Origin of the sequence: Conexibacter sp. W3-3-2, assembly GCF_009707605.1 — a bacterium.
Lineage (GTDB): Bacteria > Actinomycetota > Thermoleophilia > Solirubrobacterales > Solirubrobacteraceae > Paraconexibacter > Paraconexibacter algicola.
The window spans coordinates 55,478-112,462 of sequence record NZ_WLYW01000001.1; the positions used below are offsets into that span (position 1 = coordinate 55,478).

The window sequence follows — 56,985 nt, forward strand, 5'->3', positions numbered from 1 at the left end:
ATCGGCGTCGGCGGCTACGCGCTGCTGCAGTTCCTGCTGGGCGTCGACGCGCCCGTGAGCTTCCTGCTGCTCGGCCAGGTGCTCCTCACCGTCGTCGTGAACGTCATCGTGGCGGTCCCCGTCCACGCGTTCGTGCGACGCTGGTTGCTGCCCGCCCTGCCCGACGACCCCCGCCGGCGCCGCCGGCGGGCGTACACGACCGGCGGTCTGTCGCCGCTCTCTCGCGCATGATGGAACCCATGAACGACCGACGCCCCCGATCACCCCGCAGCTCGCGCTGCGCGTGGCGGTCGTCGGCGGTCTCGCCTTCATCCTGTTCGGGATCGTCTTCTTCCGCCTCTGGTACCTGCAGGTCCTCGACGGCGATCGCTACCTCGCGCAGGCGCAGAGCAACCGCGTGCGCGTCGAGCGCGTGCAGGCGCCGCGCGGCACGATCGTCGACCGCGAGGGCCGCACGCTCGTCGGCAACCGCGTCGCGACCCTGATCCAGCTCGACCCGGAGAAGATCCCCGAGGAGGAGAAGACCGCCGCCCTGGAGTGGGGGCAGCGCGTCACCGCCCGGCTGCAGCGCCCCAAGGGGCAGCGCGGCCGCTTCGGCGTCCCGATCCCGGCCGTGCAGACCGCGCAGATGCGGCGCCTGTTCGAGCGCCTCAGCCCGATCATCGGGATCTCGGTCCGCGAGCTGCAGCGCCGCACCGTCCGCTCGATCGCCCAGGTGCCCTACGCCCGCGTGACGCTGAAGGCCGACGTCACGCAGGCGCAGAGCGCGTTCATCCAGGAGCGCATCGACCAGTTCGACGGCGTGGACGTGGGGGAGCGCTACCTGCGCGACTACCCCGACCGCTCGCTCGCCGCGCAGCTCATCGGCACGACCGGGGAGATCAGCCCGGGCCAGCTCGAGGACAAGGAGCGCTACCGCGGCGTCGCGCAGGGCACCGTGATCGGCCAGTCCGGCCTCGAGTACGCCTACGACGAGTTCCTGCGCGGCCGCGACGGCCAGGAGCGGATCGTCGTCAACGCCCAGGGCGAGAACCGCGGGCAGGCGACCTCGCGCGCCCCGCAGGTCGGCCGCACCGTGCGGCTGACGCTCGACATCAAGCTCCAGAAGGCCGCCGAGGCCGCGCTGCAGCGCGGCATCGACAGCGCCGCCGGCAAGGGCTCGCGCGCCGGGGCGTTCGTCGCGATGGACCCGCGCAACGGCCACCTCTTCGCGATGGGCTCGCTGCCCTCCTACGACCCGGCGGAGCTCGCCCGGCCGATCAGCGACCAGCGCTACGACGAGCTGTTCAGCGAGGACGGCGACAAGCCGCTGTTCAACCGCGCCACCCAGGCGCTGTATCCGACCGGCTCGATCTTCAAGCCGATCACCGCGATCGCCGGCGTCGAGGCGGGGAAGATCACGCCCGGCGAGGTCATCAACGACAATGGCTGCATCGAGGTCGGCGCCAACAAGGAGGAGCGCTGCAACGCCAACAAGGCGGTGCACGGCGCCGTGAACATGGCGCGCTCGCTCGAGGTGTCCTCGAACATCTACTACTACCTGCTCGGCCAGCGGCTCGACAGCACCGCCGAGCCGCTGCAGAAGTGGGCCCGGCGCCTGGGGCTCGACCACCGGACCGGGATCGACATCTTCGGCGAGGCCGAGGGCCGCGTCCCCGACCGGGCCTGGCGCAAGCGCGTCGGCGAGGAGGAGGCCGACTGCCGCAAGCGGCGCAAGGTCCCCTCCTGCGGGATCTCCGACATGCGGCCGTGGACCTTCGGCGACAACCTCAACCTGGCGATCGGCCAGGGCGACGTCGGCGCCACCCCGCTGCAGATGGCCGTCGCCTACGCGGCGATCGAGAACGGCGGCAAGATCGTGCGGCCGCAGCTCGCCGCGCGCGTCGAGGACGACCAGGGCCGCGAGCTGCAGACGCTGTCCAAGCCGTCGACCAAGCGCTACGACATCGACCAGGGCGCCCTCGCCGCCGTGCGCGAGGGCCTGCGCCTCGCCGCCAGCGGCCCGGAGGGCACGTCGGTCGACGTCTTCCAGGGCTGGCCGCACGCCCGCTTCCCGGTCCACGGCAAGACCGGCACCGCGGTGATCAAGAACGCGCAGGGCGAGTTCGAGCAGTCCTGGTACGCCGCCTACGTGCCCGACCCCAAGCGGCCGATCGTCGTCGTCGCGACCGTCGAGAAGGGCGGCTACGGCGCCGCGGCCGCCGCGCCCGTGGTCCGCCAGATCATGGAGCAGTTCTACTTCGGGCGGGTCGGCAAGTTCCGCGTCGGGGAGTCGACGACGCTGTGAGCATCGCGCCGACCGTCAGCCGGCCCTCCGAGGGCTCCCAGCCCGCGGCGCGCTCGCGTCCCGCGGGGCTGTCGCTGCCGTTCGACCCGATCCTGCTGCTCGCCGTCATCGGCCTGTGCGTCTGGTCGCTGATGGCGATCGGCGCCGCCAGCGAGGGCGACGGGCTCGTCGACCCCAACACCTACGTCAAGCGGCAGGCGCTCTACTTCGCCGTCGGCGGCGTGCTCGCGCTCGTCGCCGCGTTCGTCGACTACTCCCGCCTGCGCGAGCTGAAGATCGGGCTCTACGCGCTGCTCATCGGGATCATCCTGCTCGTCTTCGCGTTCGGCTCCGTGACGCGCGGCTCCCGCCTCGCGATCCAGCTGCCGTTCTTCAGCTTCCAGTCCTCGGAGCTGGGCAAGATCCTCCTCGTCGTCGCCCTCGCGGGCTTCGTCGTGGACCGCGCCCGGCGTCTGCAGGACCGGGACACCACGGCGCGGATCATGCTCCTCACGCTGATCCCCGCGGGTCTCGTGATCGCGCAGGACCTCGGCTCCGGCCTGGTCTACATCGCGATCGGCCTCACCATGCTGTTCCTGGCCGGGACCCCCGGCCGGCACCTCTCGGCGATCATCGCGCTCGGGGTCACCGGCGTGGTGGTCGTGCTCGTCGCCGCACCGGCGATGGGCGTGACCGTCCTCGAGGGGTACCAGAAGGACCGCCTCACCTCGTTCCTGCAACCCTCCGCGAGCCCCGGCGACGCGGGCTACCAGCAGGGCCAGTCCAAGATCGCCATCGGCTCCGGGGAGAAGACCGGACGCGGCGATCGCTCCACCCAGTCCACGCTGCGGTTCCTCCCCGAGGACCACACCGACTTCGTCTTCGCGACGGTCGGCGAGCGCTGGGGCTTCGTCGGAGCCGGATTCGTCCTGTCGCTCTACGCGCTGCTGGTCTGGCGCGCGATACGCATCCTCACCATGGCGAAGAACCTGCTCGGAGCGCTGATCGCCGGCGGCATCGTCGCGATGCTCCTCACGCAGGTGTTCGTCAACGTCGGCATGAACGTGGGGATCATGCCGATCACCGGGATCCCCCTGCCCCTCATGACCTACGGGGGATCCTCCGTCCTTTCCACCTTCCTGGCCGTCGGCCTCCTTCAGTCGATCTACGCGCAGGCGCGCGCATCGGCAGCGATGAAGGGCCGCGTCCTCGGCTTCTAGATCCAGAGGAACCATCGTGAAGAAGCAAGTGCTCGTCAGCGTCGACCGCGGGGAGACCCGGGTCGCGCTGATGGAGTCCGTCACCTCGTCGGAGGCGGCGCCCGGCGCCCCCAAGCGGCGCGGCCGCGGCGCCCGTGGCGGCCGTCCCGACCCGGCGCCCGGCTACCGCGTCGCCGAGCTGTACTTCGAGCGCTGCGGCAACCGCTCGATCGTCGGCAACATCTACAAGGGCAAGGTCGACAACGTCCTGCCCGGTCTGGAGGCCGCGTTCGTCGACATCGGCCTGGACAAGAACGGCTTCCTGCACGTCGACGAGATCGTCATCCCCGGGGTGGAGACCGTCCGCCGCGGGCGCGGGGACGGCTCCGGCAAGAAGATCACCGACCTGATCAAGCCCGGGCAGGAGATCGTCTGCCAGGTCGTCAAGGACCCGCTGAAGACCAAGGGCGCCCGGCTCTCGATGGAGCTCACCGTCGCCGGTCGCTACATGGTCTACACGCCGACCGGCGAGGGCGTCGGCGTCTCCAAGCGCCTGGAGGACAAGGAGCGCGACCGCCTGCGCAAGGAGGTCAAGGGCCTGGACCTCAAGGGCGGCGGCGCGATCGTGCGCACCGCCGCGCACGGCGCCAGGCGGGCGGACTTCGAGCGCGAGGTCGAGTACCTCTACAAGCTCCACGAGGTCCTCCAGGACCGCGTCGAGACGACCCCCGCGCCCGGCCTCGTCTTCCAGGAGGCCGACCTCTCGGTGCGCGTCGTGCGCGACATCTTCAGCGACCACTTCGAGCGCGCGGTCGTCGACGACGAGAAGCAGCACCAGCGGCTCGTGTCGTTCTTCACCCGCACCGCGCCCGAGCTCGTCGACCGCGTCGAGCTCTACCAGGACAGCCAGCCGCTGATGGAGCGCTACGGCGTCGACAAGGTCATCGACGGCCTGTTCTCCAAGCGGGTCGACCTGCCGTCGGGCGGCTACCTGATGATCGACTACGCCGAGGCGCTCACCGTCATCGACGTGAACACCGGCTCCTACGTCGGTCGCGGCAAGCAGGCCCGCCTGGAGGACGTCATCACGAAGACGAACCTCGAGGCCGCCGAGGCCGTCGTCAACCAGCTGCGGCTGCGCGACATCGGCGGCATCATCGTCATCGACTTCATCGACATGGCCCGCGCGCGCAACCGCGACGCCGTGCTGAAGCAGCTGCGCAAGGCGCTCAGCGAGGACCGCACGAAGACGTTCACCGCCGAGATCTCGAAGCTCGGCCTCGTCGAGATGACCCGCCAGAACGTCACCGAGGGCGTGCGCGAGATCATCTCCCGCGAGTGCCCGACCTGCCACGGCGACGGCGTCGTGCGGTCCGAGGAGACGATCGCGATCGACATCGAGCGCCAGCTGCGCGAGATCGCCTCGCGCGCCCCGCGCTCCACCGAGGCCTACCTCGTGCAGATCAACCCGAAGGTCACCGCCGAGTTCACCGGGGACGGCGGCCGCGTGCTGCGCGCGCTGGAGGCCGAGACCGGCAAGCTCTTCCACTTCGAGGGCTCCGAGGGCCTGCCGCTCGACCACTTCCAGATCACGATGGAGGGGTCGCAGGCCGACGTCGAGGAGAAGGCGGTCCCGTTCCGCCCGGGCGAGGAGGTCCTCGTCCAGATCGTCGAGCCGCACATGTACGACGCCGACGCCGCGGTCGCGAAGATCGACGGCTACATCGTCTCGATCCGCCGCGCCGGCCGGCTGGTGGGGGAGAAGCGCCTCGTGCGCATCGAGGACGCCGGGCGCACCGCCGCGACCGCGGTCCTCGTCGACGAGAGCGACCTCCCGGCGGTCGAGCCGGGGGCGGAAGGCAGCCCGGACGGCGATGCCGTACCATCGAAGCGTAGGCGCCGTGGCCGCAGAGGCGGACGGCGCCGTTCCGCTGCCAAGGCGGCGGACACGTCCTCGTCGGAGTGAATTTTCTTATGTACGCAGTCGTGAAGACCGGTGGCAAGCAGTACCGCGTGGAAGAGGGCCAGACCCTGCTCGTGGAGAAGCTCGCCGGTGAGCCCGGGGACACCGTCGCCCTCCAGCCGCTCCTGATCAGCGGTGACGAGTCGGTGTTCGACAAGGCCGGCCTCGAGAAGGCGTCCGTCTCGGCGAAGGTCGTCGAGCACGTCCGCGGTCCGAAGCTCGTGGTGTTCAAGTTCAAGCCCAAGCGCGGCTACAAGAACAAGAACGGCCACCGGCAGGACCTGACCCGCATCGAGATCACCGGCATCAAGGCCAAGTAGGAGCGTTACGAGATGGCACACAAGAAGGGCCTCGGGTCCTCCAAGAACGGCCGCGACTCCAACGCCAAGCGCCTCGGCGTGAAGGTGTTCGCCGGTGAGACCGTCACCGGTGGCGAGATCATCGTGCGCCAGCGCGGCAGCCGCTTCAAGGCCGGCGAGGGCGTCGGCATGGGCAAGGACGACACGCTGTACGCGCGCGCCGCGGGCACCGTGTCCTTCGACGTCGGCCGCAAGGGCCGCGTCGTCAGCGTCCAGCCCGCCGCCGCCGAGTAGCGAGGACCGGCGCCGTGGCGCTGTCCCCGAAGACCCTGGCCCGCGGCATCGCCGCGGGCCGTCTCGCGCTCGGGCTGGCGATGGTCGCCGCGCCCGGCCGGGCGACCGGCGCCTGGCTCGGCGACGTCGCCGACACGCCGGGCGGCCACGTCGCCGTCCGCGCCCTCGGGATCCGCGACGCGATCCTCGGCGCGATCACGCTGCACACCCTGGAGCACCCCGAGGTCGGCCCGCGCTGGGTCGCCACGTGCGGGGTCGCGGACCTCGTCGACTGCGCCGCGACCGTCGCCGCGCGCGACGGCCTGCCGCGCCAGTACCCCGCCATGATCGCCGTCGCGGGCGGCGCGGCGGCGGCGAGCTTCGCGCTCGCCGGCGCGCTCAAGCGCGCCTGACCGCCGCCGCGCGGCCGCTCAGCCCTCCTGGGCGGTCGGCCGCACGAGGATCTCGTTGACGTCGACGTGCGGCGGCTGCGTCACCGCGTACATGACCGCGTTGGCGATGTCGACCGCCTGCAGCGCGTCCTGGCCGGGGGCGCCGTTGTCGAAGAACGGGGTGTCGACCATGCCGGGCTCGATCAGCGTGACGCGCGCACCGGTCCCGTTGAGCTCCTGGCGCAGCGACTCGCCCATGCCGGTGACCGCCCACTTCGTCGAGCTGTAGAGGCTGCCCTGGAGCGCCCGCCGCCCGGCGATCGAGCTGGTCAGCAGGAAGTGGCCGCGGTTGGCCTCCACGTCATCGATCGTCGCCCGGATCGTCAGCGCGCACCCGTAGACGTTCGTGAGCACCATCGACTTCCAGTGCTCGGGCGTCTCGTTGCGGAAGCCGCGCGCCGCCCCGAAGCCGGCGTTCGCGAAGACGACGTCGATGCGGCCGAACGTGTCGCGGGCCGCGGCGGCGAACGCCTGCACCTGGTCCCACTCGGTCACGTCGACGCCGACGGCGATCGCCCGGTCGGTGCCGCCGAGCTCCTCCACGAGCGCCTCGAGCTTGTCGGTGGAGCGCGCGCCGAGCACGAGCCGGTAGCCGGCCGCGGCGGCGAGGCGCGCGGTCTCGGCGCCGATGCCGGAGCTCGCGCCGGTGATGAGGAAGACCTTGTCGGAAGCCATGGGGACCTTTCGTCGTGTCACGATGGGGCGGGGAAGTCCGCCCGAGCGGATCCTCCTCTACCCGCAATGCTCTACGACAAGGCCCGCATCCACGTTCACGCCGGCGACGGCGGCAACGGCTGCATGAGCTTCCGCCGCGAGGCGCACGTGCCCCAGGGCGGGCCCGACGGCGGCGACGGCGGCCGCGGCGGGGACGTCGTGCTCGTCTGCGACGACTCGCTGCGCGACCTGCAGGTGTTCAAGCGCAGCGCCCACTACAAGGCGCAGCGCGGCCGTCACGGCGAGGGCTCCCAGCGGGAGGGGGCCGACGGGCCGACGCTCGAGGTCCGCGTGCCGCCCGGCACCGAGGTCCGGCTCGACGACGGGACGATGCACGACCTCACGGTCCCCGGACGGCGCGTCGTCGTCGCCGAGGGCGGGCTCGGCGGGCGCGGCAACCGCCGCTTCAAGTCCTCCACCCGCCAGTCGCCGCGGTTCGCCGAGCTCGGTCTGCCCGGGGAGGAGCGCTGGATCGACCTGCGGCTGAAGCTGCTGGCCGACGTCGGCTTCGTCGGCGTCCCCAACGCCGGCAAGAGCTCGCTGCTGAGCGTCATGACGCGCGCCGCGCCGAAGATCGCCAGCTACCCGTTCACGACGCTCGAGCCGCAGCTCGGGACGATCGAGGCGGACGGCCGGCAGCTGATCCTCGCCGACATCCCCGGCCTCGTCGAGGGCGCCTCCGAGGGCGTCGGCCTCGGCCACGACTTCCTCGCGCACGTCGAGCGCACGCGGCTGCTCGTGCACGTCCTCGACCTCGAGCCGCTCGACGGCTCGGACCCGGAGACGAACTACGAGACGATCGAGCGCGAGCTCGCCCTGCACGACCCGCGCCTGGCGCGGCTGCCGCGGATCCTGGCGCTGTCGAAGGCCGACCTCGTCGCCCCCGAGGACGCCGAGGTCGTCGCCGAGCTGTGGCGCGAGCGGTTCGCCGCCGAGCTGCCCGAGCGCGAGGAGTGGGACGACCGGCCGCCGCAGGTCGCCACCCCGGTGGTCATCACGTCCTCGGCGACCCACCTCGGGCTCGACGACCTCGCCAAGGAGCTGTTCCGCCGGGTCCCGCTCGCCGCCCCGGAGACCGCGCCCGACCTCGGGCTCGCCGACGCGCAGGACCTCGCCGAGCACCGCGTCTTCCGGCCGGCGCGCAACAAGGGCTGGACCGTCGAGGAGATCGGCGAGGGCGAGTGGCGGGTCAGCGGCGATGCGGTCGACCGGCTGATCCTCCGGCACGACCTCGAGAACGACGAGGCCCTGCACCACGTCGAGGGCAAGCTCCACCGCATGGGCGTGATCCGTGCCCTGGAGGAGCAGGGGTTCGAGCCCGGCGACGACGTCGAGATCGGCGGCGTCGTGTTCGAGCTCGACCCGGGCTGAGGCCCGACCCGGCCGGTCCGTAAGCTTGCGGCCGCCCATGGCCCGCACCGTCGTCAAGCTCGGATCCAGCGTCGTCGCCGAGAACGACGGAACCCTGCGCGCGGAGGTCATCGCGCGGATCTGCACCGCCCTCGCGGACCGCCACGCGGCGGGGGACGACGTCGTGCTCGTCACCAGCGGCGCGATCGCCCGCGGGATGCGGATCATGGACCTGCCGGTCCGGCCGACCGCGATCGAGGACCTGCAGGCCGCCAGCGCGGTCGGGCAGGGCAAGCTCTACCGCGTCTACGACGAGCTGCTGCGTGAGCGCGACGTGACGACCGCGCAGGTGCTGCTGACGTTCTTCGACATGAGCGCGCGGCTGCACTACCTCAACGCCCGCCAGACGCTGCGCAAGCTGCTGGAGTGGCGCGTGCTGCCGGTCATCAACGAGAACGACACGACGACGACCGACGAGATCAGCTTCGGCGACAACGACTTCCTCGCGGCCCAGGTCGCGGTGCTCGTCGGGGCCGACGAGCTCGTCCTGTGCACCGACATCGAGGGCCTGTTCACCGCCAACCCGCGGATCGACCCCGACGCCTCGCTCGTGCGCGAGGTCGCCGACGTCGCCGACCTCGAGGCGCTGTCGATCGGGCACGAGACGAGCGCGCTGGGCTCCGGCGGGATGCGGTCGAAGGTCGTCGCCGCCGAGATGGCGACCGCCGCCGGGATCCCGACGACGATCTGCAGCGGCATCCTGCCCGGCGCGCTGGAGGCCGTCCTCTCCGGCGAGGGGGCGGGCACGCGGTTCGCCGCCCGGCCGGCCCGCTACTCCTCGTTCAAGCTCTGGCTGAAGTACGCCAAGCCGACGCGCGGCACCGTGGTCATCGACGACGGCGCGGCCCGCGCGCTGCGTGACGGCGCCGCCTCGCTTCTGCCCGTCGGGGTCGTCGCGGTGCAGGGCAGCTTCGACGCCGGGGACGCCGTGGAGATCGTCACGCGCGCCGGCGAGCCGGTGGGCAAGGGGATCAGCACGTTCAGCCGCGACGAGCTGGCCGCGGTCGCCGGGGAGAAGACCGCGACGGTGCGCGAGCGGCTCGGCGGCGCCGCGGACGAGGCGGTCCACCGGGACTACCTCGTCCTCGGATAGGGATCCACCCCTTTCCGGCGACGCCTGTCGCGAGTAGGCTGCGCGCCCATGATCGAGCGCACGACGGCGCGCGGGCGCGGCCGTCTCCCGGGTGTCCTCCTCGCCGTCGCGACCGCAGCCGCCTGCGTGGTCCCGGCCGCCGACGCGCAGCGCTCGCCGGCCAAGCGCCCGGTCCAGAAGGGCGGCGTCTACTCGACCCCCGGGTACAAGGGCACGCGGACGCTCCCGCGCACCGGTCCCGCACCCGCGCCGCCGTCCGTCGCGCTCTCCGCAGACGGCTGGAAGCCCGACGTGCTCGTCGACGCGGCAGGCACCGCCCACGTCGTCTGGGTCACCAACGCGCCGGCGCCCGGGAACGACCAGATCTCCTACTGCCGGCTCCCGCGCGGCGCCACCGCCTGCGCGAACCCGAACACGACGCCGTTCGACCCGGCCCTCACGCCGTCGGCGGACTTCGCCGGTCCGCGGATCCTCCAGGTCGGCGACGGGCTCGTCGTCCTCACCTCCCGCTACCCCGCCGTCGTGCAGCACCCGGACGGACAGACCCGCGACCGCACGCTCTACGCCTACACCTCCACCGACGGCGGGCAGACGTGGAGCCCGCCGACGATCGTCGGCACGCAGGAGGCGTCGGGCGACGCCGTCGTCTTCGGCGGGGCCGCACCGCGGCTCGGGGTCATCTCCGACACCCAGACCGGCGGCACGGTCTTCCAGTCGGTCGTCCCCGGCCAGTACTCGCGGGCCACCGCGCTGCTCGGGCCCGGCGACCAGGCCTACGACGGGTCGCTGGCGCTCGAGGGCGACCAGCCCGTGGCCGCGTTCGCCGACCTGTCCGGCAACACGATCGTGCGCCGCCTGCCCGCGGGCGCCGACCCCGCCGACGCCGCCGCCTGGACCAGCACCGTCGTGCCGGGCGCCGAGGAGCCGCGCCTGGCGAGCGGTCCCCGCGGGCCGTTCCTGCTCAGCCGCGCGGGCCTGCGCGCCCCCTACGAGGTCCGCCCGCTCACCGGCGGTGCGGTCGGTGCGCCCGTCCCGCTGGCGCTGCCCGACCTCGCCACCGGCAGCCAGCGCGAGCTCGCGCAGGACCCGGCCGGGGCGCTCCACGCCGTCTTCGCCGACGCGATCGGCACGACGCTGCTGGCCAGCGACTCCACCGACGGCGGCCGCTCCTGGTCGCCGCCCCGGACCGCCGCGATCGCGCAGGGGGCGTTCGACGGCCTGCGCTCCGCGGCCGCCGCCGACGGGGGAGGGGTCACCGTGTACCGCAAGGACCCGACCGGCCTGACCAGCGGCACGATCGGCCTCAGCGCCTTCGGGACGCTCTCCCCGACCGGGGTGCCCGGCCTCGGGGCGCTCGCCGGCGGCGGCATCCCCGGCGCGACCGCGGGCTGCGACGGCGTGCGCGTCGGCGACCTGCAGATCCGCCCCCAGCAGGGCTGCCTGCTGCCGAGCGTCGACCCGAAGTACCCGGGGGCGTCCGTCTCCGAGGGCGAGGTCGACCTCATGGGCCTGATCCTGCGGCCGGACCCCGGCGTGCGGATCCTGCTCGACCCGCGCCGCGCCCGCCTCGACACGACCGGCAAGGTGCGGGTGCTGCTGCGCGGCGCCGGCCTCGAGGTCACGCTGCTGCACGAGGAGCTGCACATCCAGTTCCCCGACACGCGCGAGGGCGGCACGCTCCTGGACTTCGACCCCGCCGACGTGAAGCTCGCGGGCTTCCCGATCTCCGGGCGCATCAAGGTCCTGCTGACCAGGACCGGCGTGCGGATCCCGGTCCAGCTCTCGCTCCCCGGCGCCTTCGGCGGCATCACCGGCGACGCCACGCTCCTGGCCGAGCTCGGCAAGGGCGTCACGCTCGACAGCGTGAAGCTCGCGGTCAAGCGGGCGCCGGTCGGACCGCTCGAGGTCCGCGACCTGCTGATCTCCTACAGCGGCGGCACCGAGACCTGGCGCGGGGCGGCGCTCGTCGTCCTGCCCGGCGGCGCCGCGCTCGGCGCGGACGTCACGTTCGTCGGCGGCCGCTTCACGATGGGCGACTTCCGCGTCCGCCCGCCGTTCCCCGGCGTGCTCATCGCCCCGAACACGTACTTCACCGAGGTCCGCGGCGGCTTCGCGCTCGACCCCGTGCAGATCAAGGTCGGGGCCTCCTTCGGCGCCTTCCCGATCGCGCCCCCGTCCACCTACACCGTCGGCGTCGACGGCGACCTCACGCTCACGATCGACGGCGGCAGCGTCCTGCTGCGCTTCGACGGGCGCGGCAGCATCGCCGGGATCTCGCTCGCGACCGCGGCGCTGCAGGCCACCACCGACGGGTACGCGGACCTCACCGCCGGCTACGACGTCGACCTCAAGGCCGTCCGCGTCAAGGGCAGCATCGAGGGGTTCCTCGACGGCCGCCGCGGGCAGTTCGGCGCGAAGGGCAGCGCCGACGTCGAGCTCGCCGGGTTCCTCCCGGCGACCGGCTCGCGCGCCGCGATCTCCAACAAGGGGTTCGGGGCCTGCTACACGGTGGCGGGCGCCGGCGCCTACGTCGGCTACCTGTTCGACAAGCCGATCCCCTCGGGCGTGCGGATCGGCGTCGGCTGTGACCTCACGGCCTTCACGATCGAACGGCCCGGCCTGCGGCTCGCCCCGCGCCAGGTCCCCGGGGGGCGCACGTTCACGGTGACCGCGGGCACGAAGATCCAGAACGTCGAGCTGAACGCCGCGGCCGGCAGCCCGGCGGTGACGCTGATCGGGCCCGACGGCGCCACGGTCACACCGGCCGACGCGCGCACCACCGGCTCCTTCGCCGGTCCCGCCGTCGCGCTGCCGCTGCCCGACGCGGCCCGCACCCTGGTCGTCCTGAACGACCCCAAGCCCGGCGTCTGGACGGTCGCGCCCGCCCCGGACTCCCCGGCGATCACCGAGCTGCTCGTGGCCCGGGACGCCAAGCCGGTGAAGGTGACCGCCACGGTCACGCGCCGCGGCGCCCGCCGCGTCCTGCGCTACCGGATCGCCGACCGCGGCGGGGCGGTCGTGCGCTTCTCCGAGCAGGGCGCGCGCGCCGCGGTCGCCTCGCTCGGGACGGCGACCGGGGACCGCGGCACGCTGGCGTTCACCCCGGCCGACGGCCCGGGCGGCCGCCGGCAGATCGTCGCGCTCGTCAGCCGCGGCGACCTGCCGCTGAGCGCCCCGGTCGTCGCGACCTACACCGCGCCCGCACCGCAGCGGCCCGCGACCGTCCGCGGCGTGCGCGCACGGCGCACCAGCGGCGCGGTCACCGTGCGCTGGCGCGCCGCGGCCCGCGCCACCGGCTACGTCGTGCGCGTGCGCGGGCGCAGCTCCGGCCGCACGCTCGCCCGCGTCCTGGGGAGCCGCTCCCGCAGCGTCCGGATCACCGGCGTCAGCGCCGACGACGGCCGCCTCACCGTCACCGTGACCGGCCGCGACCGGCGCGGCCGCCTCGGGCGCGCGAGCACCGTGCGCGTGCGGTAGGCGCACCGCACGGGCCGCCCGGGGCCGGTGACGTACCCTTCCGGCATGGCCACGACGACCAGCAGCGTCACCGACATCTGCCTCGCGGCGCAGGAGGCCTCGCGGCAGCTCGCCGCGACCGACAGCGCCACCAAGGACCGGGCGCTGCACGCGATCGCCGACGCGCTCGTGGCCCGCACGCCGGAGATCCTCGAGGCCAACGGCCGCGACATGGACGCCGGCCGCGAGAACGGCCTGGACGCCGCGCTCCTGGACCGGCTGCTGCTCGACGCCGACCGGGTCGCCGCGATCGCCGCCCAGGTCCGCGACATCGCCGCGCTGCCCGACCCGGTCGGGGAGGTCATCGACGGCAAGCGCCTGCCCAACGGCCTCGACGTCAAGAAGGTCCGCGTCCCGCTCGGGGTCGTCGCCGTCGTCTACGAGGCCCGGCCGAACGTGACGATCGACGCCGCCGCGCTGTGCCTGAAGTCCGGCAACGCGATCGTGCTGCGCGGCTCCTCGTCGGCCGCCCACTCCAACGCCGTGCTCGCCGGGATCGCCGCGCAGGCCGCCGAGGAGGCCGGGCTGCCCGCCGGCACGATCGGCCTCGTCGCCGGCGGCGGGCGCGAGGAGCTCGCCGAGCTCGCCACCCAGACCGGCATCGTCGACCTGATCATCCCGCGCGGCGGCGAGGGCCTGAAGAACGCGCTGAAGGGCGTCGCGACCGTGCCCGTCATCTACGCCGCGTCCGGCAACTGCCACGTGTTCGTCGACGCGTCCGCCGACGTCGCGACCGCCGTCGAGATCGTCCTCAACGCCAAGACGCAGCGGCCCGGCGTCTGCAACGCCGCGGAGACGCTGCTCGTGCACGCCGACGCCGCACCGGCCGTGCTGCCCGCCGCGCTCGGCGCCCTGCGCGACGCCGGGGTCGAGCTGCGCGTCGACGGCCGCACCCGGGCGCTCGCGGGCGCCGACCTCGCCGCCGGCCTGCTCGACGCCGGCGAGGAGGACTGGGACACCGAGTTCCTCGCCCTCACCCTGGCGGTCGGCGTCGTCGACTCCGTCGACGAGGCGATCGCGCACGTCAACCGGCACGGCTCGGGGCACTCGGAGGCGATCGTCACGAACGACGCCGCGGCCGCGCGCGCGTTCGAGCTGGGCGTCGACGCCGCCTGCGTGTACGTGAACGCCTCGACCCGCTTCACCGACGGGGGCGAGTTCGGCATGGGCGCCGAGATCGGCAACTCCACCCAGAAGCTCCACGCGCGCGGCCCGATCGGCCTGCGCGAGCTCTGCGCCTTCAAGTACGTCGTCACCGGCGACGGCCACGTCCGCGGGTAGGCCGGCCGCGCGCGTGGCCCGCGTCGGGATCCTCGGCGGGACGTTCAACCCCCCGCACATCGGCCACCTCGTCTGCGCCGCGTCGGCGCGCGAGCAGCTCGGCCTGGACCACGTCGTGCTCATGCCGGTGTTCGTCCCGCCGCACAAGACCGTCACCGACGACCCGGGCCCGCAGGAGCGCCTCGAGCTCTGCCGGCTGGCGGTCGCCGACGACCCGGGGCTGCGCGTCAGCGCCCTGGAGGTCGAGCGCGGCGGCCCGTCGTACACCGTCGAGACGCTCCGGGCCCTGCAGGACGCCCGTCCCGAGGACGAGCGCTGGTTCATCGTCGGCGGTGACATGGCGCAGTCGCTGCCGACCTGGCGCGAGCCCGAGGGCGTGCTGGCGCTCGCGACCCTCGCGGTGGCCGAGCGGGAGGGCATCACGCGGCAGGACGTCCTGGACCGGGTCGCGGGCCTCGCGGGCGCCGCGGAGCGGGTCCGCTTCTTCGACGTCCCGCGGATGGACCTGTCCTCCTCGCTGCTGCGCCGCCGGCTCGCCGAGGGCCGCACGGTCCGCCATCTCGTGCCCGCCGCGGTGGAGCGGCGGATCGACGAGCGCGGGTTCTACCGGCGGAACCCCTACCCTGGAGGGTGACGTGACGCCCACCAGCACCGACAACGCCGTGACCGACGACCAGCCGTTCGAGGACCCGACGCTCCTGGCGTCGGCGATCGCCGGCCTCGCCGCGGACAAGAAGGCGACCGACATCGTCGCCCTGGACCTCCGCGGGGTCAGCGGGTTCACCGACGTGTTCGTCGTGTGCACCGGCAACACCGACCGCCAGGTCAAGGCGATCCACGACAGCATCCACAAGGGCCTCAAGGACGACCACCGGATGCTCCCCCGGCGGGTCGAGGGCCTGACCGAGTCCCGCTGGGTCCTGATGGACTACTGGGACGCCGTCGTGCACGTCTTCACGCCCGACACGCGCGAGTACTACCGGCTCGAGCAGCTCTGGGGCGACGTGCCGCGGATCGAGATCGATCCCGCCGTGCTCGGCAGCGGCCCCGCCGTGGACGAGCCGGACGCCGACGCCTGACCCGCGCGCCCGTCCCTCCTGGACGGGCACCGCCGGGAACGACGAAGGCCGCCCGTTCAGGCGGCCTTCGTGCGAGTGGAGCTAGGCGGGCTCGAACCGCCGACCTCGTGACTGCCAGTCACGCGCTCTTCCAGCTGAGCTATAGCCCCGGGCAGGTCGTACTGCTCCGCCATCCTAACACCGACGCGCTGGTTGTTCTTTGCGGGTGCGATCCGCAGGCGGAGCTCGTGGTGGCCGCCCGCCTCGGCGACCGGGACCAGCAGGACGCGATCGAGCGCGCCGCAGTAGACCGCGAACAGCTCGAGCTCCGACGCGTCGTAGGTCGTGCGCACGTAGCCGCGCGTGGGGGAGTGCCGGCAGGTGCCCGTCCGGACCACGATCACGTCCCCGCAGAGGCGGCCCCACTTGCACTGCACGCGGTAGAGCCGGTGCGCGACGTCGAAGACGAGGTCGTAGCGGCGCCCGTCGGAGAGCGGCCGGGACACGACCACGCCGAGCCGCGTGGCCTCGGCGGCGATCCTCAGCTCGGCGACGGCGCCCTTGTCTCCCGAATGCACGAACACATGTTCGCATCGAGGGCGGACGGCGTCAGGCGGTGCGCTCGACCACCGGCCGGCCGTCGGCGACGCGGAAGGACGCGACCGCGACGGGGTCCGCCGTCGGGGACCGGACCGTCGAGACGCCCTTGAAGTCGACGCGCAGCTCCTGGGCGCGGGCCTCGAGGACCGCGTAGCCGTGACGGCGGAAGTCGGCGAAGCGCAGATGCGGGTTGGTCAGCGTGAGGTTGCCCGTGATCAGGTCGGACTGGTCCTTGCTCAGCCCGGGCAGCGTCAGCGACCGGTGGCTCACCGACGCGCCGACGAACTCCGTCCCGACGCGCCGCCCGTCGATCCGGCCCGTGGTGTGCAGGTCGCCGGCGAAGTAGCTGTGCACGTCCCCGACGATGCTCGTGAGGTTGCGCACGCCGCGTGCGCGGAAGTGCTCGAGGACCTCGCGGCGCTCGGCGCCGTAGCCCGCCCAGTCGTCGACCTGGGAGGGCAGGCCGGGCGCGACGTCGAGCGCCATCATCATCTGCGCGTTGCCGAGGACCTTCCAGGTCGCGTCCGAGGCGGGGACGCGGTCCTTCAGCCACGCCTTCTGCGCGTCGCCGAGGCGCTTGCGCGGTGCGTCGACGGTCGCGCACGGCGGTCCGGAGTCGAAGCTCACGTCCCCGCACGGCTGCGGGTCCCGGTACTGCCGGGTGTCGAGCAGGAACAGCTCGGCGTGCCGGCCCAGGCGCAGCGAGCGGTAGACCTTGAAGCGGTCGACGCCGCGCGGGCGCGGGACCGGCATCCACTCGAAGTAGGCCAGGATCCCGTTGCGCCGCTTCTCCGCGAAGGGGACGGCCCGCTCCCCGACGGGCGAGGGCCCGGAGGACGGGCCCTCGCCGGCCCAGTTGCCCTCGACCTCGCAGTCGTCCCAGATCGACACGACCGCGTGCGCGGCGTGCATGTCCTGCAGCCGCTCGTCCGACCGGTAGGTGCGGTGCCGGGCCCGGAACTGCGCGAGCGTCTCGACGTGCCCGTTGGGCAGCCCGGAGATGTCGCGGCGCTCGGGGGAGATCGGGGTCGCGTCCTCCTCGTAGAGGTAGTCGCCCAGCGACACCACGAGGTCGACGTCGTCGCGCGCCAGCAGCGCCTGCGGCGTGAACCAGCCGTGCTCGTAGCGCTGGCAGGAGAAGAACGCGATCCGGACCGGCTCGGCGCTGTCGGCGGGGCGCAGCGTCGTGAACCGCCCGATCCGGGAGCTCGTCGTGCGGGTCGCGAAGCGGTACCAGTACGGGCGGCCGGGCTCCAGCCGCGGGGAGGCGACCTGCACGCGCGCGGTGCCGTCGCGCAGCGACGAGGCGTCGACCACGCCGTCGAGCAGGACGCGGCCGAAGCCCGGGTCGTCGGCGACCTCCCAGCGCAGCCGCTCACGGCCCGGGGCGGTCCGCTCGCCGAGCTCGTCCAGCCGCGTCCACAGCAGGGCACCGCGCTCGGTCGGCAGGCCGGCCGCGACCCCGCTCCCGAACCTCCCGGCGCGCGCGAGCGGGCTCCGTCGCGCCCGCGCCGCCACGGACGTGAGCGGGTATGCGCCGGAACCGGCGAGCGCGGCGCCGCCGGCGACGAGCAGCCGCCGACGGGTCAGCCCGGGGGACGGGGGAGCGGTCATGCCCCGGATGCTTCACGGTCCGGGAGCGACCGCCGTGAAGCGGATGTGAAGGGCGCGTCAGCGACGCCGACGGTGGCGCTGCGGCGTGTAGTCGCGGCTGAACTCCGGGATCTCGATCTCGGCGGGCAGGTCCGCCGGGTCGAGCGCCGGGGTGTCGTCGGAGGACGGGGTGCGCCGCGAGGCGCGGATCGGCTGGAGCGCCTCGGCATCGACGATCCCGGGACGGGCCGGGGCGGCGGGCAGCGACCGCGCGGGCTGCGGGCCGTCCGGGGTCGCCGCGTCGAGCTGCGAGACGAGCTCGCGGTGGGTGCGCTGGACGTCGCGCAGGATCGTCTGCGCGTTGCGGCGCAGCGAACCGCCCATCTCCTCGAGCTCGCGGCTGGCGCGCTCCCCGCGGTCCATGACCTCGCGTGCGGCGACGCGCGCCTCGCCGACGATGTTGCGCGCCTGCTCGCGCGCCTGGGCGAGGATCTCCTTCGCCTCCTCCTCGGCGGCGTCGACCCGGTGCTGGGCCGCGCGGTCCGCCTCGGCGATCCGCTCGCGGACGCGCTGCTCGGTCTCGGCGCGCAGCTCGGCGGCCGCCTGCTCGGCGGCGTCGATGATGGCCTGCACGCGGGCAGGCAGGCTCGCGGAGTCGCCCGGCTGGGTCACAGCCACAGGGTACGACCGCCTCAGAGACGATCCCGCAAGAACGCGGTCACGGTGCGGTTCAGCAGGTCCGCGCGCTCCCACTGCAGGAAGTGCCCGGCACGCGGCACCACGAACGGCCCGACGAGGTCGCGGAACGCCACTTCGCAGCGCTCCATGAAGTCCGGGTAGATGACGTGGTCGTCGGGCCCGTACAGGACGAGGGTGGGGACGTCGGAGACCTCGAACCACCGCGGCTTCTCGGAGACGCGAAGCGCCCCGATGCCGCTCTCGTAGTTCCCGAACCCGGCGCGCAGGTGCTCCGCGGACGCGAACGGCTCGGTCATGAAGTCGACCTCCGCGCGCCGGAACCCGCCCGGCGTGCCCCACAGGCGGGACCCGTAGAACTGCGCGACGTACGCCCGGCGCCGTTCCGGCGTGTCCAGTTCGGCTGCGAGCCCGTCCGCGTCCCGCCCCTGACGGACGTAGTAGTCCGCCGCCGCCCGCACCTGCGGCGACACCTCGTTCGACAGCCCCGCGGCCTCGTACTCCACAGGCAGCTTCGGGAGGATCGAGTTGAACAGGACCTGCCGCTCGACGAACCCGTCGAAGCGCAGCCCGAGGTCCTGGATCACGCCGCCGCCGAGGTCGCTCCCGACCGTCGAGCACCGCGGATGTCCCAGCACGTCGTGCACGAGCGCGTGGAGGTCCCGCGCGTGCGCGGCGAGGTCGTGGAACCCGTCGTCGGGGATGCCGCTGTCCCCGAAGCCGCGCAGGTCGGGGACGATCACCTCGAACCCCGCGGCGGCCAGCGGCGCGATGTTCCGCCACCAGATCCGCTTGGTCTCCGGCCACCCGTGGACGAGCAGCAGCGGGTACCCACCGACCCCTTCCCGGACGTAGGCCAGGGAGACCCCGGTCCGAACCTCGGAGACGTGGACGTCGAAGGCCGTGGGGGAGAGCAGGTCCGTCACCCCGCGAAGCCTATTCTTGAGCGCAGGTATGACCGAGCTGACCTACACCCCGTCGGAGATCGAGCCGCGCTGGCAGGAGATCTGGGAGACCGAGCGCACCTGGGAGGTCGGAAACGACGAGGACGACCGGGAGAAGAGCTACGTGCTCGTCATGCTCCCGTACCCCTCCGGGGAGCCGCACATCGGCCACCTGAAGGTCTACTCCGTCGGGGACGCGGTCGCGCACTTCCACCGCCGCGCCGGCAAGCGCGTGCTGAACCCGATGGGCTACGACGCCTTCGGCCTGCCCGCGGAGAACAACGCGATCAAGACCGGGCAGCACCCGCGCGACAGCACCGCGAAGTCGATCGCCTCCTTCCAGCGGCAGTTCCGCGAGTGGGGCATCTCGATCGACTGGACGCGCGAGTTCGGCACGCACGAGCCGACGTACTACCGCTGGACGCAGTGGATCTTCCTGCAGCTGTTCCACCACGGCCTCGCGTACCGCAAGGACTCGGCGGTCAACTGGTGTCCCAACGACGCCACCGTCCTCGCCAACGAGCAGGTCGTCGACGGGAGGTGCGAGCGCTGCGGCCACGAGGTCGAGATCCGCCAGCTCGAGCAGTGGTTCTTCCGCATCACCGACTACGCGGACCGGCTCGTCGAGGACCTGTCGACGATCGACTGGCCCGAGCACGTCAAGACGATGCAGCGCAACTGGATCGGCCGCTCCGAGGGCGCCGAGGTCAACTTCCGCTGCGAGGACCTCGGCATCGACTACCCGGTCTTCACCACGCGGCCCGACACGCTGTTCGGCGCGACGTTCTTCGTGATGGCGCCCGAGCACCCGGACATCGAGCGGCTCGCGCAGGGCAGCGGCAACGAGGAGGCGGTGCGCGAGTACGTCAACCGCTCGCTGACCCGCGACAAGGAGGAGCGCGGCGACGCCGACCGCCAGAAGACGGGCGTGTTCCTCGGCCGCACGGTGACCAACCCGGTCAACGGCGAGCAGCTGCCGATGTACGTGGCCGACTACGTGCTGATGGAGTACGGGACCGGCGCGATCATGGCGGTCCCCGGGCACGACCAGCGCGACTACGACTTCGCGACCGCGTACGACCTGCCGATCCGTCGCGTCGTCGAGGGCACGCCCGAGGACGGCGGTGACGAGCACGGCCTGCCCTACCCGGGCGACGGTCCGCTGGTGAACTCGCATCCGGACTTCGACGGGACGCCGAACCGCGAGGCGCTGCGCGCGATCGTCGACTGGCTGGACCGCGAGGGCAAGGGCCACCAGTCGGTGAACTACCGGCTGCGCGACTGGCTGCTGTCGCGCCAGCGCTACTGGGGCTGCCCGATCCCGATCGTGCACTGCGACGCCTGCGGGATCGTGCCGGTCCCGGAGGACGAGCTCCCGGTCGAGCTGCCCGACGTCGAGGACTACGCGCCGAAGGGGAGGTCGCCGCTGGCGGCGGCCGAGGACTGGGTCGCGACGACCTGCCCGACGTGCGGCGGTCCGGCCCGCCGCGAGACCGACACGATGGATACGTTCGTGGACTCGTCCTGGTACTTCCTGCGCTACTGCGACCCGCGCAACGACGAGGCCGCGTGGGATCCGCGGATCGTCGCCCAGTGGTCCCCGGTCGACCAGTACATCGGCGGCGTCGAGCACGCGATCCTGCACCTGCTCTACGCGCGGTTCTTCGTCAAGGCGCTGCACGACCTCGGCCACGTCTCCCACGACGAGCCGTTCTCGCGGCTGTTCACCCAGGGCATGATCCTGGGGGAGGACGGCGAGAAGATGTCGAAGTCGCGCGGCAACGTCGTCTCGCCGCGGGACATCGCGGCGGAGTTCGGGGTCGACACGGCCCGCTGCTACGTCCTCTTCATCGGCCCGCCCGACCAGGACGCCAAGTGGGACATCGAGGGCGTCGGCGGCGTCCACCGCTTCCTCACGCGGCTCTGGCGCCTGTCGGCCACGGTCGCGCAGGAGCTGCCCGACCACCCGGTGCCCGACGAGCTGTCCGGGGACGACCTGGCGCTGATGCGCAAGGCGCACTGGGCGATCGAGAAGGTCACCGCCGACATGGCGGGCCGGTTCGCGTTCAACACGGCGATCGCCGCCGTGATGGAGCTGACGAACGAGTGCTCGCGGGCCTACAACGTCGGCTCGCCGTCGCCCGGGCCGTTGCGGTTCGCGCTGGCGACGGCCGCGTCGCTGCTGTTCCCGTTCGCGCCGCACACGGCCTCGGACGCCTACGAGCGGCTGACGGGCGATCGCGTGTGGGAGGAGCCGTGGCCTGCCGCCGACCCGGACTTCCTCGACGAGGACACGTTCGAGCTCGTCTGCCAGGTGCAGGGCAAGGTCCGTGACCGGCTCCAGGCGCCGTCGAGCGCGACGCCCGAGGAGCTGAAGGCGCTCGCGCTGGGCTCCGAGAAGCTGGCCCCGTACCTCGAGGGGAAGACGATCGTCAAGGAGATCGTCGTCCCCGGGAAGCTCGTGAACATCGTCGTGCGCTGAACCGGCACGGGACCGTCACGGTCCCGTGCTGCGCCGTCACACGGTCGCGCCTAGCGTGCGTGCGCGTGACCGAGGTGCCGCGAACGCAGGTCGTGCTGTACGTCCTGGTCGTCGCCGCGGTCGCGCTGCTCGGGGCCCGGGCGCTGCGCCCGCAGGTCCTGCCGGACCCCGCGGCCCCGGCCGCCCCGGCGACCGCCGGCGGCCGCGACCCGTCGGACAGCGCGGAGACGTCGTCCGCGGAGCCCGCGGTGCGCACGCCTGCCGGTCGCCGCGTCGTCGTGCACGTCGCCGGGGCGGTGCGCCGGCCGGGCGTCTATCGGCTGCGCGAGGGCGACCGCGTCGGGGACGCGGTCCGGCGGGCGGGCGGCGGTCGCGGGGGCGCGGACCTCGACCAGGTGAACCTCGCCGCGAAGGTCGCCGACGGCCAGCAGGTGCTCGTGCCCGCCCGCGCGGGCACCGCGGCGGCCGGCGTGGCGGCGGCGACCGGGCCCGCGGGAACGGCGCCCGGGGTGCCGCTGAACCTCAACACGGCGACACTCGAGCAGCTCGACACGCTCGACGGGGTCGGTCCGGCGACCGCCCAGAAGATCCTCGACGAGCGCACTCGGCGCGGCGGCTTCCGCAGCGTCGAGGACCTCGGCGACGTGCCCGGCATCGGCCCCAAGCGGCTCGAGGCGCTGCGCGACCGGGTCCGCGTGTGATGCGGGCGGCGCTCCTCGCGCACCCGCGGCACGTCGCGCTGCTCGCCGTCGTCTCGGGACTGGCCGGCGGCCCGCTCGCCGCCGCGGTCGCGGCGGTCGTCCTCGCCGCACTGCTCGCGGGACGGCGGGCGCTCGTCGCCCTCGTCGTGGTGGCGGCGTTCGGCGGGGCCTGGGTCGCCCAGGCGCGCACGGCGGCGCTCGAGCGCACCGCGCTCGCCGGGCCGGCGCGCGCCGGGCTCACGGTCGTGCAGGACGTCGTCCTGCTCGCCCCCGTGCGGACCGGGGCGCGCGGCTCGCGCACCGCGCTCGTGCGGCTGCGCGGCGAGCCCGTGCTGCTGCGCCTGCCGGGGCCGGCGCAGGGGCCGGCGCCGACCGTCGGCACGGTCCTCGCGATCCGGGGGCGGCTGGCCCCGGCGGACCGGCACGCCCGCCTGCTGCGCGCCCACGCGGTCCTGCGGGCCGCGACGGTCGCGCCGACCGGACGCCGCCGCGGTGGCGTGCCGGGCGCGCTGGACCGCGTGCGCGACCGCGCGCAGGCCGCGCTGGTCGCCGCGCTGCGTCCCGACGCGGGCGCGCTGCTGCGCGGCATGGTCCTCGGCGACGACAGCGGCCTGCCCGACCGGCTGCGGGACGCGCTGCGCGACGCCGGGCTCGCGCACCTCGTCGCGGCCAGCGGCCAGAACGTCGTGCTGCTCGCCACGCTCGTCCTGCTCGTCGGGGCCGCGCTCGGGCTGCCGCTGTCCGCGCGCCTTGGGGTCGCCCTGGTCCTCGTCGCGCTCTACGTGCCGCTCGCGGGCGCCGGGCCCTCGATCCAGCGTGCCGGGGTCATGGGGGCCGCGGGCCTCGTGGCGGCGCTCGCGGGCCGCCCGGCGTCGCGCTGGTACGCGGTCCTCCTGGCCGCCGCCGCGACGCTCGTGCTCGACCCGCGCGCCACCGGCGACGTCGGCTGGCGGCTGTCGTTCCTGGCCGTGCTGGGCCTGCTGGTCGCCGCGCCGCCGCTGCGCGCGGCGCTCGTGCGCCGCCGCGTCCCCGGGCCGCTCGCCGACGCGCTCGCCACCACGGTCGCCGCGACCCTGGCGACCGCCCCGCTGCTGGCGCTGACCTTCGGTCAGACGTCGCTCGTCACGCTGCCGGCGAACGTCCTGGCCGCGCCGCTCGTGGCCCCGGTGATGTGGACGGGCTTCGTCGCCGCCACGCTCGGTCAGGGCCTGCCCGCGATCGGCGCGCAGGTCGCGTCGCTCGCGGCGCTGCCGCTGGAGCTGCTCGTCGCCGTCGGCGTGCGCGCCGCCGCGATCCCCGGGGCGACCGCCGCCGTCCCGGCTGCGCTCGTCACCGCCGTGTGCGGGCTGGGACTGGCCGCGATCCGCTGGCCGCGGGTGCGCGCCGCCACGCCGGGCCTGTTGCTCGCGCTCGTCGCGCTCGGCCTGGCGCTCGCCCCGCGCCCCGAGGCGGTGCTCGCGCGGCCCGCCGGGCTGCGCCTCGCGTTCCTCGACGTCGGGCAGGGCGACGCGACGCTCGTCCAGCACGGGGACCACGCGATCCTCGTCGACGCCGGACCGCCCGACGGGGGCGTGGTCGAGCGGCTCGCGCAGCTCGGGGTGCGGCGCCTGGACGTCCTCGTGGTGACGCACGCCCAGGACGACCACGACGGGGGCGCGCCCGCCGTGCTCGACGCGCTGCCGGTCGGGCTCGTGCTCGACGGCCGTGACGGACAGCCCTCCGCCCAGGGGCCGCGGCTCGTCGCGGCCGCCCGCGCACGCCGCGTGCCGCGCCGCCCACCCGACCGCGGCCAGCTCGTGCGCGCCGGGCCGATCACGCTGCGGGTGCTCTCCCCGGTGGCCGAGCCCGCGGCGCGCCATGCGGGCGAGGACCCCAACGACCGGGCGATCGTGCTCGAGCTCGTCGCCGGCGCGTTCCGCGCGCTGCTGCCCGCCGACGCGGAGTCCGCGGTCCTGCTCGGCCTGCCCGACCTGCGGGCCGCCGACGTGCTGAAGGTCAGCCACCACGGCAGCGCCGACGACGCCCTCCCGCGCCTGCTGGAGCGCGTCGACCCGTACCTGGCGGTCGTCAGCGCGGGCCGCGGCAACCGCTTCGGGCACCCCCACCCGGACACCGTCCGGGCGCTCGCGGCCCGGCCGGGCCTGGCGGTCCGCCGCACCGACCGCGACGGCACCGTCGTCGTCGACGTGCGCGCCGGCGGACCGCTGGTCCGCACGCTGCGCTGACGCCCGGCGGCGCATCCGGGGCGCGGCCTATCCTGGGAGCGGTGAGCACCCCCGCCGCCGTCTGGAAGCCCGCCTACCTCATCCACGGGGACGACCACGGTCGCATCACCGAGCGCCGCTCCGGACTGCGCGCCCGCGCCGAGGCGGAGTCCGACAGCGGCGGCATCGAGCTCTACGAGGGCGACGACGCCCAGCCGGAGATCGTCGCCGGCGCCCTCTGCGCGATGACGTTCGCGACCGGGCGCCGCTTCCTCGTCGTCGACGGCGTCGAGCGCTGGAAGGACGACGCCGTCAAGCGGCACCTCGTGCCCGTCCTCGCCGCGATCGGCCCGGACACCACGGTCGCGTTCTTCGGCCGCGAGGACGGTCGCGCGAAGGTCCCGGCGTCGCTGGGCAAGGCGGTCGCCGCCGCCGGCGGCGTCGTGCGCGCGGAGACGGCGGTGAAGGGCCGCGAGATGATTCCGTGGGTCCGCGGCGAGGCGGGCCGCCACGGCATCGAGCTCGACGGGGTCGCCGCCGCCACGCTCGTCGGCGAGGTCGGGGAGCGCCAGCAGCGTCTCGTCCGCGAGCTCGAGAAGCTCGCGCTCTACCACGGCCGCGGCGCGCGCCTGGGGGAGGACGATGTCCGCGTCCTCGCCGCCTCCTCCTCGGAGACGCAGATCTGGGGGTTCGTCGACGCGGTCGCCGGCGGGGACGGTCGCCGCGCGGTTCGCGAGTACCTCGCGCTGCGCGAGCAGGGGGAGTCGCTGCCGCGGCTCGTCCCGATGATCGCCAAGCGCATCCGCGAGGTGCTGGGGATCGCGCAGCAGCTCGCCGCCGGCGCCTCGCCGGCGCAGGTGAAGGCCGGCTTCAAGGGCAGCCCGTGGGCGGCGGACAAGCGGATCAAGGAGGCGCGCGGCGCCGACCCCGACCGGTTGCGCGTCGCGCTGGAGACGCTCGCCGACCTCGAGCTCGACACGCGCGGGGGCAGCACGCTGGACCAGGAGACCTCGGCGCTGCTGGCGATCGGCCGGATCACCGGCCGGGCGGCCTGAGGCGGTCCGGGAACGCGAAAAGGCCCGCCGGTGGGGCGGGCCTGGACCGACGATCGCGCGGGGCGACCGGGGTGCGCTACGCGGCGGGCTGGCCCGCGCGGGTGCGGGCGGCGCGGCTCTTCTTGCGCGCGCCGGTGTTCTTGTGCAGCGCGCCGCGCTTGACGGCCTTGTCGATCGTGCGGACGAGCTCGAGGTGCTCGGTGTCGGCGGTCGCGTCGTCACCGGCGGCGACGGCGGCCTCGAGGCGACGGAAGTAGGTCTTGATCTTCGTCGTGTAACGACGGTTCTCGAGACGCTCCCGCTCGGCGCGCAGGATGCGCTTCTTCTGAGAGTGAATGTTGGCCATGGGCGGCGGCGGATGATAGCGGTCCGTAGTCTCCCGGCGCGTGACGCCCCAGGTCCCCGCACAGGACGGTCCCCCGCCGAGCCCCGCCAAGCCCGGCGGCGGCGGTCGCGCCATGGCCCTCAACACGCTGCTGTTCAGCGCCCTGACGGGCCTGTCGCGCATCGCCGGCCTGATCCGCGAGATCGTCGCCTCCAGCTACTTCGCGACCAGTGGCGCCTTCTCGGCGTTCACGATCGCCTTCCAGGTCCCGAACGTCGTGCGCAGCCTCTTCGCCGACGCGGCGCTCAGCGCGGCCTTCGTGCCGGTCTTCACCGAGCTGCTGGAGCAGGACCGCAAGCAGGACGCGTTCCGGCTCGCGTCGACGCTGTTCTGGCTCGTGCTCAGCGTGCTCGGGGCGATCACCGCGCTGTTCATGCTCGGCGCGGGGTGGCTGATGCCGCTGTTCACCGGCGGCGAGTTCACCAGCGAGCTCGACCAGCTGACGGTCGGCCTCAGCCGCGTCCTGTTCCCGATCGTGCTGCTGCTGGGCATCAACGGCCTGCTCGTCGGGATCCTCAACGCCTACGACCAGTTCTCGATCCAGGCCCTGTCGCCGCTGATCTGGAACATCGTGATCCTCGTCCTGCTCGTCGCGACGAAGCCGTTCTTCGCGGGCGACGACGAGCTCTACGCCTACGCGATCGGCGTCCTCGTCGGCACCGTCGTCCAGGTCGCCATGGCCGTCCCGGCACTGCGGCGGATGGGCTTCAACATCGCCCCGAACTTCCGCTGGCGCGACCCGCGGGTCCGCCAGGTGCTGAAGCTCATGCTGCCGGTGACGATCGGGCTCGGGCTGATCAACTTCAACCTGCTCATCAACTCGTTCCTCGGCGCGCTGGTCAGCGAGCAGGCGCCGCGCGCGATCGACGCCGCGTTCCGCATCTACATGCTGCCCCAGGGCATGTTCAGCGTCGCGGTCGCGACCGTGCTGTACCCGGCCCTCAGCCGCTTCGCGGCGCGCCGCGACCACGACGGCCTGCGCGCGCTGACCGCCAACGGCTTCCGCCAGATCTTCCTGCTGCTCGTGCCCGCGGCCGCGGCGACGATCGCGCTCGCGACCCCGATCACGCGGCTGGTCTACGAGCACGGCGAGTTCGGACCGGACTCCACGAAGCTCGTCTCCAGCGCGCTGTTCTGGTTCTCGTTCAGCCTGCCGTTCAGCGGCGTGAACCTGTTGCTGACGCGGACGTTCTTCTCGCTGCAGCGGCCGTGGATCACGACGAAGCTCGCGGGCCTGAACCTGCTCGTCAACGTCGTCGTCAGCGCCGCGCTCTACGGGCCGTTCGGGATCCCGGGGATCGTCGCGGGCACGGTCGCGTCGAGCGCGTTCATGACCGCCGCGCAGATGTACTGCCTGCGCCGCGAGCTCGACAACCGCCTCGAGGTCCGCGAGACCGCGGTGGCGATCGCGAAGATCGTCGGGGCCGCCGTCGCGTTCGGGCTGCTGGCCTACTGGACGTGGTGGGGCCTGGACGAGGTCCTCGGGCGCAGCATCCCCGCCCAGATCGTCAGCGTCGGCAGCGCGCTGACCGCCGGCACGATCATCTACGTGGGGATCGTCCTGCTGCTCGACGTGCGGGAGGCCGCGCAGATCCAGCGGCTGCTCGCCGGCCGCCTGCGACGCGGCCGCTGACCCGGACGGGGGCCGCGGGGCGCCTCGGCACGCGGCCGCCGGGGGCCGCGTGCGATCCTGTGTGCCGCCCATGGCCGACCAGTCGCAGATCCGGAACTTCTCGATCATCGCCCACATCGACCACGGGAAGTCGACGCTGGCCGATCGCATCCTCGAGCTGACGCAGACGGTCGACCCCCGGCTGATGCGCGCGCAGCTGCTCGACTCGATGGAGCTCGAGCGCGAGCGCGGCATCACGATCAAGTCGCAGGCGGTGCGCGTCTACTTCACCTCCCGGCGCGACGGCGAGACGTACCAGTTCCACCTCATCGACACCCCCGGCCACGTCGACTTCACCTACGAGGTCTCGCGGTCGCTGGCGGCGTGCGAGGGCGCGCTGCTCGTCGTCGACGCCTCGCAGGGCGTCGAGGCCCAGACGCTCGCCAACACGTACCTCGCGGTCGACGCGGGCCTCGAGCTGATCCCGTGCCTGAACAAGATCGACCTGCCGGGCGCCGAGCCCGAGCGCGTCGCCGCCGAGGTCGCGGAGCTGCTCGGCGAGCCCGCGGACGCGATCAAGCGCATCAGCGGCAAGACCGGGGAGGGCGTGCTCGAGGTCCTCGAGGAGCTCGTCGAGAAGGTCCCGCCGCCGGAGGGGGACCCCGACGCGGCGCCCCGCGCAGTGATCTTCGACTCGGAGTTCGACCAGTACCGCGGCGTCGTCGCCTACATCCGCGTCGTCGACGGCACCTTCCGCAAGGGCGAGGCGATCCGCGCGATGGCGACCGGCACCGAGGCCGACATCGACGACATCGGCTACTTCACCCCGGCGATGACGAGCGCCGACCACCTCACGGTCGGGGAGGTCGGGTACGTCATCACCGGCATCAAGGACGTCACGAAGCTGCGCGTCGGCGACACGATCACGACGAAGCGCGCCGGGGCCGAGGAGGCCCTGCCCGGCTACCGCGACGTGCAGCCGGTCGTCTTCTGCGGCATGTTCCCGATCGAGGCCGACGACTACGGCGACCTCCGCGACGCGCTCGAGAAGCTGACGCTCAACGACGCGGCGCTGCACTGGGAGCCCGAGACCTCCGACGCCCTGGGATTCGGCTTCCGCTGCGGCTTCCTCGGTCTGCTGCACATGGACATCGTGCGCGAGCGGCTGGAGCGCGAGTACGACCTCAACCTCATGTGCACGATGCCCTCGGTGGGCTTCGAGGTCTCGCTCACCAACGGCGAGGAGCTGCACGTCTACAACCCGTCCGACATGCCCGAGCCGGCCCGGATCAAGGAGATCCGCGAGCCGTACGTGAAGGCCACGATCATCACGCCGAAGGAGTACGTCGGCACGATCATGGAGCTCTGCCAGGACAAGCGCGGCGAGCACGACGGCATGACCTACCTGTCCGCCGACCGCGTGCAGATGATGTACGACCTGCCGCTGTCGGAGATCGTCATGGACTTCTTCGACCAGCTGAAGTCGCGGACCCGCGGGTACGCGTCGCTGGACTACGAGGTCACCGGCATGAAGGCCTCGAACCTCGTGCGGCTCGACGTGCTGCTCGCCGGCGACGTCGTCGACGCGCTGAGCATGCTCGTCCACAAGGACAAGGCCTACGGCGTCGGCCGCACGCTCACCGAGAAGCTGCGCGAGAAGATCCCGCGCCAGCAGTACGACGTGCCGATCCAGGCGGCGATCGGCTCCCACATCGTCGCCCGCGAGACCGTCAAGGCCTTCCGCAAGGACGTCACCGCCAAGTGCTACGGCGGCGACATCTCCCGCAAGCGCAAGCTGCTGGAGAAGCAGAAGGAGGGCAAGCGGCGGATGAAGCAGGTCGGCCGCGTCGAGGTGCCGCAGGAGGCGTTCCTCGCGGTCCTCGAGCTCGGCGACGCGAAGTAGCCGCGCCGTCGGCGGGCGCCGCGCGACGCGGGCGCCGTCAGTCCGCGTCGGCCGCCCAGGCGGCCAGGCGCGACGCGAGCTCCGGCACGGCACGCAGCTCGGCGGCCCGGTGGCGCTCGTGCTGCACGATCCGCGCGACGTCCGCGACCGTCACGCCGTGCGCCGGCCGGTCGACCACGGTGACCGCGTCGCCGGCACCGACGTCCCCGGGCTCGAGGAGGCGCAGGTACGCCCCGGTGCGGCCCGCGTGTGCGAACCGCCGCACGATCCCGGTCCCCGGGAAGACGCGCCCGAGCTTCGCGCACGGGATCCGCGGCGCCGTCACCGCCAGCAGCACCGGGCCGACCCGCCAGCGCTCGCCGATCACCGCGCCGTTGGGGTCGACGTCCCGGGTCGTGAGGTTCTCCCCGATCGTGCCCGGCGCGATCGCGTCGAGCCCGAGCTCCGTCGCCCACCAGGCGAGGTCCTCCGACGCGTAGGCGTAGACGGCCTGGTCGGGGCCGCCGTGGTAGCGGCGCTCGACCTGCTCGTCGCCCGCGAGGGCCTCGCCGTGGAGCGCGACGCGGCCCGCCTGCGGGGCCTTGCGGATCGCACTGCGCACCGGGCGCCCGCGGCTGGAGCCGTGCTCGCGGGCGCGGCCGACGTTGACGCTGAGCACCGTGCCGGACACGGACGGGATGCTGGCAGACCGGGCGGGCGGGCCGGCCCGCGACGGGGTCCTCGTAGGCTCCCGCCCATGGACCTCGGACTGACCGGCCGTGCGTGCGTCGTCACCGGCGCCTCCCAGGGGATCGGCCGCGAGATCGCGCTGCGGCTGGCGGCGGAGGGCGCCGACGTGCTCGCCGTGGCCCGCCGCGAGGACGCGCTGGGCGCGGTCGCGCAGGCGGCGTCCGGGCCGGGCCGCGTGGTGCCGTGCGTCGCGGACGTGACCGACCCGGCGGCGCCCGCGCGGGTGCTGGACGCCGCGCACGACGCCTTCGGGGCGGTCGACGTCCTCGTCAACAACGCGGGCACGTCCTACGTGCGGGCGCTGGAGGAGCTGACCGACGAGGACTGGCACCGCAACCACGAGCTGCACGTCATGGCCCCGATGCGGCTGATGCAGGCGCTGGCGCCGCGGATGGCCGACCGGGGCTGGGGGCGGATCGTCAACGTCACCTCCTCGGCGGGCAAGCGCCCGTCCCCGATGAACGCCGCCTACGCGGTGAGCAAGGCGGGGCAGCTGTCGCTCTCGCGGGCCTTCGCGGACGCCTACGCGGCGCGCGGGGTGCTCGTCAACGCGGTCGCCCCGGGGATCACGGCCAGCGAGCTGTGGGTCGGGGAGGGCGGGATGGCCGACCAGCTCGCGGGCCGCGACGGCGGCACCCGCGAGGAGGCGATCGCGGCGCGCGCGGCGAAGGCGCCGCTGGGCCGCATGTCGACCCCGGCGGAGATCGCCGACGTCGTCGTCTTCCTCTGCAGCGAGCGCGCCGCGAGCGTGGCGGGCGCCGCCTGGTCGGTCGACGGCGGCGCAGTCGCCACCATCCTCTAAGCGGTCGAACAGGGAGAAGTTCGCCGTGGAGCCGACGTTCTCCCTGTTCGGCCGCTAGATCAGGGTGGCGAGGCGGGTGATGGCCGCGGTGAGGTCGCGGGCTGGGGCGCCGGCGTAGGTGAGGCGCAGGAACGGGGCGGGGGGCTCGGCGGCGAACCACGGGCGACCGGGGCTGACGACGACGCCCGCGGCGCGTGCGGCGAGCGCGAGCTGCACGTCGTCGACGCCGTCGGGCAGACGCACCCAGACGTGGAAGCCGCCGGCGGGCCGGCCGAGGTGCACGGCATCGGGGAGGGTGGCGGCCAGGGCGGCCAGCAGCGCGTCGCGGCGGGCGGCGAGGCCGCTGCGCAGCTGCTTGCGGTGCCGTCGCCAGGTCGGTGAGCCGACGAGGTCGACGGCCGTCTGCTGCAGCGGGCCGGACACGTAGAAGTCGTCGAGCAGCCGCGCGGCGCGCAGCCGGCTGCCGGCGGGCCCGCGCGCGGCGACCGCCCCGACCCGCAGGCCCGGGGCGACCGACTTCGTCAGCGAGCGCAGCAGCACGACGTGGCCGTGGCGGTCGTCGGCGGCCAGCGGCGGGGGCGGGTCGCCGTCGATCGCGAGGTCGCGCGCCGCGTCGTCCTCGACGAGGAACGCCCCGGCCGCGGCGACGACGTCCAGGACGGCGGCGCGCCGGTCGGGCGCGAGCACGGCCCCGTGCGGGTTGGCGTACGTCGGCTGCGCGTAGAACAGCCGTGAGCCGGTGCGGCTGAACGCGTCGGCGAGGAGGTCGGGGCGCACGCCGTCGCGGTCGCTGGGGACGGGCACCACGCGCAGGCCGGCGGCGCGGGCGGCCGCGAGCGCCCCGAGGTAGGTGGGGGACTCCACGAGCAGCAGCTCGCCGGGCTGGGCGAGCGCACGGAAGGTCGTGGCGAGCGCCGCCTGCCCGCCCGCGGTCACGAGCACGTCGTCGGCGGTGAACGCGCCGCCGGCGTCGCGCGCGAACCAGGCGCGCAGCTCGGGCAGGCCGGCGGTCGGGCCGCGGTCCCAGACGGTCTCGCGGCGCCCGGCGCGGGCCAGCGCGGTCGCCAGCGCGCCTCGCGGCTGGAGCGCGGGCTCCAGGTATCCGGTGCTCAGCGGCAGCTCGCCGGGCCCGGCGAGGCGCAGCAGCTCGTCGAGGGCGCCGGCGTGGGTGGGGCGGCCGCCGAGCGCGACCTCCTGCCAGGAGAGGTCGGCGGGACCGTCGCCGGACGACGGAGCGGCGGGGGAGGCCGCGCGCTCGGCGACGAACGTGCCGCTGCCGGGTCGGGGGTCGACGACCCCCTCGGCGGCCAGCCGGGTGATCGCGCGCTGGACGGTCACGGGGGAGGCGCGGTGGCGGGCGGTCAGCTCCCGCACGGACGGAAGGCGGCTGCCAGGTGGGAGGAGCCTCGCAGCCGCCCTCACGTCCTCGATAACGCGGTGCTCAGTGTTATCGTTGTGCATGAGAGATGACAGTAACGCTACTGCGCCCGGTCGAGAAACGCAAGGGCTGCTCCTCGGAGCGCTCGGCGTCGTGGCCTTCTCGTTCTCCCTGCCCGCGACCCGCGTCGCCGTCGACGGCGGGCTCGACCCGTGGCTCGTCGCCTTCGGCCGCGCCACCGTCGCCGCCCTGCTGGCCGTCGCCGTGCTCGCCGCCGGGCGTGCTCCACGGCCCACGGGCCCCCAGACCCGGCGGCTGCTGGTCGTCGCCGCCGGGGTCGTCGTCGGCTTCCCGCTGGCGACCTCGCTGGCGCTCGAGACCGAGACCGCGGCGCACGGGATCGTCGTCATCGGCGTCCTGCCCGCGCTGACCGCGTCGTTCGCGGTCCTGCGCGCGGGCGAGCGGCCGTCGGGCCGCTTCTGGCTGGCGGCCGCCGCCGGACTGCTGATCGTCGGCGGCTTCGCGCTCGCCACCAGCGGTGGCGCCCCCACCCGCGCCGACGGCCTGATGCTCCCTCGGGACCGTGGCCTGCGCGCTCGGCTACGCGGAGGGCGGGGCCCTCGCGCGCGAGCTCGGCGGGGCGCGCACGATCTGCTGGGCGCTCGTGCTCGCGCTCCCGCTCACGGCCGCGATCGCCGCGGCGTCGCTCGCCTCGACGCCCGTCTCCGGCGTCCCCGGGACCGCCTGGGCGGGATTCGCGTACGTCTCGGTCTTCTCGATGTTCCTCGGCTTCTTCGCCTGGTACGCGGGGCTCGCCCGGGGCGGTGTCGCGAAGGTCGGGCAGGTGCAGCTCGCGCAGCCGCTGCTCGGGCTCGGCTGGTCGGCGCTCGTGCTCGGTGAGGCCGTCGGCCCGGGCACCGCGGCCGCGGCGCTGGGGGTCCTGGCCTGCGTCGTGGCCACCCAGCGCGCCCGCGTCGAGCGGATCCCGCCGCCCACCCCGGTCCCAGCCGCCGTCGCGGTCGCCCCGGGGCCCGGCCGGTCGCCCCGCCCGGTGCCCGCCGCACCGGCGGCCGGCGGGCACCCGCACGGCCGGGCGGACCGCGCCGTGGGCTAGGGTCGGGGCGTGCCCGTCTCCACCCGCGCCGTCGGCAGGACCTTCCCCGCGGCCACCTACGCGGTCGGCCGCGAGAAGATCCGCGAGTACGCGCTGGCGGTGGGAGAGACCGACCCGCTGCACCACGACCTCGAGGCGGCGCGCGGGGCGGGCTACGCCGACCTCGTCGCGCCCCCGATGTTCGTCGCCGTCTACGCCGCCCCTGCGCTGGGCCCCGCGCTGTTCGACCCCGAGGTCGGCATCGACTTCGCGCACATGGTCCACGCGGGCCAGGAGTTCCGCTGGGGACCGCTCGTCGTGGCGGGCGACGAGATCGCGACCACGGTGACCGTGCACGAGATCACCGAGCGGGACGGTCGCGGCTTCTACACCTTCGTGTCCACCTCCACGAACCAGCGCGACGAGATCGTCTGCGTCGGCACGTGGACGAACGTCGTCCGCGAGGCCTGACCCGTGAGCCCCCTGCAGCCCGGCGAGCCGCTCCCCGAGCTCGTCGTCACCCCGGACAAGCTCCTGCCGGTCCGCTACGCCGGCGCCTCCGGCGACTTCAACCCGATCCACGTCGACGAGGAGTTCGCCCGCGCCGTCGGCCTGCCCGGACGCATCCTCCACGGGCTCTGGACGATGGCGCAGGTCGCGCGCGCCCACACCGAGGCGGCGGGTGGCCCCGCGACGCTGCGGAGCCTCGCGGTGCAGTTCCGCGGCATGGGGCTCCCGGAGCAGGAGATCACGGTCACCGGGACCGTCCGCACCGTCGAGGACGGGATCGCGACCGTCGACGCCGTCGCCACGCAGGCGGACCGCCCGATCGTCCGCGACGCGGTCGCCGAGCTCGACCTGCGCTGAGCGGCCTCCGGGGCCCGCACGCTCCGCGACGTCTCCTACCATGTGGGGGTGGTGCTGAGACCCCGCCAAGAGACGATCCTGCGCAAGGTCGTGGACGCGTACCTCGTGTCCGCCGCGCCCGTCGGCTCCAAGGCGCTCGCCGCCGACCCCGACCTCGACTGCGGGCCCTCCACGATCCGCAACGAGCTCGCGCTGCTCGAGGAGCACGGCCTGCTCGCGCACCCGCACACCTCGGCCGGCCGCGTCCCGACCGAGGCGGGCCACCGCTACGTCGTCGACCGCCTCCTCGGCGGTCAGCTGCCGCTGCCCGCGCCGCAGGAGCCGCTCGAGCTCCAGCTCGTCCGGCGCGAGGTCGACGAGGCGATGCGCGTCACCACCGAGACGCTCAGCCAGGTCACGAACCTCCTGGCGATCGTCTCCGCGCCGCCGCTGGACACCGCGACGATCCGGCACATCGAGGTGCTCGCGCTGCAACCGACCGTGCTGATGGTCGTCGTCATCACCAGCACGGGCGGCGTCACCAAGCGGCTGTTCTCGTTCGACGCGCCCGTCGACAGCGGCCTCGTGTCCTGGGCCGCCGACGAGCTCAACGGCCGCCTGGTCGGCATGGGCCTCGGTGCGCGGATGCTCGCGCAGCGCCTCAACGACCCGTCGTTCGGGCCGGGCGAGCGCGCGTTCCTGCAGGCGCTCAGCCCGGTCTTCACCGATCTCGCCGCCACCGCCGACGACACGCTCTACGTCGACGGGGCCGCCCGGCTGCTCGCCGAGCACGGCGTCCAGGACCTCACCCAGATCAACGAGCTGCTGACGATGCTCGAGCGGCGCGTGTCGCTGCTGGGCGTCCTGCAGTCCGCGCTCGGGGAGCGCGACGTGCTCGTGCGCATCGGCCAGGAGAACGAGACGCCGGCGCTGCGCTCGCTGGCCGTGGTCGCCTCCGGCTACGGCCTGCCCGCCCGCAAGCTCGGCACCGTCTCGGTGATCGGCCCGGTCCGCATGGACTACGGCGCCGCGATCCACACCGTCCGCGAGGCGGCCTTCCAGCTCTCCCGCTTCATCGAAGAGGTCTACGAATGAGCAGTTCCACCAAGCGCGACCCGTACGAGATCCTCGGGGTCGCGCGCGACGCGGACGAGACGGTCATCAAGAAGGCCTTCCGCCGGCTCGCCCGCGAGCTGCACCCCGACGTCAACGCGCACGACCCGCAGGCCGAGGAGAAGTTCAAGGAGGCCGCGGAGGCCTACGAGATCCTCTCCGACCCCGAGCGACGCGCGACGTTCGACCGCTACGGCCACGACGGCCTGCGCGGGGCGGGCGCGGCCCCGAACTTCGACGGCTTCGGCTCGATCAGCGACCTCTTCGACGCGTTCTTCGGCGGGGGCGGCGGCCCGTTCGGCGGCGGTGGCGGGCGCGGCGGTCCGGCCGCGGGCGGCGACGTCGCGGTGCAGGTCGAGATCGATCTCGCCGAGGCGTTCACCGGCGTCAAGCAGCAGGTCAGCTTCGAGGTCGTCGGGACCTGCAGCACCTGCCACGGCAACGGCGCGACGCCCGGCACCCCGATCCGGGCGTGCGAGCGCTGCGGCGGGGCGGGGCGGCTGCAGGCCGTGCGCCGCACCCCGTTCGGCCAGGTGGTGCAGACCGTGGAGTGCGACACCTGCCACGGGGACGGTCGCGTGCCCGAGCAGCCGTGCACGACCTGCCGCGGGCGCGGCCGCGAGGTGACGCTCAGCGAGCTCGACGTCGACATCCCGGCCGGGATCGCGGACGGGCAGCGGATCCGCGTCAGCGGGCGCGGGCACGCGGGCGAGCTCGGCGGGCCCGCCGGGGATCTCTACGTGCTCGTGGTCGTCCGCCCGCACGACCGCTTCCTGCGCGACGGCGACGACCTCGTCACCGTCCTCGACGTGCCCGCCCCGCGCGCGGCGCTCGGCACGACGATCGAGCTCGAGGGCCTCGACGGCCCGGTGACCTTCACCGTGCCCGCCGGCACGCAGCCGGGCGAGGTGCTGTCCGTGCGCGGCCGCGGCGTCCCGGTCCTGCGCCGTCCGGGCCGGGCGGGGGACCTGCGCGGCGTCGTCAACGTCGTGATCCCGCGCCGGCTCTCCAAGGAGCAGAAGCGCCTGCTGGAGCAGCTCGCCGGGACGATCACGGAGGACAACCTCCGCGACGACGAGACGATGGTCGGCAAGCTGCGCCGGCTCATGGGCCAGTGATCCGGCTCGCGGTCCGGGTCCGCCGCGCGGACGCCGAGCTGGCGCTCGCCGACCTCCTGACCTTCGCGCCGTCCGGGGTGGAGGAGACCGACATCTCCGCCGACGTCGTCGAGTTCGCGATCTACGGGGCGCCGGGGGAGATCCCCGAGCTGCCCGACCTCGAGGCCGCGGCGGGCGGGGCGCTCGTCGAGATCCGCACCACGGAGGTCGCCGACGACTGGTCCGAGCGGTGGCGGGCCTTCCACCAGCCGATCCTCGTCGGCGGGCGACTGCACGTGCGCCCGCCGTGGTGCCCGCCGCACGCCGCCGCGCCGGGGGAGCCGCCGGTGCGCGAGCTCGTCATCGACCCCGGGCAGGCGTTCGGGACCGGCGCGCACGACACGACCCGGCTGTGCCTCGAGCTGCTGCTCGGCCTCGCCGACGACCCGATGGTGGAGCGCGGCGCGGTCGTCGACGTCGGCTGCGGCTCCGGGGTGCTCGCGATCGCCGCGGTCGCGCTCGGCTGGGGGCCGGCGGTCGGCGTCGACCACGACCCCGCCTCGGTGCAGGCCACGCGCGAGAACGCCGCGGTCAACGGCGTCGCGGTCGCCGCGCACCGCCACGACCTCGTCTACGACGGGCCGTCCCCGCACGCGCCGCTGGTGCTCGCGAACCTGCTGCGGCCGCTGCTGCTGCGGGTCGCGCAGGAGGGCTTCGCGCAGGACCGGGTCCCGGACCGGCTGATCGCCTCCGGGCTGCTGCGCGCGGAGGCCGACGAGGTCGCCGACGCGTTCGCGCAGCGCCTCGGGCTCGTCGAGGCGGACCGCCGCGAGGGCGGCGAGTGGGCCGCCCTGCTGCTGCAGCGCGCCTGACGGCGCAGATCCGCCACATCCGCGGCGTCGGGCGGGGTAGCATCGCCCCATGGCCCACCCGCGGATCGACACGACCTTCCCGTCCGGCGGCGAGCAGTGCGCCGCCTACGTCTACCGGCCCGAGGACCAGCAGGGCGATGCGCCCTGCGTGGTGATGGGCCACGGCTTCTCCGCCACCCGCGACGACCGGATGCCGGAGTACGCGGAGCGGTTCGCCGCCGCGGGCATGGTCGTCGTGGTGTTCGACTACCGGTACTTCGGGGCGAGCACCGGGGAGCCACGGCAGCTCCTGGACATCGGCAAGCAGCACGAGGACTGGGAGGCGGCGATCGCGTTCGCCCGGCGCCTGGACGGCGTCGACCCCGCCCGGATCGCGCTGTGGGGCTCCTCGTTCAGCGGCGGGCACGCGCAGGCGCTGGCGATCCGCCACGGCGCGACGGGCCCGTCGGCGATCGCCTGCGTGATCGCGCAGGCCCCGTACGTCGACGGCCTCGCGGCGCTGAAGGAGATCCCCCCGGTCAACCTGGCCAAGGCCACCGCCGCCGGGCTCGCCGACCAGGCCGCCGCGCTGCTGGGCCGGTCGCCGAAGATGATGCCGGTGGTCGGGGACCCGGGGAGCTTCGCGCTGCTCACCGCCGCGGAGGCCAAGCCCGGCTTCGAGGCGATCGCCCCGCCGCACTCGCGCTGGCGCAACGAGGTCTGCGCCCGGATCGCGCTGCGGATCGCGCTGTACCGGCCGGGGGCCAAGGCGCAGGACATCCCGTGCCCGATCCTCTACTGCGTCTGCGACGACGACCACACCACGCCGCCCGGTCCCGCGATCGCCGCGGCGGAGAAGGCGCCGTACGGGGAGCTGATCCGCTACCCGATGGGCCACTTCGAGATCTACGTCGGCGACGGCTTCGAGCGGTCCAGCGCCGACCAGGTCGCGTTCCTGCGCCGCCACCTCGGGCTCGGCGAGCCGACCAGCGGCGAGGCGACGGAGGCGGCCGCGCCGGCCTGAGCTTGTGACAGGCTTGTGCGGTTGGCCTCACGGGTAGGAGGAGGCCTATGGTGAGCACATGGCCTGGAACGTCGTCATAGCCGGGGGCGGGTTCGGCGGATTCGCCGCCGCCCGCACCCTCGAGCGCGTCCTGCCGAAGCACAGCGCGCGCATCACGGTCGTCACCGACCAGAACTTCATGCTCTACACGCCGCTGCTCCCGGGCGCGGCGGCGGGCACGCTCGAGCCGCGGCACGTCGTCGTGCCGCTGCGCGAGGAGCTGCGCGAGGGCACCGACCTGCGGCTCGGCCGGGTGACCTCCGCCGACCCGGCGGAGAAGACGATCACCGTGCAATCGGTCCACGGCCGCAGCGAGGTGCTGCCCTACGACCAGCTGATCGTCGCGCTCGGCGCCGTGAACCGCACGCTCCCGGTCCCCGGCCTCGAGGAGCACGCGATGGGCTTCAAGGACCTGCCCGAGGCGATCCGGCTGCGCAACCACGTCATCCGCACGCTCGAGGCGGCGGAGTCGACGGAGGACCCGAGCGAGCGCGCGGCGTGGCTGACCTACGTCTTCGTCGGCGCGGGCTACGCGGGCCTGGAGGGCCTCGCCGAGCTGCAGGACTTCGCGGCCGACGTGCTGGAGCTCTACCCGCGCTGCCGCACGCACGGCATCCGCTGGATCCTCGTCGAGGCCCGCGAGCAGGTCATGCCGGAGATCCAGCGGGACCTCGCGTCGTTCGCCGAGACCGAGCTGCGCAGTCGCGGGATCGAGATCCGGACCTCGACGACGCTCGAGGAGGTCACCGCCGACACGGCGCGCCTGTCCGACGGCGAGGTCGTCCGCACCCGCACGGTGGTGTGGACCGCGGGCGTCAAGCCGGCGCCGGTCGTGGCCGAGCTCGGCCTGCCGCTGGGCAAGGGCGGCCGCATCGAGGTCGACGCGACGATGAAGGTCGCGGGCGTCGACGGCGTCTGGGCGATCGGCGACGCCGCGGGCGTGCCCGACCCGGCCCGCAAGGGCGAGGCCTGCCCGCCGACCGCACAGCACGCGATCCGCCAGGGCCGACGGGTGGCGAAGAACGTCGCCGCGGCGCTCGGCACCGGTCGCGTGCGCCCGTTCACGTTCAAGACGAAGGGCGTCTTCGTCGACATGGGCCGCTACCAGGCGGTGGCGAGCACGATGGGCATCAAGTGGCGCGGGCTGCCCGCCTGGTGGCTGGCGCGCACCTACCACCTGATGGCGATGCCGGGCACGAAGCGCCGTCTGCGGCTGCTGCTGGACTGGAACGTCGGCCTGCTGTTCGGGCGCGACACGTCCGAGCTCGGACGCCTGGGCCACCCGGCCAGACTCGAACCCCCGACCGCCACGAGCGCGCCCGCGCCCGACACCGCGTCCGCGACCGAGGAGCCGTCCGGACCGGGCGTATGATCGGTCCCGTGCCGGTCGCCGACACCGTCAAGCAGGACCTCGTCACCGCCATGAAGGCGGGCGACAAGGAGCGGGTCGCCGCGCTGCGGATGGTGCTGAGCGAGCTGCAGAAGGCCGCCAAGGAGGGTGGGGACGACGAGACCACGGTGCTGCGCCGCGAGCGCAAGCGCCGCGTCGAGTCGGCCACCGCCTTCCGGGACGCCGGCCGTGAGGAGCTGGCCGCCGCCGAGGAGGCGGAGGCGCAGATCATCACGGCCTATCTCCCCGCGGAGCTGGACGACGACCGCCTGCGCGAGATCGCGCGGGAGGCCGTCGCGGAGGTCGGAGCCACGTCCCCGAAGGACATGGGGCTGGTGATGAAGGCCGCCATGGCGCGCGTCGCGGGCCAGGCGGACGGCAAGCGGGTGTCCACCATCGTGCAGGAGGTCCTGAGGACTTGAGGCGTCAGATCGAAGTGTCCAACGAGGTCGCGGCCGCGCTGAGCGGCAGCGGGGATCAGATCCTCCGAGCGCTCGAGGGGCACGTCGACTGCGACGTCTTCCTGCGCGGGAACCTCATCACGCTCGACGGCGACGCCGAGGCGCTGGCCGCGGCGACGACCGTGGTGCGCGAGCTCGACGAGCTGGTCAAGCACGGGCACGAGATCGGACCTGGCACCATCCGGACGGTGAGCAACGCGCTGGAGCAGCACGAGTCGCCGTCGGCGGTCCTGGAGGACGTCGTCTGGCGTCACCGGTCGCGGAAGTTCGCGCCGAAGACCGTGACGCAGAAGCGCTACGTCGACTCGATCCGGCAGAACACGGTGACCTTCGGCGTCGGCCCGGCCGGCACCGGCAAGACGTTCCTCGCGGTCGCCGCGGCGGCGGCGGCGCTGCACCGGCGCGAGATCAGCCGCATCATCCTCACGCGCCCCGCGGTCGAGGCCGGTGAGCGCCTGGGCTTCCTGCCCGGCGACCTGATGGCGAAGATCGACCCGTACCTGCGCCCGCTATTCGACGCGCTCCACGACATGATGGAGCCGGAGAAGGTGACCGCCCACCTCGAGAAGGGCGTCATCGAGGTCGCGCCGCTGGCGTTCATGCGCGGCCGCACGCTCAACGACTCGTTCGTGATCCTCGACGAGGCACAGAACACGACGCCCGAGCAGATGAAGATGTTCCTCACGCGGCTGGGCTTCAACTCGAAGATGGTCATCACCGGCGACGTCACCCAGGTCGACCTGCCGCGCGAGCACCAGTCCGGCCTGATCGCGGTGGGGGACATCCTCACCGACGTCGACGGCATCGACTTCATCCGCTTCGGCGGCGAGGACGTCGTGCGCCACCGGCTCGTGCAGCGGATCGTCGAGGCGTACGCCGACCACGCCGAGCGCCAGGCCCCGGGCCTGCGCCCGGCCACGGACCGCAAGCGCGCCTAGGCGCGCGGACGGCGACGAGCGCACGTGCTGGAGGTCGAGGTGATCGGTGGTGAGCGGCTGGTGACGAAGCTGCCGCCCCCGGAGATCGAGCGGCTGGCGGGCCTCGCCGCCGGCTCCGCGGGGATCGAGCACGGCCACCTGGCCGTGACGTTCGTCGACGCGCAGCGGATCGCGGAGCTCAACCGCGAGCACCGCGGCAAGGACGGGCCGACCGACGTCCTGAGCTTCCCGGTCGACGAGCTCGAGGACATCCCGGGTCCGCCGGAGTCGCGCGAGCTCGGCGACGTGGTGATCTGCCCGGAGCACACCGTCGACCTGCGTGAGGCGGTCGTCCACGGGGTGCTGCACCTGACGGGCATGGACCACGAGACCGACCACGGCGAGATGCTCGCGGTGCAGGCGGAGATCCTCAGCTGGTGACCCGCTCGGGGTTCGTCGCGATCGCCGGTCGGCCCAACGTCGGCAAGTCGACGCTCGTCAACGCGCTCGTGGGCCGGAAGATCGCGATCGTCTCCGACAAGGCGCAGACGACCCGCCGCGCGATCCGCGGGGTCGTCACGCACGAGGACACGCAGCTCGTCCTCACCGACCTGCCCGGGGTGCAGCGGCCGCGCGACACGCTGACCGAGCGGATGCAGCGCCGCGTCGAGCAGGAGCTCGGCGAGAGCGACGCGGCGCTGATGGTCCTCAACGCGGTCGAGGGCGTCGGGCCCGGCGACCGCTTCATCGCCGCGGCGCTGCGCGGTGCGAAGGTCCCGGTCGTCGTCGCGGTCAACAAGCTCGACCGCTGCGACCGCACGAAGGTCGTCACGACGCTGAAGGACGCGGAGGACCTCGGCATCGCCGACGACATCTTCCCGATCAGCGCGCACAAGGGCGACGGGGTCGTGGCGCTGCTGGAGCACCTGCGCGGCCTGATGCCCGAGGGCCCGTTCTACTTCTCCCCCGAGGAGACCTCCGACCAGGCCGAGCACGTGCTGCTCGCCGAGCTCGTCCGCGAGCAGGTGCTGCGCCGCACCCGCCAGGAGGTGCCGCACGCGGTCGAGGTCGTGATCGACGACATCTTCCAGGAGCGCGACGACTTCGTCCGCGTCCGGGCGCTCATGTGGGTGGAGACCGAGTCCCAGAAGGGCATCCTCATCGGGACCGGCGGGAAGATGATCAAGGCGATCGGCACGAAGGCCCGCAAGGAGCTCGAGCGCGAGATGGGCATGCAGGTCCACCTCGACCTCACCGTGCGCGTGCGGCACGGCTGGCGTGGCGACGACCGCCTCCTGGACCGGCTCGGGATCGAGTAGCGCTCAGCCCTCGAGCCGCCGGCCGAGCTCGTCGGAGAGCGCCTGCACGTCCTCGAGGTGCAGCTCGGGGGAGCTGACGAACGGCAGCGTGCTGACCGGGGCGGAGGCGTGCTTGCGCAGCCGACGCAGCTGCGACTGCTGCTCGCGGACGCGGCCCGCCTGGCCGAGCGTGGCGCGGCGCACGGCCTCGGGGACCGCGCCGTCGGCCGCCGCGAGCGCCTCGAGCTCCTCGCCGGCGAAGCGGCGCGGCAGGACGGCGTTGACGACGACGTGGTCGAGCGTGCGGCCGACGGCGTCGTGCAGCAGCCCGTCGAGCTCGATCGTCTCGGTGACCGGGAGCTCGCCGGGCAGCGCGACCGCCACGTAGGCGCTGGCCGCCGGGTCCTTCAGGGTGCGGGTGACGAGGTCCGCCTGGGTGGCGACGGGGCCGATCCCGCGGGTCACGCCGGACATCGTGGCGGGGGCGCGCAGGAGGCCGATGCCGTGCCCGGAGGCGGGCGCGTCGACGATCACGTGGTCGTAGCCGGCGGCCTTGCGGTCCCACCGCTCGTCCTGGCCGAGCTCCCAGGTCTTGGCGATCGTCAGCACCTCGCGCGCGCCCGGGGCCGCCGCCACGAAGTACTGGAACGCGTTGGAGCGCGCCAGGACCTGGGTGAGCGAGCGCGAGCCGAGCTGGCGGCCGATCCACTCCTCGATCGTGAGCATCGGGTCGACGGAGGTCTGGAAGAGGCCGTCGGCGAGCCGGACCTCGTCGCCGGGGGCCCCGGCCGCGACGCCGAAGAGCCCCGGCAGGCGCTGGGACGCGCCGACCTCGCAGACGATGGTGCGGCCGCCGCGGCGGGCGCAGAGCAGGCCGAGCGCGGCCGCGACGGTCGTCTTGCCGACGCCGCCCTTGCCGGTCACGACGATGAGGGAGCGGTCCAGGAGATTGGTCATCCGTGTTGCGTGACCATACGTAGCCCGCGGTAACGTGGACGACATCACCGCCACCGACCCCGCGCTCCGCCAGGCCTACGCCCGCTGCCGGCGGCTGCAGCGCCGCCACGATCCGACCTTCTACGTGGCGACGAGCTGCCTGCCGCGCCGGACCCGTCCGGCGGTCCACGCGCTCTACGGCTTCGTCCGCGGCGCCGACGAGCTGGTCGACGGCCCCGGCGCCCCGCAGGACCCCGAGGAGCGCCGCCGCGCGCTGGACCGCTGGGAGCAGACGCTGCGCGAGGGCGTCGTCGCCGGCCGCAGCGAGCACCCGGTCATCGCGGCGCTCGTGGACGCGGCGCAGCGCGTCGAGCTGCCGCTGGAGCAGCTCGGCCCCTACATGGACTCGATGCGCGTGGACTGCGGGCCGGTCCGCATCCCGGACGGCGCGGCGCTCGACCGCTACATGGACGGCAGCGCCGCCGCGGTCGGCCGCCTGATGACGCCGCTGCTGGAGGCGCCCGCGGAGCTGCGCGAGGAGATCGCCGCGCTCGGCATCGCGTTCCAGCTCACGAACTTCGTCCGCGACGTCGCCGAGGACTGGACGCTCGACCGCGTCTACCTGCCGGGCCTGCCGGAGGAGGACCTCGCCCGCGGGCTCGTGACCGACCGCGTCCGCGAGACCGTCGCCCGCGACGTGTCGCGGGCCCGGGCGCTGTTCGCGCGCACCGCCGCGGTCGCCGACGAGCTGCGGCCCGCGATGCGTCCCGGCGTCCGCGTCGCGCGCGCCGTATACCTGCGGGTGCTCGACCGCATCGAGGCGCGCAACTTCGACGTGCTGCGCCCGGGCGCGGGGTCGCTGTGGCCGACGCTGCCCTCGCCGCGGGGCGCGACGTGACGGTCCGTCGCACCGCCCGCGGCGCCGAGCGCACCCCGCTGGGCGACGAGCGGCCCGACGTCCTGATCTGCGGCGCGAGCTTCGCGGGCCTGGCGGTCGCCCGGGCGCTGACGGGCAGCGGCGCCGACGTCCTGGTGATCGACCGCTACGAGATCGGCGAGCGCGCCACGAGCGCCTGCGCCGCGCCGACCCCGTGGCTCGAGGCGATGGGCCTGCAGGACGCGGTCCTGCAGGAGCTGCCGTACATGTCGTTCACCACCCCGCACGGCAGCGTCCGGTACCGGCTGCCGTGGTCGTGGTCCTCGTTCGACTACCGGCGCCTGTGCGAGCTGCTGTTCGCCCAGACCGACGCGCGGTTCGTCACCGCGAAGGTGGAGCGGCGCGAGCCGCACGCCGGCGGTGACGCCGACCACGTCGTCCACACCGACCGCGGCACGATCCGCAGCCCGCTGGTCGTCGACGCGCTCGGCTGGCGGCGCGTGCTGTCGTGCGCGGAGCCCGCGATCCAGCCGCCCGACGCGTACCTGTCGCGCGGCCTGGAGGTCCACCCGCACCGTACGCACGCCCACGGCGACGCGCTGGACTGCTGGGTCGAGCGCGGCCTGATCCGTCGCGGCTACGGCTGGCGCGTGCCGGCCGGCGAGGAGGTCCGGGTGGGGGTCGGCAGCTACGAGCCGCGCGATCACGTCAAGGAGCCGACCGTCCGGCTGGCGGAGCGCTTGGGCGACGAGCAGGTCCGCTACCAGGGCAACTGGTTCCCGCACCGCCTGCGCGACGCGACCGAGGACGGCGTGTTCTTCTGCGGCGACAGCGCCGGGCACTGCTTCCCGCTGTCCGGTGAGGGGATCCGCACCGCCTTCCACTTCGGGCTCGCCGCCGGCCGCGAGCTGCGCGAGGTGCACGCCGGCCGGCGCCGCCGCGAGGACGCGCTGGCGCGCTACCACGCCTTCAGCGCCGGGCACGGCCGCGCGTACCGGATCGCGTTCGCGCTGCAGCGCCTGGTCCCGGCGCTGCCGCCGCGGGTGCTGGCGCTCGTGCTGCGCGTGCTCGACCGGCCGAAGCGGATCGACCGCGCGTTCGGCTGGTACCTGGAGCAGGCGCCGCCGTCGGCGGTCGGCGAGCTGCCGCGCCCCGCGGCGCACGCGACGGCGGTCTGAGCGCCGTCGTTCGTAGACTGCGGCGCGTGGACATCGCCTTCGACGCAGCCGGCCTCGTCCCCGTCGTCATCCAGGACTGGAACACGGGGGAGGTGCTCACGCTCGCCTACGCCAACGCGCTGGCGATCGAGAAGACCCGGGAGACCGGGGAGCTGCACCTGTGGTCGCGCTCCCGTGACGAGCTCTGGCACAAGGGCGCGACCTCCGGGAACGTCCAGAAGGTCCGGGCGCTGCGCCTGGACTGCGACGGCGACGCGCTGCTCGCGCTCGTCGAGCCGGCCGGCCCTGCCTGCCACACCGGGGCGCGCACGTGCTTCCACGAGGGCGAGACCGACCTGCTGGCGCCGCACGAGGTGCTGCCCGACCTCGAGCGGGTGCTCGCGCAGCGCAAGGCGGAGCGCCCCGCGGGCTCGTACACGGTGACGCTGCTCGACGATCCGGCGCTGGCCGGCGAGAAGGTGCAGGAGGAGGCCGAGGAGGTCACCCGCGCCGCGCGCGAGGAGACCGACGACCGTGTCGACAACGAGGCGGCCGACGTGCTCTACCACCTGCTCGTGCTGCTGGCGGGCCGCGACCGCGTGCTCGGCGACGTGCAGGAGGTGCTGCGTGAGCGCCGCGGCTGACGCGTTCGCCGACCTGCCGGTCGCGCCGTCGCTGGACGAGGTCCGCGCGCTGAGCGCCGACCACAACCTCGTCCCGCTGCGCCACACGTTCATCGACGACCTCGAGACGCCGGTCTCCGCGTTCCTGAAGCTGCGCGGGGAGACGCCCGAGTCCCCGGGCTTCCTGCTGGAGAGCGCCGAGCAGGGCCAGCGGGTGGGCCGCTACTCGTTCATCGGCGTGCGACCCCGGTCGGTGCTGCGCTGGTCGCTGGGCGAGGAGGGCGACCCGTACGCGCTGGCCGAGCAGGAGGTCGCGCGCTGGCGCCAGGCGCCGCTGCCGGACCTGCCGCCGTTCGCGGGCGGGGCGGTCGGCTACTTCGGCTACGACCTCGTCCGCACGGTCGAGACCACGCTGGGCGATCCCAACCCCGACGAGGTCGGCCTGCCCGACATGGCGCTGATGCTCAGCGACGTGCTCGTGGTGTTCGACCACCTCAAGCACACGCTGACGATCCTCGTGAACGTGTACGCGGAGGACGGGGAGGACGTCGCGTCCGCCTACGAGGACGCGCGGGCGACGATCGCGAAGGTCCGGCGGCTGCTGGCCGGCCCGGTCCCGGTGCCCGCCGCCAACCGGGCCGCGCGCGAGGTCCCGCAGTTCACCTCCAACCACGAGCGCGCCGAGTTCGAGGCGACCGTCGCGCGGATCGTCGAGTACGTCCACGCGGGGGACGCCTTCCAGGTGGTGCCGTCGCAGCGCTGGAGCGCGGACATCGACATCGACCCGTTCAGCGTCTACCGCGGCCTGCGGGTCGTGAACCCGTCGCCGTACATGTACTACCTGGACTTCCTCGACTTCCAGATCGCGGGCGCGAGCCCGGAGCCGCTGCTGACGGTCAGCGGCCGCCGGGTGTCGACGCGCCCGATCGCCGGCACGCGCCCGCGCGGCGCGACCGCGGAGGAGGACGCGCAGATCGCCGCCGGCCTGCTCGAGGACGAGAAGGAGCGGGCCGAGCACGTGATGCTCGTGGACCTCGGCCGCAACGACCTCGGGCGCGTGAGCGAGTTCGGGAGCGTGAACGTCGACGACTTCATGGTCGTGGAGACCTACTCGCACGTCATGCACATCGTCTCCAACGTGTCGGGGACGCTGCGCGAGGACGTCGGCGCGATGGACGCGCTGCGCTCGGTCCTGCCCGCCGGGACCCTGAGCGGCGCGCCGAAGGTCCGGGCGATGGAGATCATCGACGAGCTCGAGCCGGTCAAGCGCGGCGGCTACGGCGGCGCGATCGGCTGGCTCTCCTACACCGGGGACCTCGACACCTGCATCCACATCCGCACCGTCGTGATGAAGGACGGGCGGGCGCACATCCAGGCCGGTGGCGGCACGGTCGCCGACGCCCTGCCGGAGTACGAGTACGAGGAGTCCGTCAACAAGGCCCGCGGCGTCAAGGCCGCCATCGAGCTGGCCGCCGAGCAACCCGACTGGCCATGAGCATGCGCGTCCTCGTCGTGGAGCGTTTGACGAACTCGTAGAGCCCGCTACGACGGGCGTTCCGCGAGGGCCAGCGAGCGAACTGCACACCTGCCCCCACGGAAACTGCACACAGCGCGACCAGGTTGGAGGAACCGGCGCGACGCCGCCCACACGGGCATGATCCTCCTGTGGGTTGGACCCAGGCGATCTACTACCGCGATGCGGACGGTGTCGAGCCGGTCGACGTCTTCATTGACGAGCTGGACTCCGCGCTGGCGGCAGCGAAGATCGACGACGCGATCGAGGAGCACCTCAACGGCCAGCCGGAGGACGCACCGCCGCCTCCGTTCCCGATCACGTCGCAGATCGAGGGGCCGCTGCGCGAGTTGCGTGTGCGCTTCGCCCGGACGCACTACCGGGTGTTGTACCAGCGCTCGCACAACCTGATCGTCCTGCTGCACGCGTTCGAGAAGCGCACCGGCCAGGTCTCAGAGCAGGACAAGACTACGGCCAAGGATCGGATGGCCGACTACCTGGAAGCGATGAACGCAACTCCGAAGCGCAAGCCGCGAGCGGCGGGGCATGACGCCCCGCCAAAGACACGATCGGTGGAAAGGTGACGACTCTTACCTGATCGGGTAAGCTCCTCTCATGCGTCGCCTGGCTTCCGACACGCCCCCTACTCGTGCTCAGGGCCGCACGGCTGCTGAGGGCGCCCGCTCGCGCGCCGAGCGCGATCCCGCCTATCGCGAGGCCCGAGCCGAGTACGCCGCCATCCGCGAGCTGGCCAAGCAATACCCGGTGGCCGCGCACATCCGCGAGCGCCGCTACGAGCTGGGCATGACCCAGCAGCAGGTGGCCGAGGCGGTCGGGACTTCGCACTCGTTCATCTCCCGGGTTGAGGGAGGCCACCTGCCGGGACTGCCGGTCTTGCAGCGCATCCTCGCCGTGCTCGACGAGGACTTCGAGCTGACGATCGTCGAACGGGTGAGCGTCGACGAGGAGCCCCAGCGCTCGACGATCCGCCTGCCTGACCTCGTCGCGTCCTGAGTCTGGCGCGTGTCTGGCGACGTCCGCCGGACACGCCACCATGTTCGGCATGGCAACCAAGGTCCGGCTCTTCATCTCGTACGACTACGACAACGACGCTTTCTTGAAGGAGGCGCTCGTCGAGCAGTCGAAGAAGCCGGACTCGCCGTTCGAGTTCACGGACGCGAGCGTCAAGGCGCACCTGACCGGCGACTGGAAGGACAAGGTCAAGGGCCGGATTGACCGAGCCGACCAGGTCGCCGTCATCTGCGGCAAGAACACGGACAAGGCGACGGGCGTCGCCGCCGAGGTGACGATCGCTCAGGACTTGGAGAAGCCGTACTTCCTGCTCGCCGGGTACAGCGACGGCGGGAACAAGAAGCCCGCCACGGCCCTCTCCGCGGACAAGATGTACAAGTGGACCTGGGAGAACTTGAAGGACCTCATCGCCGGGGCTCGGTAGATGGCGGCGTCTTCTACGCCGCCCGCGCCACCTCCGCTGCCGGAGGGGCTTCTCGACCAGTACAAGCTCATGGCTGAGATGTCGGACCGCCTCTCGGCCCGGCGTGGGCTCGCCAACTCGTTCTTCCTCACCGTCGAGAGCGCGCTCGTGGCGACGGTGACGCTCGCCGACAAGCGGACGTGGCCGATCGCCGTGGCCGGGATCATCGTCGCCGTCGCGTGGTTCCGTCTGCTGCGCAGCTACAAGACGCTCAACGGGGCGAAGTTCGACGTCATTCACGCGATGGAGGCACGGCTGCCGGTACAGCCGTTCAAGGACGAGTGGGACATCCTCGACAGGCCGGGACAGAAGCTCTGGCAGCGGTACACGGCGCTCTCCACGATCGAGCAGACCGTCCCGCTCGTCTTCATCGGCCTCCACGGCATCCTGCTCGCGACGTGAACGGAAGCGACGCGAGCGTGACCGAGCCAACGTACGTCGATACCCTCGCAGCCCGCATCCGGGAGGCGACGCCGAGCGACCTCATTCCCGACGACGCTGGGGAGAGCGAGGTTCGACAGCTCTTCCGCCTCTACGCGCTGCTCGCTCTTGTCCGGGGGCGAGACGTCAGCGCCGCGGACGTCCACGATGCGTGGTCCGTCTGGATGCTGGGGCGTGGGGAGGGCGACCACGAGTCCATCGTCCCCTTCGTCGCTCTCGACGACGCGGCGCAAGAGCAGGACGACCCGTTCGTCCGCGCGATCCGCGCTGCTGTCGCTGGCTGAAACCGCCATTTCGGCAGCGTCAGAACTGATTGCGAGCGGGCGACTCACACAGCGCATACGCTTCGTTGTGCCCATAGAAACCCGCTAGCAAGGGCTTGCGCGACGCACTCTCATCGCGTGAGTAATGACTACGTGTCCGACCTGCCCGATCCGTCAGCCCTGTGGAAGTCCGCCGACCTCCTGCGAGGAAGCGTCGACGCCGCCGAGTACAAGCACCTCGTGCTCGGCCTCCTCTTCTTGAAGTACGTCTCGGAGAGCTTCGAGCAACACCGCGAGAAGCTCGAAGCCGAGTTGAGCGACCCAGCCAGCGACGACTACATCGCTGACGAGGACGCTCGCCAGGAGCAGATCGAGGACCGCGACGAGTACCAGGGCAGCAATGTCTTCTTCGTCCCGCTGGGCGCTCGGTGGAGCGCCGAGAGCGACGACCCGGCCAAGCTCGGGCTGTTGCAGGCCGCATCGCTCCCGGGGCTCGGCCAGCGCATCGACACCGCCTTCGAGCTGATCGAGAAGGAGAACGAGACGCTCAAAGGCGTCTGCCGAAGATCTACGCGCGGGCGCCGCTCTCCTCGGAGCGTCTCGGCAGCCTCGTCGAGACGATCGGCAACATCCCGTTCGAGTCGACGAGCGAGGCGCGCGACTACCTCGGCCGGGCCTACGAGTACTTCATCTCCCGCTTCGCCGCCGCCGAGGGCAAGGGCGCTGGCGAGTTCTACACGCCTCAGTCGGTGACGCAGCTCCTCGTCGAGATGCTCGAACCGTACGAGGGCCGCATCTTCGATCCGGCCTGTGGCTCGTGCGGCCTCTTCATCCAGTCGGCCCGTTTCCTCGAAGAGCACGGCAAGTCGCCCAACCAGCTCACGATCTACGGCCAGGAGATGAACCAGGCGACGTGGCGTCTCGGGCAGATGAACCTCGCCATCCACGGGCTCAACGGGAGGTTGTCCCGTAGCTCGTAGAACTTTGTAGGTGGCGGTCCTTCCCGCCTCGTCCGCTTCCGTTGGGAGCGTGGCGAGTGCGAAGTCATCCACGACGAGGAAGGAAGAACCGCCATGAGGAACGTAGAGCAGGGCCGCGACGACCGCGAACTTGCGCTGCCCCCGGCTGTGCAGGAAGCGCTCGGCGAGCTCGTGAACGCTGCGAAGGACGGGCTGCTGGCCCTGTCGGTCGGGGTCGGGCTCGGCGTGCTGGACACACTGATGGAAGAGGAGGTCACCGAGGTCGTCGGACCGAAGGGCCGACGTGACCCGGACCGTGTCGCGGTTCGTCACGGCCATGAAGCGGGCGAGGTCACGCTCGGCGGCCGGCGCGTCGGCGTGCAACGCCCGAGGGTGCGGGCCGCCGACGGCAGCGGCGAGATCCGTCTTCAGACCTATGCGCACTTCGCCGACCGCGACCCGCTCACCCGGGTCGTGCTCGAGCAGATGCTCGCCGGCGTCTCGACCCGGCGGTTCGCCAGGACCCGCGAGCCGGTCGGCGAGCACGTGACCGCGGCCGAGCGGTCGACCTCCAAGAGCGCGGTCAGCCGCGAGTTCGTCGGCCGCACGACCGAGCACCTGCGCGCCCTCATGAGCCGCGACCTCGGCGATGTCCGGCTGGCGGCGCTGATGCTCGACGGGATCGAGCTGAAAGGGCGCTGTTGCGTCGTCGCGCTGGGCGTCACGACCGACGGGGTGAAGGTCCCGCTCGGCCTCTGGGACGGCTCTACGGAGAACGCCACGGTCGCCCGCCATCTGCTCGCCGACTTGGTCGACCGCGGCCTCGATCTCGACCAGGGCGTCCTCGTCGTCCTCGACGGCGGCAAGGCGCTCCGATCGGCGGTCGACCAGGTCCTCGGCCCGGTCCCGGTGCAGCGGTGCATCCGTCACAAGGAGAGAAACGTCCTGGACCACCTCCCCGAGCAGGATCGCGACCTCGTCAAGCGCAGGTTGCGCACCGCTTGGAAGCAGTCGAACTACGAGCTCGCGCTCGACGGCCTCAACCGGCTCGCCGACGAGCTCACGCGGTCGCATCCCGGGGCGGCCACGTCGCTGCGGGAGGGCCTCCCGGAGACGCTGACCCTGCAGCGGCTCGGCTGCCACGAACAGCTGCGCCGCACGCTCGCCAGCACGAACCCGATCGAGTCGATGATCGAGTTCGTCCGGCGCACCTCGAGGAACGTGAAGCGCTGGCAGTCGGGCGACATGTGCCTCAGATGGACCGCCGCCGGCATGCTCGAAGCCGAGCAGCAGTTCCGCAAGATCATCGGCGTCGACCACCTCGCCAACCTCACCCTCGCCGTCGAACGAGACCTCGCCGAACGCCGCGCGACAGCCACGCCACCGACCCCGTCCACCACGACCCCCGAGCCGGCCGCTACGCTCGCACACGCTCACTGATCACCGGACCGCCACCGAGAAGTTCCACGGCGAACGGGACATCCTCCTCAACGGCACCATCAAGTACACCGAGAACGGGTCGCTGCTCGATGACGCCTTCTCGAACATGAAGATGGACTTCGTCCTCGCCAACCCGCCCTTCAACCAGGACCCGTGGGGCGCGGGCGCGGTCAAGGACGACGTCCGCTGGAAGTACGGCACGCCGCCTGACTCGAACGCCAACTACGCGTGGATGCAGCACTTCCTCCACCACCTCGCGCCGAACGGCCGTGCGGGCTTCGTCATGGCGAACGGTTCCATGACGACGACCGCCCACAACGAGGGTGACATCCGCAAGGGCCTGATCGAAGACGACGTCGTCGACTGCATCGTCGCGCTCCCGCCCCAGCTCTTCTTCTCGACTGGCATCCCGGTCTGCTTGTGGTTCTTCGACCGGGACAAGGCTTCATCGGGCGAGCGGGATCGTCGCGGGGAGATCCTCTTCATTGACGCGCGGCAGATGGGGGAGGCCGTCAGCCGAAAGCAGATCCGACTGTCGGACGAAGACGTCGCTGAGATCGCTCGGACGTACCACGCCTGGCGAGGACAGCCCGAGGCGGGAGAGTATGAAGACCGTCCGGGGTTCTGCCGTGCCGCCACCCTCGAACAGGTCGAAGCTCAGGGGTTTGGCCTGTCACCAGGGCGCTACGTCGGTGCCGCGGAGACCGTAGATGACGAGGTTGCCTTCGAGACGCGCATGATCGAATTGATCGAGCGCCTGTCCTTGGATCTCTCTCTCGCTGACGAATTGACCGCAGAAGTGAGAAGCGCACTGGGGGCCGTCGGCTATGACGTCTGATAACGCGACGTCGTGGACGACTTATGTCGTTGCCGATCTGATCGCAGACGGGAGCCTAATCATCGGTGATGGGTACCGCGCGAAGAACAGCGAAATGGCCGCCGAGGGCCTCCCGTTCGCGAGGGCTGGGAACATTCGTGGTGGGATCAATGTCGACGGTGCTGATCTGCTCTCGACTTCAAGCGTCGAACGCGCGGGCGGAAAGGTGAGTCAACCTGGGGACGTGATCTTCACCTCGAAGGGAACCGTCGGTCGGTTCGCGTTCGTTCGAGACGACGATCCGCAGGTCGTCTACTCGCCGCAAGTATGTTTTTGGAGAAGCGCCGCACCGGATCTGATCGACTCGGAATTCCTCTACTACTGGATGCACGGCCCAGACTGTCTTCGCCAGTTCAACGCGTTGAAGGGTCAAACGGACATGGCCGATTACATCAGCTTGCGTGACCAAGCCACGATCACTGTTCGGCTTCCGCCGCTCGTAGAACAGCGACGAATTGCCGGTGTCCTTGGTGCGCTCGACTCAAAGGTTCGTGCTGAGGCGAGGCTTAGCGACCGACTGCTGGAAACAGCCGCCCACATGTTCGCCGGGGTTGTGGAGGAAGCCCGCGCCAGCGGAGCAACCGCGGTGCCTGCGAGTCATCTCATCGACATCAACCCAAAGGTAGTCATCAAGAAGGGGCAGCCCACACCCTTCCTGGAAATGGCCGCAACAGACCCTTGGGCGGTTCGGCCAAGGTCCATCGGCTCACGACCTTTCTCGGGGGGCAGCAAGTTCGAACCCGGCGACACCTTGCTTGCAAAGATCACGGGATGCATCGAACACGGGAAAGGTGGGTTCGTCGACTATTTGCCTGGACCGGCGGCTGGCTCTACCGAGTTCCTGGTGCTTCGTGCAGGAGACCGCCTCACCCCGGAGTCCGTTTTCTTGATTTCGCGTTGGCCTTCGGTTCGAGAGCATCTGATCCGCCATATGGTGGGCTCTTCGGGCCGACAACGAGTCCCGCCCGATGCGTTCGAGACCCTTGAATTGACGGTTCCCGAAACGCTCTCCGTGTGGTCAGGCGAAGCCGCATTCATTGAGGCTGCATTTGCACGCAGTAAGGCTGCGTGGGACCTGGCTCGGCACCATTCCGCAATCCGTGACGAGCTAGTACCGAAGCTTGTGACCGGGGGGCTGCGTGTCTCGGAGGACTACGACCCCGATGCCGCTTCGGCGTTCGTGGGATAGAGGTGGACCATGCCCGGACCCGAGGACAGCTTTGCCGAGCAGCCCGCAATCGCGTGGTTGACGAAGGAACGGCCAGGCGCGCTGCAATGGACGCACGTTGACGGAGCGACGCTCTCGCCGGAGGTGAGCACCGTCGAGCGCAGCGAGTACTCCGAGGTCATCCTCGGTGCGACGTTGCGTGACGCGCTTGCTCGACTGAACCCGGACCTGCCTCCGGCGGCGATTGAGGAAGCGGTCGTCCAGATCCGCACGCAGTCGTCGCCGCAGGTCATCGAGGACCACCTCAACTTCCACGACTTGCTGCTCGGCGGCGCGATCGTCACGTTCCGCGACGGCGACGAGCAAGTGACGAAGATCGCACGCGTTGTCGACTTCGACGAGCCGAGCAACAACACGTTCCAGGTCGTCAGCCAGTTCACGATCATCGACGGCAAGAAGAACCGACGGCCGGACCTGCTGCTGTTCGTCAACGGCCTGCCGCTCGGGCAGATCGAGTTGAAGAGCCCGGGTCACGAGCACGCGACCGCCGAGTCGGCCGTCAACCAGGTACGCCACTACACGGAGACGATCCCGGGCTTGTACCGCTTCGTCGAGATCATCGGCGTCTCCGACCTGCTCACCGCGCGCGTCGGGACCATCTCGACGCCTGCCGAGCACTTCGCCGAGTGGAAGGACCTCGACGACCCGACGAACCAGTCGGGCCGGACCGAGTTGCAGGTCATGCTCGAAGGCGTCTTCGAGCCCGCGCGGTTTCTCGACCTCATCCGCAACTTCGTCACTTTGGAGAGCGACGGTCGCAAGACGTTCAAGGTGATGGCGAAGTACCACCAGGTCCACGCCGTCAACGCGGCCGTCAACACGCTGCTCGGCGCGATGGAGGACGATGGCCGGGGTGGCGTCGTCTGGCACACGCAGGGCTCCGGCAAGAGCTACACGATGGTCTTCCTCGTCACGAAGTTGCGTCGCGACCCTCGCTTCTCGAACCCGACCATCGTCTGCGTCACGGACCGGGTCGATCTCGACGATCAGCTCGAAGGCAACTTCCTGCGCCAGTGGCACCTGCTCAACTCGGTCGAGCGCGCCGAGGAGATCACGGGCTCGCCGACGGGCCTCCATGAGATCCTCAGCGCCAAGCAGGCGGGCGGCATCGTCTTCACGACCATCCAGAAGTTCCGTCCGCCCAAGGGCGAGGCGAAGATGCCGGTGCTCTCCGAGCGCAGGAACATCATCGTCGTTGCCGACGAGGCGCATCGCTCGCAGTACGACGGTTTCGCGCAGAACATCACGCTCGCGCTGCCAAACGCCTCGCGCATCGGTTTCACCGGAACGCCGATCGAGAAGGCGGATCGCTCGTCGCAGCTCGTCTTCGGCGACTACATCAGCGTCTACCGGATGCGCGACGCGCAGGCCGATGGCGCGACGGTGCCGATCTACTACGAGAGCCGCCAGGTGCCCGTCGAAGTCGACGCTTCCGAGCTGGCCGCGGTGGCATCGGTATTGGAGTCCGAAGAGGTCGAGGGCAACAACACGCTCGTCACGAAATGGGCGCACCTCGAAAAGGTCGTCGGCCAGGAGGACCGTCTCGTCAAGGTCGCCGACGACCTCGCCGAGCACTTCACGACCCGCTGCGAGGCACTCGCGGGCAAGGCGATGCTTGTCTGCTACTCGCGCACCATCGCGGCGCGCATGACCGAAATGCTCCGCGAGCGCCTCGGCCACAAGGCTGTCGACTGCGTCATCTCGGCTGCCGCGACCGACCCGCCGGAGCTGTCGAAGTTCCGCCGCTCGAAGAAGGAGAAGGAGGACCTGGCTGTCCTCTTCAAGGACCCCGACTCCGAGCTTCGCCTCGTCGTCGTGCGCGACATGTGGCTGACCGGTTTCGATGCTCCGGCCATGCACACGCTCTACGTCGACAAGCCGATGCGCGACCACGGGCTGTTGCAGGCGATCGCGCGTGTCAACCGTGTCTTCAAGGACAAGCCGGGTGGGCTCGTCGTCGACTACATCGGCATTGGTGAGGACCTGCGCGCGTCGTTGCAGGCGTACGACGACGCGGACTTCGACGACGAGCCGATCATCTCGACCAAGCAGGCGCTCTCCGGGATGCAGGAGAAGTTGGAGATCCTCGCCGACATGCTGCACTCGGTCGGCGACCTCACGACGATCGACACGATGAGCGAGGTCGATCGGGCGAACTTCCTCGGGGGCTCGCACAACCACCTCGTCAAGGACGAGACGTTGACCAAGACGTTCCTCGACGAGCAGGCCGCGCTGGCCAAGTGGTACGCATTGGCGAGCACTCACAAGGACGCCATCGCCGTCAAGAACCAGGTCGCCTTCGCGGCCGTCCTCGCCGGGGCGATCCGCAAGTACACGCCGCCGAACGGCCAGCCGAGCCAGATCGCCGAGCAGGCGGTCAAGCAGTTCTTCTCCACCGGCCTCGCCGCCGGAGATGTCGTCGACGTGTTCGGCATCGCC

The 56,985-nt window shown here is 72.7% G+C and carries 55 protein-coding genes, 1 tRNA gene and 2 pseudogenes (2 of these 58 only partly in view); 48 read left to right on the forward strand and 10 right to left on the reverse strand.

Going from position 1 to position 56,985, the window contains the following annotated elements; genetic code table 11:
• The 7 genes in view from mreD to GKE82_RS00330 are tightly spaced (at most 52 nt apart) and all read left to right on the forward strand, a layout consistent with a single transcriptional unit that may run on beyond the window.
• On the forward strand, nt 1-231 hold the 3' portion of the coding sequence (gene mreD, locus GKE82_RS00300; protein ID WP_107569998.1) for a rod shape-determining protein MreD. The gene continues 339 nt to the left of window position 1, outside the view; the window shows 231 of its 570 coding nt (coding positions 340-570); the start codon falls outside the window, past its left edge; it ends in the stop codon at nt 229-231.
• 52 nt (nt 232-283) lie between these two features.
• Nucleotides 284-2,287 (forward strand): penicillin-binding transpeptidase domain-containing protein, encoded by a 2,004-nt coding sequence (locus GKE82_RS00305; RefSeq protein ID WP_154731975.1) that lies wholly within the window; start codon nt 284-286, stop codon nt 2,285-2,287.
• Nucleotides 2,284-3,486 carry an FtsW/RodA/SpoVE family cell cycle protein gene (locus tag GKE82_RS00310; protein ID WP_233243890.1) on the forward strand — a complete coding sequence of 401 codons (1,203 nt, stop codon included), beginning with the start codon at nt 2,284-2,286 and terminating at the stop codon, nt 3,484-3,486. The genes GKE82_RS00305 and GKE82_RS00310 overlap by 4 nt, the downstream gene beginning before the upstream one ends.
• A 16-nt stretch (nt 3,487-3,502) precedes the next feature.
• On the forward strand, nt 3,503-5,431 hold the full coding sequence (locus tag GKE82_RS00315; RefSeq protein WP_309233285.1) for an Rne/Rng family ribonuclease: 1,929 nt from the start codon (nt 3,503-3,505) through the stop codon (nt 5,429-5,431).
• Nucleotides 5,432-5,439: 8 nt separating this feature from the next.
• Nucleotides 5,440-5,748 carry a 50S ribosomal protein L21 gene (gene rplU, locus GKE82_RS00320; protein WP_107569995.1) on the forward strand — a complete coding sequence of 103 codons (309 nt, stop codon included), beginning with the start codon at nt 5,440-5,442 and terminating at the stop codon, nt 5,746-5,748.
• Nucleotides 5,749-5,760: 12 nt separating this feature from the next.
• Entirely contained in the window at nt 5,761-6,021 is a 261-nt protein-coding gene (rpmA, locus tag GKE82_RS00325; protein ID WP_107569994.1) for a 50S ribosomal protein L27, read from the forward strand.
• A gap of 14 nt (nt 6,022-6,035) precedes the next feature.
• Nucleotides 6,036-6,413, forward strand: a complete 378-nt coding sequence (locus tag GKE82_RS00330; RefSeq protein WP_107569993.1) for a hypothetical protein — start codon at nt 6,036-6,038, stop codon at nt 6,411-6,413.
• An 18-nt stretch (nt 6,414-6,431) separates the two neighbouring features.
• Here GKE82_RS00330 and GKE82_RS00335 read toward each other — a convergent pair whose 3' ends face one another.
• Complete coding sequence (locus GKE82_RS00335) at nt 6,432-7,127, reverse strand: SDR family oxidoreductase (protein ID WP_154731976.1); 696 nt, start codon at nt 7,125-7,127, stop codon at nt 6,432-6,434.
• A gap of 66 nt (nt 7,128-7,193) precedes the next feature.
• Here GKE82_RS00335 and obgE point away from each other — a divergent pair, with 66 nt between their 5' ends.
• The 6 genes from obgE to rsfS are packed head-to-tail and all read left to right on the forward strand — an operon-like array spanning nt 7,194 to nt 15,545.
• Nucleotides 7,194-8,537, forward strand: coding sequence for a GTPase ObgE (gene obgE, locus GKE82_RS00340; RefSeq protein ID WP_107569991.1), 1,344 nt, complete (start codon nt 7,194-7,196; stop codon nt 8,535-8,537).
• 37 nt (nt 8,538-8,574) lie between these two features.
• Nucleotides 8,575-9,669 carry a glutamate 5-kinase gene (gene proB, locus GKE82_RS00345; protein ID WP_107569990.1) on the forward strand — a complete coding sequence of 365 codons (1,095 nt, stop codon included), beginning with the start codon at nt 8,575-8,577 and terminating at the stop codon, nt 9,667-9,669.
• Nucleotides 9,670-9,717: 48 nt separating this feature from the next.
• Nucleotides 9,718-13,146: a sialidase family protein gene (locus GKE82_RS00350; protein ID WP_154731977.1), complete on the forward strand. Its 3,429-nt coding sequence runs from the start codon at nt 9,718-9,720 to the stop codon at nt 13,144-13,146.
• Nucleotides 13,147-13,191: 45 nt separating this feature from the next.
• Entirely contained in the window at nt 13,192-14,466 is a 1,275-nt protein-coding gene (locus GKE82_RS00355; RefSeq protein ID WP_107569988.1) for a glutamate-5-semialdehyde dehydrogenase, read from the forward strand.
• A 13-nt stretch (nt 14,467-14,479) separates the two neighbouring features.
• Nucleotides 14,480-15,100 (forward strand): nicotinate-nucleotide adenylyltransferase, encoded by a 621-nt coding sequence (nadD, locus tag GKE82_RS00360; protein ID WP_107569987.1) that lies wholly within the window; start codon nt 14,480-14,482, stop codon nt 15,098-15,100.
• A gap of 1 nt (nt 15,101) precedes the next feature.
• Entirely contained in the window at nt 15,102-15,545 is a 444-nt protein-coding gene (rsfS, locus tag GKE82_RS00365; protein WP_309233287.1) for a ribosome silencing factor, read from the forward strand.
• 76 nt (nt 15,546-15,621) lie between these two features.
• Here rsfS and GKE82_RS00370 read toward each other — a convergent pair.
• The 5 genes and pseudogenes from GKE82_RS00370 to GKE82_RS00390 all read right to left on the reverse strand — a co-directional run bounded on the left by GKE82_RS00370 (nt 15,622) and on the right by GKE82_RS00390 (nt 19,339).
• Nucleotides 15,622-15,694, reverse strand: a tRNA-Ala gene (locus GKE82_RS00370).
• A gap of 15 nt (nt 15,695-15,709) precedes the next feature.
• Nucleotides 15,710-16,108: pseudogene (locus GKE82_RS31120) on the reverse strand (group I intron-associated PD-(D/E)XK endonuclease); the annotation flags it as partial.
• Nucleotides 16,109-16,133: 25 nt separating this feature from the next.
• On the reverse strand, nt 16,134-17,738 hold the full coding sequence (locus tag GKE82_RS00380) for an alkaline phosphatase (RefSeq protein WP_154731978.1): 1,605 nt from the start codon (nt 17,736-17,738) through the stop codon (nt 16,134-16,136).
• Between the two features lie 57 nt (nt 17,739-17,795).
• Entirely contained in the window at nt 17,796-18,389 is a 594-nt protein-coding gene (locus GKE82_RS00385) for a DivIVA domain-containing protein (protein WP_154731979.1), read from the reverse strand.
• Nucleotides 18,390-18,409: 20 nt separating this feature from the next.
• Nucleotides 18,410-19,339, reverse strand: a complete 930-nt coding sequence (locus GKE82_RS00390; protein WP_154731980.1) for an alpha/beta fold hydrolase — start codon at nt 19,337-19,339, stop codon at nt 18,410-18,412.
• Between the two features lie 28 nt (nt 19,340-19,367).
• On the opposite strand from GKE82_RS00390, the gene leuS reads away from it, so the two are divergent.
• From leuS to holA, 4 genes are all read left to right on the forward strand, one after another.
• Nucleotides 19,368-21,839, forward strand: a complete 2,472-nt coding sequence (gene leuS / locus GKE82_RS00395) for a leucine--tRNA ligase (protein WP_154731981.1) — start codon at nt 19,368-19,370, stop codon at nt 21,837-21,839.
• A gap of 65 nt (nt 21,840-21,904) precedes the next feature.
• Nucleotides 21,905-22,540: a ComEA family DNA-binding protein gene (locus tag GKE82_RS27625; RefSeq protein WP_154731982.1), complete on the forward strand. Its 636-nt coding sequence runs from the start codon at nt 21,905-21,907 to the stop codon at nt 22,538-22,540.
• Nucleotides 22,540-24,765, forward strand: coding sequence for a ComEC/Rec2 family competence protein (locus tag GKE82_RS00405; RefSeq protein WP_154731983.1), 2,226 nt, complete (start codon nt 22,540-22,542; stop codon nt 24,763-24,765). The genes GKE82_RS27625 and GKE82_RS00405 overlap by 1 nt, the downstream gene beginning before the upstream one ends.
• Nucleotides 24,766-24,806: 41 nt before the next feature.
• Nucleotides 24,807-25,799 (forward strand): DNA polymerase III subunit delta, encoded by a 993-nt coding sequence (gene holA / locus GKE82_RS00410; RefSeq protein WP_196188998.1) that lies wholly within the window; start codon nt 24,807-24,809, stop codon nt 25,797-25,799.
• Nucleotides 25,800-25,875: 76 nt separating this feature from the next.
• On the opposite strand, the gene rpsT is transcribed toward holA, so the two are convergent.
• Complete coding sequence (rpsT, locus tag GKE82_RS00415) at nt 25,876-26,145, reverse strand: 30S ribosomal protein S20 (RefSeq protein WP_107569979.1); 270 nt, start codon at nt 26,143-26,145, stop codon at nt 25,876-25,878.
• Between the two features lie 40 nt (nt 26,146-26,185).
• On the opposite strand from rpsT, the gene murJ reads away from it, so the two are divergent.
• Nucleotides 26,186-27,817, forward strand: coding sequence for a murein biosynthesis integral membrane protein MurJ (gene murJ, locus GKE82_RS00420; RefSeq protein ID WP_107569978.1), 1,632 nt, complete (start codon nt 26,186-26,188; stop codon nt 27,815-27,817).
• A 70-nt stretch (nt 27,818-27,887) separates the two neighbouring features.
• Nucleotides 27,888-29,699, forward strand: coding sequence for a translation elongation factor 4 (lepA, locus tag GKE82_RS00425; protein WP_107569977.1), 1,812 nt, complete (start codon nt 27,888-27,890; stop codon nt 29,697-29,699).
• A 37-nt stretch (nt 29,700-29,736) separates the two neighbouring features.
• Here lepA and GKE82_RS00430 read toward each other — a convergent pair whose 3' ends face one another.
• The gene (locus GKE82_RS00430; RefSeq protein WP_309233288.1) at nt 29,737-30,369 is read right to left on the reverse strand and encodes an MOSC domain-containing protein; all 633 of its coding nucleotides are present in this window, start codon (nt 30,367-30,369) and stop codon (nt 29,737-29,739) included.
• Nucleotides 30,370-30,435: 66 nt separating this feature from the next.
• On the opposite strand from GKE82_RS00430, the gene GKE82_RS00435 reads away from it, so the two are divergent.
• Nucleotides 30,436-31,230 carry an SDR family NAD(P)-dependent oxidoreductase gene (locus GKE82_RS00435; protein ID WP_154731985.1) on the forward strand — a complete coding sequence of 265 codons (795 nt, stop codon included), beginning with the start codon at nt 30,436-30,438 and terminating at the stop codon, nt 31,228-31,230.
• Between the two features lie 54 nt (nt 31,231-31,284).
• Here the strand turns inward: GKE82_RS00435 and GKE82_RS00440 are convergent, their stop codons facing one another.
• The gene (locus GKE82_RS00440) at nt 31,285-32,604 is read right to left on the reverse strand and encodes a PLP-dependent aminotransferase family protein (protein ID WP_375336982.1); all 1,320 of its coding nucleotides are present in this window, start codon (nt 32,602-32,604) and stop codon (nt 31,285-31,287) included.
• 85 nt (nt 32,605-32,689) lie between these two features.
• Here GKE82_RS00440 and GKE82_RS31125 point away from each other — a divergent pair.
• From GKE82_RS31125 to era, 13 genes and pseudogenes are all read left to right on the forward strand, one after another.
• Nucleotides 32,690-33,061, forward strand: a pseudogene (locus GKE82_RS31125) (EamA family transporter); the annotation flags it as partial.
• A gap of 130 nt (nt 33,062-33,191) precedes the next feature.
• On the forward strand, nt 33,192-33,722 hold the full coding sequence (locus GKE82_RS27635) for a DMT family transporter (protein WP_309233289.1): 531 nt from the start codon (nt 33,192-33,194) through the stop codon (nt 33,720-33,722).
• A gap of 9 nt (nt 33,723-33,731) precedes the next feature.
• A complete protein-coding gene (locus GKE82_RS00450; protein WP_309233290.1) occupies nt 33,732-34,172 on the forward strand; it encodes a MaoC family dehydratase N-terminal domain-containing protein in 441 nt (146 codons plus the stop codon).
• A 3-nt stretch (nt 34,173-34,175) separates the two neighbouring features.
• Nucleotides 34,176-34,568: a MaoC/PaaZ C-terminal domain-containing protein gene (locus tag GKE82_RS00455; RefSeq protein ID WP_309233291.1), complete on the forward strand. Its 393-nt coding sequence runs from the start codon at nt 34,176-34,178 to the stop codon at nt 34,566-34,568.
• 48 nt (nt 34,569-34,616) lie between these two features.
• Nucleotides 34,617-35,642, forward strand: a complete 1,026-nt coding sequence (gene hrcA, locus GKE82_RS00460) for a heat-inducible transcriptional repressor HrcA (protein ID WP_309233292.1) — start codon at nt 34,617-34,619, stop codon at nt 35,640-35,642.
• Entirely contained in the window at nt 35,639-36,778 is a 1,140-nt protein-coding gene (gene dnaJ, locus GKE82_RS00465) for a molecular chaperone DnaJ (protein ID WP_107569970.1), read from the forward strand. The genes hrcA and dnaJ overlap by 4 nt, the downstream gene beginning before the upstream one ends.
• Nucleotides 36,775-37,629 carry a 50S ribosomal protein L11 methyltransferase gene (locus GKE82_RS00470; protein ID WP_309233293.1) on the forward strand — a complete coding sequence of 285 codons (855 nt, stop codon included), beginning with the start codon at nt 36,775-36,777 and terminating at the stop codon, nt 37,627-37,629. Before dnaJ ends, GKE82_RS00470 begins: the two co-directional genes overlap by 4 nt.
• A gap of 49 nt (nt 37,630-37,678) precedes the next feature.
• A complete protein-coding gene (locus GKE82_RS00475) occupies nt 37,679-38,632 on the forward strand; it encodes an alpha/beta hydrolase (protein WP_154731987.1) in 954 nt (317 codons plus the stop codon).
• Nucleotides 38,633-38,690: 58 nt separating this feature from the next.
• Entirely contained in the window at nt 38,691-40,043 is a 1,353-nt protein-coding gene (locus GKE82_RS00480; protein WP_107569967.1) for an NAD(P)/FAD-dependent oxidoreductase, read from the forward strand.
• A gap of 8 nt (nt 40,044-40,051) precedes the next feature.
• Nucleotides 40,052-40,483 (forward strand): GatB/YqeY domain-containing protein, encoded by a 432-nt coding sequence (locus GKE82_RS00485; protein ID WP_107569966.1) that lies wholly within the window; start codon nt 40,052-40,054, stop codon nt 40,481-40,483.
• Nucleotides 40,480-41,460 (forward strand): PhoH family protein, encoded by a 981-nt coding sequence (locus GKE82_RS00490; protein WP_154731989.1) that lies wholly within the window; start codon nt 40,480-40,482, stop codon nt 41,458-41,460. The genes GKE82_RS00485 and GKE82_RS00490 overlap by 4 nt, the downstream gene beginning before the upstream one ends.
• 24 nt (nt 41,461-41,484) lie before the next feature.
• Nucleotides 41,485-41,880: an rRNA maturation RNase YbeY gene (ybeY, locus tag GKE82_RS00495; RefSeq protein WP_107569964.1), complete on the forward strand. Its 396-nt coding sequence runs from the start codon at nt 41,485-41,487 to the stop codon at nt 41,878-41,880.
• Entirely contained in the window at nt 41,877-42,758 is an 882-nt protein-coding gene (gene era / locus GKE82_RS00500; protein ID WP_309233295.1) for a GTPase Era, read from the forward strand. Before ybeY ends, era begins: the two co-directional genes overlap by 4 nt.
• A 3-nt stretch (nt 42,759-42,761) precedes the next feature.
• Here the strand turns inward: era and GKE82_RS00505 are convergent, their stop codons facing one another.
• Entirely contained in the window at nt 42,762-43,694 is a 933-nt protein-coding gene (locus GKE82_RS00505) for an ArsA-related P-loop ATPase (RefSeq protein ID WP_196188999.1), read from the reverse strand.
• A 34-nt stretch (nt 43,695-43,728) separates the two neighbouring features.
• Here GKE82_RS00505 and GKE82_RS00510 point away from each other — a divergent pair, with 34 nt between their 5' ends.
• The 15 genes from GKE82_RS00510 to GKE82_RS00580 form a co-directional block, all read left to right on the forward strand.
• Nucleotides 43,729-44,571, forward strand: coding sequence for a phytoene/squalene synthase family protein (locus GKE82_RS00510; protein WP_154731992.1), 843 nt, complete (start codon nt 43,729-43,731; stop codon nt 44,569-44,571).
• The gene (locus GKE82_RS00515) at nt 44,535-45,728 is read left to right on the forward strand and encodes an NAD(P)/FAD-dependent oxidoreductase (RefSeq protein ID WP_154731993.1); all 1,194 of its coding nucleotides are present in this window, start codon (nt 44,535-44,537) and stop codon (nt 45,726-45,728) included. Before GKE82_RS00510 ends, GKE82_RS00515 begins: the two co-directional genes overlap by 37 nt.
• Before the next feature lie 17 nt (nt 45,729-45,745).
• A complete protein-coding gene (hisIE, locus tag GKE82_RS00520; protein ID WP_107569959.1) occupies nt 45,746-46,351 on the forward strand; it encodes a bifunctional phosphoribosyl-AMP cyclohydrolase/phosphoribosyl-ATP diphosphatase HisIE in 606 nt (201 codons plus the stop codon).
• The gene (gene trpE / locus GKE82_RS00525; RefSeq protein ID WP_309233296.1) at nt 46,335-47,825 is read left to right on the forward strand and encodes an anthranilate synthase component I; all 1,491 of its coding nucleotides are present in this window, start codon (nt 46,335-46,337) and stop codon (nt 47,823-47,825) included. The genes hisIE and trpE overlap by 17 nt, the downstream gene beginning before the upstream one ends.
• Before the next feature lie 170 nt (nt 47,826-47,995).
• Nucleotides 47,996-48,427, forward strand: coding sequence for a type II toxin-antitoxin system RelE/ParE family toxin (locus GKE82_RS00530; RefSeq protein WP_196189000.1), 432 nt, complete (start codon nt 47,996-47,998; stop codon nt 48,425-48,427).
• 31 nt (nt 48,428-48,458) lie between these two features.
• Nucleotides 48,459-48,857 (forward strand): helix-turn-helix transcriptional regulator, encoded by a 399-nt coding sequence (locus tag GKE82_RS00535; protein WP_154731995.1) that lies wholly within the window; start codon nt 48,459-48,461, stop codon nt 48,855-48,857.
• Between the two features lie 49 nt (nt 48,858-48,906).
• Complete coding sequence (locus tag GKE82_RS00540) at nt 48,907-49,299, forward strand: TIR domain-containing protein (protein ID WP_154731996.1); 393 nt, start codon at nt 48,907-48,909, stop codon at nt 49,297-49,299.
• Between the two features lie 69 nt (nt 49,300-49,368).
• The gene (locus GKE82_RS00545) at nt 49,369-49,740 is read left to right on the forward strand and encodes a hypothetical protein (protein ID WP_230316063.1); all 372 of its coding nucleotides are present in this window, start codon (nt 49,369-49,371) and stop codon (nt 49,738-49,740) included.
• Nucleotides 49,737-50,063, forward strand: coding sequence for a hypothetical protein (locus GKE82_RS00550; RefSeq protein ID WP_154731998.1), 327 nt, complete (start codon nt 49,737-49,739; stop codon nt 50,061-50,063). Before GKE82_RS00545 ends, GKE82_RS00550 begins: the two co-directional genes overlap by 4 nt.
• 132 nt (nt 50,064-50,195) lie before the next feature.
• Nucleotides 50,196-50,795: a type I restriction-modification system subunit M N-terminal domain-containing protein gene (locus tag GKE82_RS30470; RefSeq protein WP_154731999.1), complete on the forward strand. Its 600-nt coding sequence runs from the start codon at nt 50,196-50,198 to the stop codon at nt 50,793-50,795.
• Complete coding sequence (locus GKE82_RS27645; protein WP_309233785.1) at nt 50,732-51,022, forward strand: N-6 DNA methylase; 291 nt, start codon at nt 50,732-50,734, stop codon at nt 51,020-51,022. Before GKE82_RS30470 ends, GKE82_RS27645 begins: the two co-directional genes overlap by 64 nt.
• Nucleotides 51,023-51,115: 93 nt before the next feature.
• Complete coding sequence (locus GKE82_RS00565; protein ID WP_154732000.1) at nt 51,116-52,441, forward strand: IS256 family transposase; 1,326 nt, start codon at nt 51,116-51,118, stop codon at nt 52,439-52,441.
• A 58-nt stretch (nt 52,442-52,499) separates the two neighbouring features.
• A complete protein-coding gene (locus GKE82_RS00570; RefSeq protein ID WP_309233786.1) occupies nt 52,500-53,279 on the forward strand; it encodes an N-6 DNA methylase in 780 nt (259 codons plus the stop codon).
• Complete coding sequence (locus GKE82_RS00575; protein WP_154732002.1) at nt 53,269-54,507, forward strand: restriction endonuclease subunit S; 1,239 nt, start codon at nt 53,269-53,271, stop codon at nt 54,505-54,507. The genes GKE82_RS00570 and GKE82_RS00575 overlap by 11 nt, the downstream gene beginning before the upstream one ends.
• Before the next feature lie 9 nt (nt 54,508-54,516).
• On the forward strand, nt 54,517-56,985 hold the 5' portion of the coding sequence (locus GKE82_RS00580) for a type I restriction endonuclease subunit R (protein ID WP_154732003.1). Its footprint extends 639 nt past the window's final position; the window shows 2,469 of its 3,108 coding nt (coding positions 1-2,469); its start codon is at nt 54,517-54,519; its stop codon lies beyond the right edge, outside the window.

What these genes read in the sequence shown, in the direction of transcription:
- rplU (WP_107569995.1), top strand. Translation starts at nt 5,440, where the DNA reads ATGTACGCAGTCGTGAAGACCGGTGGCAAGCAGTACCGCGTGGAAGAG.
- rpmA (WP_107569994.1), top strand. Translation starts at nt 5,761, where the DNA reads ATGGCACACAAGAAGGGCCTCGGGTCCTCCAAGAACGGCCGCGACTCC.
- GKE82_RS00335 (WP_154731976.1), bottom strand. Translation starts at nt 7,127, where the DNA reads ATGGCTTCCGACAAGGTCTTCCTCATCACCGGCGCGAGCTCCGGCATC.
- obgE (WP_107569991.1), top strand. Translation starts at nt 7,194, where the DNA reads ATGCTCTACGACAAGGCCCGCATCCACGTTCACGCCGGCGACGGCGGC.
- proB (WP_107569990.1), top strand. Translation starts at nt 8,575, where the DNA reads ATGGCCCGCACCGTCGTCAAGCTCGGATCCAGCGTCGTCGCCGAGAAC.
- GKE82_RS00350 (WP_154731977.1), top strand. Translation starts at nt 9,718, where the DNA reads ATGATCGAGCGCACGACGGCGCGCGGGCGCGGCCGTCTCCCGGGTGTC.
- GKE82_RS00355 (WP_107569988.1), top strand. Translation starts at nt 13,192, where the DNA reads ATGGCCACGACGACCAGCAGCGTCACCGACATCTGCCTCGCGGCGCAG.
- GKE82_RS00380 (WP_154731978.1), bottom strand. Translation starts at nt 17,738, where the DNA reads ATGACCGCTCCCCCGTCCCCCGGGCTGACCCGTCGGCGGCTGCTCGTC.
- leuS (WP_154731981.1), top strand. Translation starts at nt 19,368, where the DNA reads ATGACCGAGCTGACCTACACCCCGTCGGAGATCGAGCCGCGCTGGCAG.
- GKE82_RS00405 (WP_154731983.1), top strand. Translation starts at nt 22,540, where the DNA reads ATGCGGGCGGCGCTCCTCGCGCACCCGCGGCACGTCGCGCTGCTCGCC.
- rpsT (WP_107569979.1), bottom strand. Translation starts at nt 26,145, where the DNA reads ATGGCCAACATTCACTCTCAGAAGAAGCGCATCCTGCGCGCCGAGCGG.
- lepA (WP_107569977.1), top strand. Translation starts at nt 27,888, where the DNA reads ATGGCCGACCAGTCGCAGATCCGGAACTTCTCGATCATCGCCCACATC.
- GKE82_RS00435 (WP_154731985.1), top strand. Translation starts at nt 30,436, where the DNA reads ATGGACCTCGGACTGACCGGCCGTGCGTGCGTCGTCACCGGCGCCTCC.
- dnaJ (WP_107569970.1), top strand. Translation starts at nt 35,639, where the DNA reads ATGAGCAGTTCCACCAAGCGCGACCCGTACGAGATCCTCGGGGTCGCG.
- GKE82_RS00475 (WP_154731987.1), top strand. Translation starts at nt 37,679, where the DNA reads ATGGCCCACCCGCGGATCGACACGACCTTCCCGTCCGGCGGCGAGCAG.
- GKE82_RS00480 (WP_107569967.1), top strand. Translation starts at nt 38,691, where the DNA reads ATGGCCTGGAACGTCGTCATAGCCGGGGGCGGGTTCGGCGGATTCGCC.
- GKE82_RS00505 (WP_196188999.1), bottom strand. Translation starts at nt 43,694, where the DNA reads ATGACCAATCTCCTGGACCGCTCCCTCATCGTCGTGACCGGCAAGGGC.
- GKE82_RS00535 (WP_154731995.1), top strand. Translation starts at nt 48,459, where the DNA reads ATGCGTCGCCTGGCTTCCGACACGCCCCCTACTCGTGCTCAGGGCCGC.
- GKE82_RS00540 (WP_154731996.1), top strand. Translation starts at nt 48,907, where the DNA reads ATGGCAACCAAGGTCCGGCTCTTCATCTCGTACGACTACGACAACGAC.
- GKE82_RS00545 (WP_230316063.1), top strand. Translation starts at nt 49,369, where the DNA reads ATGGCTGAGATGTCGGACCGCCTCTCGGCCCGGCGTGGGCTCGCCAAC.
- GKE82_RS00565 (WP_154732000.1), top strand. Translation starts at nt 51,116, where the DNA reads ATGAGGAACGTAGAGCAGGGCCGCGACGACCGCGAACTTGCGCTGCCC.
- GKE82_RS00575 (WP_154732002.1), top strand. Translation starts at nt 53,269, where the DNA reads ATGACGTCTGATAACGCGACGTCGTGGACGACTTATGTCGTTGCCGAT.